General features: G+C 33.4%; 55 protein-coding genes and 2 tRNA genes (2 of these 57 running past the window's edge). 26 read left to right on the top strand and 31 right to left on the bottom strand.

From position 1 onward, the window contains the following. From LPC23_RS00805 to LPC23_RS00775, 7 genes are all read right to left on the bottom strand, one after another. Nucleotides 1-121, bottom strand: the 5' end (the start) of a protein-coding gene (locus LPC23_RS00805) for a pirin family protein (RefSeq protein ID WP_229330317.1). Its footprint begins 596 nt before the window's first position; 121 of the gene's 717 nt are visible here — the first part of the coding sequence; the start codon lies at nt 119-121; the stop codon falls past the left edge of the window. 11 nt (nt 122-132) lie between these two features. Then, on the bottom strand, nt 133-456 hold the full coding sequence (locus tag LPC23_RS00800) for a DUF6370 family protein (RefSeq protein WP_229330315.1): 324 nt from the start codon (nt 454-456) through the stop codon (nt 133-135). Between the two features lie 18 nt (nt 457-474). Then, nucleotides 475-729 carry a Txe/YoeB family addiction module toxin gene (locus LPC23_RS00795; protein ID WP_229330313.1) on the bottom strand — a complete coding sequence of 85 codons (255 nt, stop codon included), beginning with the start codon at nt 727-729 and terminating at the stop codon, nt 475-477. Next, nucleotides 726-971: a type II toxin-antitoxin system Phd/YefM family antitoxin gene (locus tag LPC23_RS00790; RefSeq protein ID WP_338032158.1), complete on the bottom strand. Its 246-nt coding sequence runs from the start codon at nt 969-971 to the stop codon at nt 726-728. The genes LPC23_RS00795 and LPC23_RS00790 overlap by 4 nt, the downstream gene beginning before the upstream one ends. Nucleotides 972-1,411: 440 nt before the next feature. Beyond that, nucleotides 1,412-3,274, bottom strand: coding sequence for a peptidase U32 family protein (locus LPC23_RS00785; protein ID WP_229330311.1), 1,863 nt, complete (start codon nt 3,272-3,274; stop codon nt 1,412-1,414). A gap of 227 nt (nt 3,275-3,501) precedes the next feature. Further along, nucleotides 3,502-4,689 carry a pyridoxal phosphate-dependent aminotransferase gene (locus tag LPC23_RS00780; RefSeq protein WP_229330309.1) on the bottom strand — a complete coding sequence of 396 codons (1,188 nt, stop codon included), beginning with the start codon at nt 4,687-4,689 and terminating at the stop codon, nt 3,502-3,504. A gap of 61 nt (nt 4,690-4,750) precedes the next feature. After that, on the bottom strand, nt 4,751-5,848 hold the full coding sequence (locus LPC23_RS00775; RefSeq protein WP_229330307.1) for a fatty acid desaturase family protein: 1,098 nt from the start codon (nt 5,846-5,848) through the stop codon (nt 4,751-4,753). 106 nt (nt 5,849-5,954) lie between these two features. Between LPC23_RS00775 and rsmG the strand changes: the two genes are divergently transcribed. Continuing rightward, nucleotides 5,955-6,584, top strand: a complete 630-nt coding sequence (rsmG, locus tag LPC23_RS00770; RefSeq protein ID WP_229330305.1) for a 16S rRNA (guanine(527)-N(7))-methyltransferase RsmG — start codon at nt 5,955-5,957, stop codon at nt 6,582-6,584. A gap of 161 nt (nt 6,585-6,745) precedes the next feature. Here rsmG and pruA read toward each other — a convergent pair whose 3' ends face one another. The 16 genes from pruA to LPC23_RS00690 all read right to left on the bottom strand — a co-directional run bounded on the left by pruA (nt 6,746) and on the right by LPC23_RS00690 (nt 24,340). Continuing rightward, nucleotides 6,746-8,371 carry an L-glutamate gamma-semialdehyde dehydrogenase gene (gene pruA, locus LPC23_RS00765; RefSeq protein WP_229330303.1) on the bottom strand — a complete coding sequence of 542 codons (1,626 nt, stop codon included), beginning with the start codon at nt 8,369-8,371 and terminating at the stop codon, nt 6,746-6,748. Nucleotides 8,372-8,535: 164 nt separating this feature from the next. Continuing rightward, complete coding sequence (apaG, locus tag LPC23_RS00760; protein ID WP_229325569.1) at nt 8,536-8,922, bottom strand: Co2+/Mg2+ efflux protein ApaG; 387 nt, start codon at nt 8,920-8,922, stop codon at nt 8,536-8,538. Nucleotides 8,923-9,003: 81 nt separating this feature from the next. Continuing rightward, complete coding sequence (locus tag LPC23_RS00755; protein WP_229330302.1) at nt 9,004-10,257, bottom strand: type IX secretion system plug protein; 1,254 nt, start codon at nt 10,255-10,257, stop codon at nt 9,004-9,006. Nucleotides 10,258-10,305: 48 nt separating this feature from the next. Continuing rightward, on the bottom strand, nt 10,306-11,076 hold the full coding sequence (locus tag LPC23_RS00750) for a class I SAM-dependent methyltransferase (RefSeq protein WP_229330299.1): 771 nt from the start codon (nt 11,074-11,076) through the stop codon (nt 10,306-10,308). A gap of 91 nt (nt 11,077-11,167) precedes the next feature. Beyond that, complete coding sequence (locus LPC23_RS00745) at nt 11,168-11,542, bottom strand: GxxExxY protein (protein ID WP_229330297.1); 375 nt, start codon at nt 11,540-11,542, stop codon at nt 11,168-11,170. 66 nt (nt 11,543-11,608) lie between these two features. Next, a complete protein-coding gene (gene map, locus LPC23_RS00740) occupies nt 11,609-12,427 on the bottom strand; it encodes a type I methionyl aminopeptidase (protein WP_229330295.1) in 819 nt (272 codons plus the stop codon). Between the two features lie 32 nt (nt 12,428-12,459). Continuing rightward, a complete protein-coding gene (locus LPC23_RS00735) occupies nt 12,460-13,848 on the bottom strand; it encodes a TolC family protein (protein WP_229325558.1) in 1,389 nt (462 codons plus the stop codon). Nucleotides 13,849-13,860: 12 nt separating this feature from the next. Further along, nucleotides 13,861-15,207, bottom strand: coding sequence for an HlyD family secretion protein (locus tag LPC23_RS00730; RefSeq protein WP_229330293.1), 1,347 nt, complete (start codon nt 15,205-15,207; stop codon nt 13,861-13,863). Nucleotides 15,208-15,212: 5 nt separating this feature from the next. After that, the gene (locus tag LPC23_RS00725) at nt 15,213-16,877 is read right to left on the bottom strand and encodes a peptidase domain-containing ABC transporter (RefSeq protein ID WP_229330291.1); all 1,665 of its coding nucleotides are present in this window, start codon (nt 16,875-16,877) and stop codon (nt 15,213-15,215) included. A 6-nt stretch (nt 16,878-16,883) separates the two neighbouring features. Next, nucleotides 16,884-17,555: a TetR/AcrR family transcriptional regulator gene (locus LPC23_RS00720; RefSeq protein WP_229330289.1), complete on the bottom strand. Its 672-nt coding sequence runs from the start codon at nt 17,553-17,555 to the stop codon at nt 16,884-16,886. Nucleotides 17,556-17,557: 2 nt separating this feature from the next. After that, the gene (locus LPC23_RS00715; RefSeq protein WP_229330287.1) at nt 17,558-18,268 is read right to left on the bottom strand and encodes a DUF2490 domain-containing protein; all 711 of its coding nucleotides are present in this window, start codon (nt 18,266-18,268) and stop codon (nt 17,558-17,560) included. A 7-nt stretch (nt 18,269-18,275) separates the two neighbouring features. Then, nucleotides 18,276-18,971, bottom strand: coding sequence for a TerC family protein (locus tag LPC23_RS00710; protein ID WP_229330285.1), 696 nt, complete (start codon nt 18,969-18,971; stop codon nt 18,276-18,278). 11 nt (nt 18,972-18,982) lie between these two features. Next, nucleotides 18,983-19,615, bottom strand: a complete 633-nt coding sequence (locus LPC23_RS00705; protein ID WP_229330283.1) for a leucine-rich repeat domain-containing protein — start codon at nt 19,613-19,615, stop codon at nt 18,983-18,985. A gap of 140 nt (nt 19,616-19,755) precedes the next feature. After that, entirely contained in the window at nt 19,756-21,273 is a 1,518-nt protein-coding gene (gene gpmI / locus LPC23_RS00700; protein WP_229330281.1) for a 2,3-bisphosphoglycerate-independent phosphoglycerate mutase, read from the bottom strand. A gap of 120 nt (nt 21,274-21,393) precedes the next feature. Then, complete coding sequence (locus LPC23_RS00695) at nt 21,394-23,814, bottom strand: DUF5916 domain-containing protein (RefSeq protein ID WP_229330278.1); 2,421 nt, start codon at nt 23,812-23,814, stop codon at nt 21,394-21,396. Between the two features lie 76 nt (nt 23,815-23,890). After that, nucleotides 23,891-24,340, bottom strand: a complete 450-nt coding sequence (locus tag LPC23_RS00690; RefSeq protein WP_229330276.1) for a GNAT family N-acetyltransferase — start codon at nt 24,338-24,340, stop codon at nt 23,891-23,893. A gap of 168 nt (nt 24,341-24,508) precedes the next feature. On the opposite strand from LPC23_RS00690, the gene LPC23_RS00685 reads away from it, so the two are divergent. Together LPC23_RS00685 and LPC23_RS00680 are read left to right on the top strand one after the other, a co-directional pair. Then, a tRNA-Gly gene (locus LPC23_RS00685) sits at nt 24,509-24,581 on the top strand. Between the two features lie 48 nt (nt 24,582-24,629). Further along, nucleotides 24,630-24,702 (top strand) — tRNA-Gly (locus LPC23_RS00680). Between the two features lie 260 nt (nt 24,703-24,962). Here LPC23_RS00680 and pepE read toward each other — a convergent pair. Continuing rightward, entirely contained in the window at nt 24,963-25,670 is a 708-nt protein-coding gene (pepE, locus tag LPC23_RS00675; RefSeq protein ID WP_229330274.1) for a dipeptidase PepE, read from the bottom strand. 180 nt (nt 25,671-25,850) lie between these two features. Between pepE and LPC23_RS00670 the strand changes: the two genes are divergently transcribed. The 5 genes from LPC23_RS00670 to LPC23_RS00650 all read left to right on the top strand — a co-directional run bounded on the left by LPC23_RS00670 (nt 25,851) and on the right by LPC23_RS00650 (nt 30,460). Further along, entirely contained in the window at nt 25,851-26,528 is a 678-nt protein-coding gene (locus LPC23_RS00670) for a carboxypeptidase-like regulatory domain-containing protein (RefSeq protein WP_229330272.1), read from the top strand. A 52-nt stretch (nt 26,529-26,580) separates the two neighbouring features. After that, entirely contained in the window at nt 26,581-27,084 is a 504-nt protein-coding gene (locus LPC23_RS00665; RefSeq protein ID WP_229330270.1) for a DUF6702 family protein, read from the top strand. A 58-nt stretch (nt 27,085-27,142) separates the two neighbouring features. Next, nucleotides 27,143-29,386 (top strand): M1 family metallopeptidase, encoded by a 2,244-nt coding sequence (locus tag LPC23_RS00660; RefSeq protein WP_229330268.1) that lies wholly within the window; start codon nt 27,143-27,145, stop codon nt 29,384-29,386. 106 nt (nt 29,387-29,492) lie between these two features. Further along, entirely contained in the window at nt 29,493-29,894 is a 402-nt protein-coding gene (locus LPC23_RS00655; RefSeq protein ID WP_229330266.1) for a Sec-independent protein translocase subunit TatA/TatB, read from the top strand. Beyond that, nucleotides 29,894-30,460: a phosphatase PAP2 family protein gene (locus LPC23_RS00650; RefSeq protein WP_229330264.1), complete on the top strand. Its 567-nt coding sequence runs from the start codon at nt 29,894-29,896 to the stop codon at nt 30,458-30,460. The genes LPC23_RS00655 and LPC23_RS00650 overlap by 1 nt, the downstream gene beginning before the upstream one ends. On the opposite strand, the gene LPC23_RS00645 is transcribed toward LPC23_RS00650, so the two are convergent. Further along, nucleotides 30,437-31,078, bottom strand: a complete 642-nt coding sequence (locus LPC23_RS00645) for an O-methyltransferase (protein WP_229330262.1) — start codon at nt 31,076-31,078, stop codon at nt 30,437-30,439. The two genes, LPC23_RS00650 and LPC23_RS00645, sit on opposite strands and share 24 nt — an antisense overlap. A 106-nt stretch (nt 31,079-31,184) precedes the next feature. On the opposite strand from LPC23_RS00645, the gene rlmN reads away from it, so the two are divergent. The 3 genes from rlmN to LPC23_RS00630 all read left to right on the top strand — a co-directional run bounded on the left by rlmN (nt 31,185) and on the right by LPC23_RS00630 (nt 34,177). Beyond that, the gene (gene rlmN, locus LPC23_RS00640) at nt 31,185-32,225 is read left to right on the top strand and encodes a dual-specificity RNA methyltransferase RlmN (RefSeq protein WP_229330260.1); all 1,041 of its coding nucleotides are present in this window, start codon (nt 31,185-31,187) and stop codon (nt 32,223-32,225) included. 63 nt (nt 32,226-32,288) lie between these two features. Beyond that, nucleotides 32,289-33,266, top strand: a complete 978-nt coding sequence (locus LPC23_RS00635) for a polyprenyl synthetase family protein (RefSeq protein WP_229330257.1) — start codon at nt 32,289-32,291, stop codon at nt 33,264-33,266. A 134-nt stretch (nt 33,267-33,400) separates the two neighbouring features. Then, the gene (locus tag LPC23_RS00630) at nt 33,401-34,177 is read left to right on the top strand and encodes a response regulator transcription factor (RefSeq protein ID WP_229330255.1); all 777 of its coding nucleotides are present in this window, start codon (nt 33,401-33,403) and stop codon (nt 34,175-34,177) included. 335 nt (nt 34,178-34,512) lie between these two features. Here LPC23_RS00630 and LPC23_RS00625 read toward each other — a convergent pair whose 3' ends face one another. Together LPC23_RS00625 and LPC23_RS00620 are read right to left on the bottom strand one after the other, a co-directional pair. Next, complete coding sequence (locus LPC23_RS00625) at nt 34,513-34,869, bottom strand: response regulator transcription factor (protein ID WP_229330253.1); 357 nt, start codon at nt 34,867-34,869, stop codon at nt 34,513-34,515. Between the two features lie 10 nt (nt 34,870-34,879). After that, nucleotides 34,880-37,210: a PAS domain-containing sensor histidine kinase gene (locus LPC23_RS00620; protein ID WP_229330251.1), complete on the bottom strand. Its 2,331-nt coding sequence runs from the start codon at nt 37,208-37,210 to the stop codon at nt 34,880-34,882. A gap of 235 nt (nt 37,211-37,445) precedes the next feature. On the opposite strand from LPC23_RS00620, the gene dnaG reads away from it, so the two are divergent. After that, nucleotides 37,446-39,422, top strand: a complete 1,977-nt coding sequence (gene dnaG, locus LPC23_RS00615; RefSeq protein ID WP_229330250.1) for a DNA primase — start codon at nt 37,446-37,448, stop codon at nt 39,420-39,422. Between the two features lie 43 nt (nt 39,423-39,465). On the opposite strand, the gene LPC23_RS00610 is transcribed toward dnaG, so the two are convergent. Beyond that, nucleotides 39,466-40,095, bottom strand: coding sequence for a response regulator transcription factor (locus LPC23_RS00610; protein ID WP_229330248.1), 630 nt, complete (start codon nt 40,093-40,095; stop codon nt 39,466-39,468). Nucleotides 40,096-40,183: 88 nt separating this feature from the next. Continuing rightward, complete coding sequence (gene nadE / locus LPC23_RS00605; RefSeq protein WP_229330246.1) at nt 40,184-40,990, bottom strand: NAD(+) synthase; 807 nt, start codon at nt 40,988-40,990, stop codon at nt 40,184-40,186. Nucleotides 40,991-41,178: 188 nt separating this feature from the next. On the opposite strand from nadE, the gene gldB reads away from it, so the two are divergent. Both gldB and gldC read left to right on the top strand, forming a co-directional pair. Next, nucleotides 41,179-42,135, top strand: coding sequence for a gliding motility lipoprotein GldB (gene gldB, locus LPC23_RS00600; RefSeq protein WP_229330244.1), 957 nt, complete (start codon nt 41,179-41,181; stop codon nt 42,133-42,135). After that, entirely contained in the window at nt 42,135-42,470 is a 336-nt protein-coding gene (gene gldC / locus LPC23_RS00595; RefSeq protein ID WP_229325501.1) for a gliding motility protein GldC, read from the top strand. The genes gldB and gldC overlap by 1 nt, the downstream gene beginning before the upstream one ends. Before the next feature lie 58 nt (nt 42,471-42,528). On the opposite strand, the gene yihA is transcribed toward gldC, so the two are convergent. After that, nucleotides 42,529-43,149 (bottom strand): ribosome biogenesis GTP-binding protein YihA/YsxC, encoded by a 621-nt coding sequence (gene yihA / locus LPC23_RS00590; RefSeq protein ID WP_229325499.1) that lies wholly within the window; start codon nt 43,147-43,149, stop codon nt 42,529-42,531. 20 nt (nt 43,150-43,169) lie between these two features. Then, on the bottom strand, nt 43,170-43,943 hold the full coding sequence (locus LPC23_RS00585) for an alpha/beta fold hydrolase (protein ID WP_229330242.1): 774 nt from the start codon (nt 43,941-43,943) through the stop codon (nt 43,170-43,172). A gap of 301 nt (nt 43,944-44,244) precedes the next feature. Here LPC23_RS00585 and mraZ point away from each other — a divergent pair, with 301 nt between their 5' ends. The 12 genes in view from mraZ to ftsA are tightly spaced (at most 37 nt apart) and all read left to right on the top strand, a layout consistent with a single transcriptional unit that may run on beyond the window. After that, nucleotides 44,245-44,718 (top strand): division/cell wall cluster transcriptional repressor MraZ, encoded by a 474-nt coding sequence (gene mraZ / locus LPC23_RS00580; RefSeq protein ID WP_229330240.1) that lies wholly within the window; start codon nt 44,245-44,247, stop codon nt 44,716-44,718. Next, the gene (rsmH, locus tag LPC23_RS00575) at nt 44,693-45,601 is read left to right on the top strand and encodes a 16S rRNA (cytosine(1402)-N(4))-methyltransferase RsmH (protein WP_229330238.1); all 909 of its coding nucleotides are present in this window, start codon (nt 44,693-44,695) and stop codon (nt 45,599-45,601) included. The genes mraZ and rsmH overlap by 26 nt, the downstream gene beginning before the upstream one ends. 9 nt (nt 45,602-45,610) lie before the next feature. Beyond that, nucleotides 45,611-45,958, top strand: a complete 348-nt coding sequence (locus LPC23_RS00570) for an FtsL-like putative cell division protein (protein WP_229325491.1) — start codon at nt 45,611-45,613, stop codon at nt 45,956-45,958. Next, nucleotides 45,949-47,949: a penicillin-binding protein gene (locus LPC23_RS00565; protein ID WP_229330236.1), complete on the top strand. Its 2,001-nt coding sequence runs from the start codon at nt 45,949-45,951 to the stop codon at nt 47,947-47,949. Before LPC23_RS00570 ends, LPC23_RS00565 begins: the two co-directional genes overlap by 10 nt. After that, nucleotides 47,946-49,409: a UDP-N-acetylmuramoyl-L-alanyl-D-glutamate--2,6-diaminopimelate ligase gene (locus tag LPC23_RS00560; RefSeq protein WP_229330234.1), complete on the top strand. Its 1,464-nt coding sequence runs from the start codon at nt 47,946-47,948 to the stop codon at nt 49,407-49,409. Before LPC23_RS00565 ends, LPC23_RS00560 begins: the two co-directional genes overlap by 4 nt. 5 nt (nt 49,410-49,414) lie before the next feature. Next, nucleotides 49,415-50,644, top strand: coding sequence for a phospho-N-acetylmuramoyl-pentapeptide-transferase (gene mraY, locus LPC23_RS00555; RefSeq protein ID WP_229330232.1), 1,230 nt, complete (start codon nt 49,415-49,417; stop codon nt 50,642-50,644). After that, complete coding sequence (murD, locus tag LPC23_RS00550) at nt 50,645-51,979, top strand: UDP-N-acetylmuramoyl-L-alanine--D-glutamate ligase (protein ID WP_229330230.1); 1,335 nt, start codon at nt 50,645-50,647, stop codon at nt 51,977-51,979. A gap of 26 nt (nt 51,980-52,005) precedes the next feature. After that, nucleotides 52,006-53,307, top strand: coding sequence for an FtsW/RodA/SpoVE family cell cycle protein (locus LPC23_RS00545; protein WP_229330228.1), 1,302 nt, complete (start codon nt 52,006-52,008; stop codon nt 53,305-53,307). A 10-nt stretch (nt 53,308-53,317) separates the two neighbouring features. Further along, nucleotides 53,318-54,406 carry an undecaprenyldiphospho-muramoylpentapeptide beta-N-acetylglucosaminyltransferase gene (murG, locus tag LPC23_RS00540; RefSeq protein ID WP_229330226.1) on the top strand — a complete coding sequence of 363 codons (1,089 nt, stop codon included), beginning with the start codon at nt 53,318-53,320 and terminating at the stop codon, nt 54,404-54,406. A 37-nt stretch (nt 54,407-54,443) separates the two neighbouring features. Continuing rightward, entirely contained in the window at nt 54,444-55,793 is a 1,350-nt protein-coding gene (gene murC / locus LPC23_RS00535) for a UDP-N-acetylmuramate--L-alanine ligase (RefSeq protein WP_229330224.1), read from the top strand. Further along, nucleotides 55,780-56,502, top strand: coding sequence for a cell division protein FtsQ/DivIB (locus LPC23_RS00530; RefSeq protein ID WP_229325473.1), 723 nt, complete (start codon nt 55,780-55,782; stop codon nt 56,500-56,502). Before murC ends, LPC23_RS00530 begins: the two co-directional genes overlap by 14 nt. Before the next feature lie 6 nt (nt 56,503-56,508). Next, nucleotides 56,509-57,671, top strand: partial view of a cell division protein FtsA gene (gene ftsA, locus LPC23_RS00525; RefSeq protein ID WP_229325471.1) — the 5' portion only. 217 nt of this gene lie beyond the right edge of the window; the window shows 1,163 of its 1,380 coding nt (coding positions 1-1,163); its start codon is at nt 56,509-56,511; its stop codon lies beyond the right edge, outside the window.

The raw sequence follows: 57,671 nt of genomic DNA, 5'->3' as shown, positions 1-57,671 counted from the left end.
TTCCAAATTGAATGCGTTCTGGATTGTACCAACTTGCAAAACTAAAACTGTGGTAAGCATTCAACCAACCGTGATCAGCATGTCCTCTTGAACTCGCTTTGTGTAAAATGAAATTCTCCATATTAATTGGATTTAATGTTGTTTTAGCGGTAGTAATTTAAAGTAAGTTACAACAAATTTGTTGTCTTTTATTTCTCCAATTACCTCTGCTTTTCGGATGCTAGCACAAAAACCATCATCGGCATGAGCGTCTCCATGTGAGTCTATATTGGTGCCTTCTACAAAATAGGATTTTCCATCAATTCGAACGGCTAAGTCACAACTTTTTCCTTCCAATCCCAATTGGCATTGGCCACAAGAGGCTTCTACAATTTGAATTTTTGAATTTTCTTTTTTGTCTTGTGCCAATATCAGAGTACTGCTTAAGACAAATAAAAAAGTAAGTAATTTTTTCATGGAATATAGTATTTGGTTTTAGTAATGATACCTACAAGAAACAATGATTATGTTGGATTCTCTAAAGGTGGAAACCAATCGGTGTTCTGAGTCGATTCTTCTTGACCAAAATCCTTGCAAATCATGTTTCAATCCTTCCGGGTTTCCAATGCCTTCAAAAGGAGTTCGAATACACGATTTAATTAATTCGTTGATTCGTTTGAGTTTGGATTTATCGGTTTTTTGCCAATACAAATAATCTTCCCATGCCTGAAGTTGCCAAGAAACTATCATTCTTCAATTAACTCTTTTTGAACTAATGATTTGTTTTCTTGAATGTCTTTTACAGATTGAAGTAAGATATCTCTGTTTTTTCCAGATAATAAATAGTTGGTTTCATTTAAAGCATTGTATTCTTCTAGCGAAATCAAAACAAGGTCTTTGTTGTCTTTTCGCTTTACAATTATTTCTTCCATATCATCTGTAACGGCATCCATCCATTTTTTTAGATTCAATCGTAAATCAGTGTAATTGATGACTTTTATTTTTCGAAAAATTAGAATACAAAATTACAAAAAAATAACGTAAATAAGTACTTAAATAATCTGTTGTTTAAAATTTAGATAAAATAAAAGAATGAACCACATAGAAACATAGATTTATGATTAATAATTTAAAGAATGGATAGGAATAATATTATTTTTCATATAGAATAGCTATGTGAAAAGTAAGATGTCTATCCGATTCTTTTAAAAACAAAGTAATTCTATCTGTCTATGTGGTTAAAAACTAATTACAGCTATATGGGTTTGTATAATATATTTATTATCTAACTCATTTGTGTTATGGATTGAAGCGGCATCTTTTTATTTTTATTTTGCCATATCGTCACTACTCGCAACGGCTGAAAACAAAAGATATAGCGAACAGCCCGACCTATTATGCCGAGGCAACGAAGCCAATAGGAATGATCAAATTACTCTTCCTCTTCAATTTCAAATTCGGCATCTTTTTCCCAAATCTCCATTTCACAAGGTTTACAGTTGAATTTGAGTTTGTATTCCAATTCACCTTGTTTTAAAACTAAAGGCTCTTTGACTTTTTTGTCGCGATGCTCTGGATGGTATTTTGGGCAACGTTCTAGTTCGTATTTGATACAATATTTGGTCGTCATCACGCGTGATTTTCCCGGATCCCATTGCAATTCAAAAGCTTTTTCGATTTCGGTAACACCGTGACGTTCGTAGAATTTGCGCGCCATTTTATTGGAAACATTGTAGGTGAAATCCAATTGATCTACTGGAAACGGATGATCGGTTTTGACGATTTGGTGTTCCTCCCGTTTGTAATTGGCTAGACGAATTTCGGTCAATTGTTCGTAAACGGTACGACGCATTTCGTTGATTTTTGAAATCGGCAAAAACCAATTGTCTGAAAACTGAATTGTAATTTCGTCAGCGGTGTAGGGCGTAAAACCCGTTTTAGCTAATTGGGTTTTGATGTTGTCTTCTATGGACAAATTATTTTTAGTGGGTTCTTTGGAGTGTTCCAACTGGACTTTGCTTACATAACCATCTTCATCCGTGGCGGTCAATTCAAAACCGTTTTCGTTTTCGGTTAATACCAAGGTGGTACTAATTTTTCGAACAGCACTGTCTTCGCGCTCCACAATTTTGATAAAAGCCGCATCATTGTTGCGATAAATGAAGGTTCCGTCCTTAATTTCTTTCAGTACATTGGGGTAAATGATGCCGTTTTCGGCTTTGTTTACATAAATTCCGTCGGCTTCGTTGTTTTCGTTGATGAAACACAAACCATCGCCATTGTTGAGTAATTCGCCATTTTCAATTTCGTACGAATTACCAACGGTTTTGATCAGTTTTCCAATGTACTGCCCTTTGGACTTTGGACTTTCCCAAGAACCAATGGCTTGATGTCTTTCGTTAACGAAATAGTCAGTATAACCTCGGTTGAAAGTGCGGTTCAGTTCCGAATCGAAAGTGAAGGTGCATTTTCCAGAAGACGCTTTGGTATAATTGGGGTTTTGTTCCAAAAAAGCATCGATTTTTTTGCGAAGAAACGACACATTATTTTTAACATAGACCATATCTTTCAAACGCCCTTCAATTTTGAAAGAAACAATTCCGGCTTCGATCAAATTCGGAATTTGATCCGTTACATCAAAATCTTTGATGGAAAGTAAGTGACTGTTTTTGATTAAAGTTTCGCCGTGACCGTCAATTAAGTTGTAGGGCAAACGACAGTTTTGCGCGCACGAACCACGATTGGCAGAACGCTCACCATTGGCCACACTCATATAACAATTTCCACTGAAGGAAACACATAAAGCACCGGTAACAAAGAATTCCAATTCTACATCCGTCGCTTCGCTGATTTCTTTGATTTGGTGTAAGTTCAATTCGCGTGCTAAAACCACACGCTTGATGCCTGCATCGGCAAGGAATTTAATATTTTTTGGATCACGATTATTGGCTTGTGTACTGGCATGTAAAACGATAGGTGGCAACTCCATTTCCATAATTGCCATATCCTGAATAATCAACGCATCTACTCCAATATGGTATAGCTCCCAAATCATTTGGCGACAGGTTTCAAGTTCGTTGTCGTATAAAATAGTATTCATTACCACAAAAACTTGGGCGTGATAGAGATGAGCATAATTTACCAAGGCCGCCACATCTTCTATGGAATTGTGTGCGTTGGAACGAGCACCAAATTGCGGAGCGCCAATATAAACTGCATCGGCACCGCTATTGATAGCAGCCATACCGTGCAATAAGTCTTTGGCAGGCGCTAGTATTTCGATTTTTTTTTTCATTATAAGAGGGATTTCTTTTTAGGGAAATTAGTTTGCAAAGTTCTTATAAATAATTGAGATTTTTGGTAAAATTTTCAAAGTTTATACTCGTCTTTTTCTTAAACATATAAGTCATATAAGTTGATTTAAGAAGTTGTTTCGTGTCTATGAAATAAATATAGTTGTTTTTAAAATAAGAAAAGCCCCAAGTTTCCTTGAGGCTTTCAGAGTTTTTATAAAAACTATTTTTATGAAACCGCTTCTTTAATTCTTTTTAACGCTTCTTTTAAAATATCTTCGCTAGTAGCATAAGAGAAACGAATACAGTTTGGATTTCCAAAAGCATCACCCGTTACGGTAGCCACATTGGCTTCGGCTAAAAGGTACATAGAGAAATCATTAGCGTCTTTGATTTCGGTTCCTCTTAAAGTTTTTCCGAAGAAAGAAGAAACATCTGGGAATACATAAAAAGCGCCTTCTGGCACGTTGATTTTCATTCCTGGAATCTCTTTGATTAATCCTACTACTAAATCTCTACGGCTATGGAAAGCATCGACCATGTGTTTTAAAACGGATGGATCAGCATCTACTGCAGTAATCGTTGCGCGTTGAGCTACAGAGTTAGCGCCACTAGTTACTTGCCCTTGAATTTTAGTACAAGCTTTGGCAATGAATTCTGGTGCGCCAATGTATCCAATTCTATATCCAGTCATAGCGAAAGCTTTGGCAACTCCGTTAACAGTAATCGTTTTTTCTAACATACCTGGGATAGAAGCAATACTGCAAAAAGTTCCTGAAAAGTTAATGTGCTCGTAAATTTCGTCAGCAACTACATAGATGTTAGGGTATTTTTCTAATACTTTAGCTATAGCAGTTAATTCTTCGCGGTTGTATACCGAACCACTTGGATTACATGGCGAACTGAACCAAATCATTTTAGTTTTTGGAGTGATCACTGCCTCTAATTGTGCTGGCGTGATTTTAAAATCAGTCTCCACAGAGGTTGGCACTTCAACTGGAACACCTCCTGAAAGTTTTACGATTTCGAAATACGAAACCCAATACGGTGCTGGTAAAATTACTTCGTCACCATCGTTTAACATGACTTGTGCGATGTTATACAACGATTGTTTAGCTCCTGTAGAAACTACAATTTGAGACGGTTTGTAATCCAAATCATTGTCGCGTTTGAATTTTCTGCAAATCGCTTCTTTTAACTCTACATATCCATCTACTGGAGAGTAGGTGCTATAATTTTCGTCAATTGCTTTTTTAGCAGCTTCTTTAATAAAGTCAGGCGTGTTGAAATCAGGTTCGCCCAAGCTTAAACTGATAATGTCTTTACCTTGTGCTTTTAATTCTCTGGCTAAAGCAGCCATGGCTAATGTTTGTGATGTAGCTAAGTTGTTAATTCTGTCTGAAAGTGGATTGCTCATTTCTTAGTTGTTGTAAAATCTAGTTTGTAGTTATTAATTGGATATAGTTTGTATTTATTATTTATGCCGATAATTCCGGTTTCATTCCCAAATTTTTCAAATGAGTAAAATGGGATAAAATGGCCTCTCTAGTAGTTTTGAACTCATGGTATGGAAGGTTGCATTCTTTAGCAGTTTGTTTTACAAACTCGGCGATTTTACTATAATGAACATGAGAAATATTTGGAAAAATATGATGTTCAATTTGGTGATTTAAACCACCAGTGTAATAATTCACAAGCCAATTTTTTGGAGCGAAATTAGCTGTGGTGTACAATTGATGAATTGCCCAAGTATTTTCTATTTCTCCTTCGTCATTTGGAATTGGATTTGCAGTTTCGTCTACCACATGAGCTAATTGAAAAACAACACTCAGAATCAATCCAGCGGTATAGTGCATTACTAAAAATCCTAAAATTACTTTCCACCAAGTGATGCCTAAAACCATTGGAATTACTAACCAAATAGAAAAATAAATGACTTTGGTAATGATTAAGGTGGTCCAACGAATAACTGGCTTTTTGAATTCGCCATACGATAAATTGCGTTTTAAGTAACGTTTCATTTGAAGAAAATCGGTAGTAATTGCCCAATTGAAAGTCAATAAACCATATAAAAAAACGGAGTAATAATGTTGGAATTTATGGTAATTGTACCATTTCGCAGTTTTAGAAAAACGTAAAATACGTCCCGCTTCTAAATCTTCATCATGACCTAAAATGTTGGTATAGGTATGGTGTAACACATTGTGTTGTACTTGCCAATTGTACACATTTCCGGCTAAAATATAGATACTACCTCCCATGAATTTATTTACCCATGATTTATTGGAGTAAGCACCGTGATTACCATCGTGCATTACGTTCATTCCTACTCCAGCCATTCCTATACCTATGATTAGGTTGAGTAGGAGGTAAGTCCAAAAAGGCATATCCATAGCTAATAAAAAGAAGTAAGGTGTTAAAAAAATGGAAAACATCACGATTGTTTTGAGATGTAATTTCCAATTTCCAGTTTTATTAAGGTTGTTTTCTTTGAAATAATTGTTGACACGAGAATTTAAAATTCTAAAAAATTTCAAATCATCTTGTTTTGCAAATGTTGGAGCGGTATTTTTCATAATCTTGAGTAATAATCAACAAAGATAATTATTATAAATTTTCAATCTGCACATATGGACTACAATTTCCAATCTAAAAATACTACTTTTGTTAAAAATATTTAAAATGGAAGCAATTCTGAAGCATTTTCCTAATTTAACGGATGTTCAAAAAGAGCAATTTCAGCAGTTAGATTCTTTATACCACGATTGGAACGAAAAAATAAACGTTATTTCCCGAAAAGATATTGATGCTTTGTACACTAAGCACGTTTTACACTCCTTGGGAATTGCTAAAATTCAGTCTTTTGAACCAGGAACTTATGTTTTGGATGTAGGAACTGGCGGTGGTTTTCCTGGAATTCCATTGGCGATACTTTTTCCTGAAACGCGTTTTTATTTGATTGATGTTATTGCCAAAAAAATAAAAGTAGTTCAAGCTGTTGCGGATGCTTTGGGATTAAAAAATGTGAAAGCAGAACAAATTCGTGCAGAAAATGTAAAAGGTGATTTTGATTTCATCGTTAGTCGTGCGGTAACGAATATGCCTGATTTTGTTTCTTGGGTAAAAACCAAAATCAAAAAACAACACAAACACGAATTAAAAAACGGTATTCTGTACCTAAAAGGAGGTGACCTAACCGAAGAGTTAAAAGACTTTCCAAAAGCTACTTTGTATGACTTAGCTGATTTCTTTGAAGATGAATTTTTTGAGACTAAGAAAGTGGTGCATTTACCTTTGAAATTTACGATTTAAGATCCCTAATCTAAGGGATAATCCATAAAAACAAATAAGATTGCTTCGTTCCTCGCAATGACAATCAAAAATAAAAAACCCACAAATTGAAATTTCAATTTGTGGGTTTTATTATATCGTACCTCGTCCCGACGCTTCGGGATCGTACCTCGTAAATTGTCTTATCCTAAAAACGGATATCTGTAATCTTCTGGCGAAACTAAAGTTTCTTTAATAGTCCTAGGCGAAGCCCAACGTAATAAATTCAAGGCAGATCCTGCTTTGTCATTTGTCCCTGAAGCTCTAGCACCGCCAAAAGGTTGTTGTCCTACAACCGCTCCTGTTGGTTTGTCATTGATGTAGAAGTTTCCTGCTGCATTTTGAAGTGCTACAGTTGCTTCTTCAATTGCGTAACGGTCCGTACTGAAAACAGCACCTGTCAAAGCATATTCAGAAGTTGTGTCAACTAATTTTAGCGTTTCAGCCCATTGCGCATCTTCATACACATAAATAGTAATTACTGGACCGAACAATTCGGTTTCCATAGTCGTGTATTTTGGATTGGTCGTTACGATTACCGTTGGTTCAATAAAATAGCCTTTTGATTTATCGTAATTTCCGCCCACAATAATTTCCGCATCGGCATCTTTTTTAGCTTGGTCAATATAACTTGCTAATTTATCAAATGAACCTTCGTGAATTACCGCTGTGATGAAGTTTGAGAAGTCTTCAGGGGATCCCATTTTCATTGATTTTACATCCGTAATTACTTGTTCTTTTATAGCTGGCCATAAACTTTTTGGCATATAAGCTCTAGAGGCTGCAGAACATTTTTGTCCTTGGAACTCAAATGCGCCACGAACAATTCCTGTCGCTACTTGTTTCACATTTGCAGAAGGATGGGCAATGATAAAATCTTTCCCACCTGTTTCTCCAACAATTCTTGGATAGGTTTTGTAATGGTGAATGTTCGTTCCAATTTTAGCCCAAATATCTTTAAATACATGAGTAGATCCTGTAAAGTGAACACCCGCAAAATCACGACTTGCTAAAACTGTATCGGTTACCATTAAAGCATCTCCAAAAACCACATTGATTACACCATCAGGCAAACCCGCTTCTTTGAAAATATCGATAATGATTTTGGCAGAGAAAACTTGACTATCACTTGGTTTCCAAACTACTACATTCCCCATCATAGCAGCACTAGCTGGTAAATTAGCGGCAATAGCAGTAAAGTTGAAAGGAGTAATAGCGTAGATAAATCCTTCCAAAGGTCTGTATTCTATACGATTCCAAACTGATGAGTCTGAAGTAGGTTGGTCACTGTAAATTTGCGACATGAATTCTACGTTGAAACGCAAAAAGTCAATCAACTCACAAGAAGCATCAATTTCAGCTTGATGAATCGTTTTAGATTGCGCAATCATAGTTGCAGCATTAATTCTTGCACGGTAAGGTCCAGCAATTAATTCGGCCGCTTTTAAGAAAATAGCAGCACGTTGTTCCCAAGCCATATTAGCCCAAGCTTGTCTTGAATTCAAAGCATTTGAAATGGCTTTTTCTACATGTGATTTTTCCGCTAAATGGTATGTTCCTACAATATGTTGGTGGTCGTGTGGTGCCGACATTGTTTTGGTATTTCCAGTTCTAATTTCTTCGCTTCCAATGTATAATGGAACGTCGATAGTGGTATTCCACATTTTTTTGTAGGCATCCAATACAGCTGCTTTTTCAGGTGAATTAGGAGCGTATCCTTTTACAGGTTCGTTGACCGCTTTGGGTACTTTAAAAAATCCTTTTAACATAAAAATAGTATTAAAAAATCTGTTGGCTTAACAGATTTGAATTAGCAATAAAATATACAGTTATTCGAAAACTTGCGAATAATTGAAACTAATACAAAAGTACAAAGGATAATTAAATAAAAAATATAAATGAGCCAATTAAATTAAGATTTTATAAATGAAACTTAATTCAATGCAAAAGGTGCGCTCAGTCTAAAAGAAGGAACAATTACTTTAAAATTTTTAGTAGTTGTAAAGTTGATCATATTGAAGTGTCCTTTCATTGCGCCGTGAGGGGATGAAAGTAAACAGCCTGAACTATAGGTGTATAATTCACCCGGTTTAAGTACTGGTTTTTTTCCAATAACGCCTTCGCCATCTACAATTTCTAATTCGTTTAACGAATCAAATATTTCCCAATGACGTGTGATTAATTGAACAGAATCTTTACTGTGATTTTCAATTTTAATTTGGTAACTAAAGGCAAAATGGATTCTATAGTTTTTGAAGTAAGTTCCTTCAAAACTAGTCAAAACGGAAATTTTAATACCTCTTGTTATTTGGGTAACCATTTTTTTATCTAAAAAATTCAAACTATTTCAACAAAAATACAAAAAAATAAAATTGGTTCAACTTTGAGTGAAGAAATGTTTTTAATTTATTCCATTCAATGAATTAGCAGTGCCTTTTCCTATAACTCGTTCGTATCGATCCATATTTTCTTTATAGTAGACCAAGACAGTATATTCGTTTTCCGTTTGAAAAAAATTACCATCAATTGCATTTTCTTGATCAATATTTCCTTTTGGATCAACAGCTACATATTCATAATTTGTAAATCCTTGTTTAATTAAAATGTATTTTTCATACAATCCACTTTCAGCATTGTAATCCATTTTATTTTCTGCATTTAAAGTATAATTATTGAACATTCCTGCAATATAGATAGCGCCATCAGAACTTCTAAAATTTGGAGCTGAGAGCGTGAAATGTATCCAACTATAATCAGATTCGATTTCATTATTTTCTGAAAATAATCTACGAATTACAAAATTTCCATTTACATCTTCCCAAAAGTAGTAAGGATTATTTGCCCTTGCATCATTTGTAAATAAGTGAGCGGTGTAAATTTCTTTTTTATTATCCACTTTTGAAATTGAATTACTTGGCAATCTAATCTCTTTGTTGTCAAAAAAATGAAATTCGTTACCTGCCCAAAATTGTGTAGGCGTATCGTAACGATATACTAAATCATTTCCAATGGTGAATTGGGGAAGAATATTGGTTATAGCAGTTTGGAATTTTCCATTTTGAATCAAAACTGTTTTTACATTTTTCAAAGCATTTTGAAAAACAATTTGGTTTGATTTTACAGTAAACTCTAGGTTGTGTTTGAAATCCATCTGCTTAACATTTCGAGGTCTTCTCACTTGAATTGGGACCGAAACGGCATTTTCATACAAGATGAATTTTCGAGAGAAAACAACTTCTCTTTCTTCATTCAATACTTTAAGCATATAATTTCCACTGATTTTAAGTTGCAGAGAAGAATTAGGGAAGTTCAACCTATAATGCGAATAACTTTGTAAGGTATTGAATGAGCTTAGTGATTCTAAAATACGTTGGTTATCTATTCCTTCAAGGTATTCTCTTTTTTGAATATCGGTAGGTTTCCAATTGTAGTCACAATGAACGATTTCATAATAAAAAGAAGCGTCGTTTCCATACAAATCATCAAACTGTAATTGAAATTGCTCACCCAATTGAAAAATGGGCACCACATTTTGGTTGTTTTGTACAAATGATACGGTTTTAATATGGTAAGGCGGTGCAACTTCTTTTTCTACTTGGCCTGATGCCAAAGAAAAAGATAAAAAAAGTACGGCTTTAAAAAGAAAACGCAGCATAATTGATTGGTTTACAATACGTAAATATAAACAATTATAATGGTTTGTTTACTTAAAACAAACCGGTATAATTTCGCCAGGAGCCAAACAATATCGTGTTACTAATTCTGGGCTAATCTTTTTGGTATAGTCTTCTTCCACCACAGTAAATCCAATGTTTCGTAATTTGTCAAAATAATCGCGTCCGTACACTCTAACATGATCGTATTGTCCGAAAATTGCAGCGCGCTCTTTTTCGTCTGTAATCGAATCGTCAGAAAAAGTAGTGGCCCTATTTAAGTCTTGCGGTATTTGAAGAATTGCCATTCCTCCTGGTTTTAAAACGCGATACAATTCTTGCATGGCTTTCGTATCATCTGGGATATGTTCCAATACATGGTTGCAAAAAATTACATCGTATTCATTGTCTTTAAATGGTAGGTCGCAAATATCTGCTTTAATATCCGCTAATGGCGAAAATAAATCGGTAGTCGTATATTGAATATTTTTTTGTTTTTTAAAACGCTTGTAAAATTCTTGTTCAGGTGCAAAATGAAGTATGTTTTTTTTCTCAGTTGCAGTAAAAAAATCGGTTTCATTTTGTAAATACAACCATAATAAACGGTGTCTTTCTAAAGATAATGTACTTGGTGAAAGCACATTATTTCTTTGCGTTCCATAGCCATACGGCAAAAACATTCTAAAACTTTTTCCGTCAATTGGGTCATTAAATTTATTTCCTTTTAGTATAAATGCCAAAATAGGGCGAGCCATAATACTCAATCTAATTAAGATAGGGCGAGGGATGGTATTAAGTATAAATTTAAATATTTTCTTCATAATGTATAGAACACGAATTTCACTAATTGGCACAAATTGGCACAAATTATTGATATTAATTGTATGTCACCAATCTGCTTTTAATTGAAAATTATAATATAACTCTTTTGTATTTTAAGCTGTCTTCTCCAAAATTGACTAACAGTCCTAATTTATTTTTTGAAGCAGCTAAATAATTTAATGTTTGCTTTATTTCGCTACTAGATAAATTTTGAATTGCTTTAATTTCTAAAATTATTTCGTCAAATAAAACAAAATCAGCATAATAGTAATGAGGCAGAACGATTTCTTTGTATTCAATATTATATTTTACTTCTCTAGAATAGGTAATGTTATTTTTTCTAAATTCATATTCTAAAGCATCACCATAAATAACTTCACTATGTCCTTTTCCCAGAATTTTATGGACTTCCATGCAAATTCCAACAATTTTATAGCACTCTTCTTTTAAATATAAATCTTCCATAAAATTGTATTTTGTGAAATTTTTTCTTTTTTAAATTCGTGCAATTTGGTGCAATTTGTGTTTTATTTAAATCAAAGTTGGATCTTTTCTAAACTCATTTTCTTCATTACTCACAATGCCTAAAGCATCATAAATGTATTTGAAAGTCGAAAGCAATTCGGGTTTTCCATCTACTAAGGCTACATCGTGTTCAAAATGCGCTGAAGGTTTGTTGTCTGCAGTAGTAATTGTCCAACCGTCTTTATGTTGTTTGATGTTTTTGGTTCCCAGGTTAATCATTGGTTCGATGGCAACTACCATTCCTTCAACAAATAATTTTCCGCGACCTTTTTTGCCATAGTTAGGCATTTCAGGTTCTTCGTGCATTTTTTCGCCTAATCCATGTCCAACCAACTCTCTTACTACGCCATATCCATGAGCTTCGGTATATTTTTGAATGGCATTTCCAACATCTTCTACACGATTACCGGCTTTAAATTCCCGAATTCCAACATATAGGGATTCTTTAGTGATTTGCAATAACTTTTTAGTTTCAGGAGCGACATCTCCTATTTCAAAAGTATACGCATGATCGCCGTGAAAACCATTTTTGAAGGCGCCACAATCAACTGAGATGATATCTCCACTTTGTAATGGGGTGTTGTTTGGAATACCATGAACTACCTGAGTATTTGGACTCATACAGAGTGTGTTTGGAAATCCGTATAATCCTAAGAAACTAGGAACTGCTCCATGGTCTCTGATAAATTCTTCAGCTAATTTGTCAAGATGTAAAGTGGTTACTCCTTCTTTGATTTCAGAAGCAATCATTCCTAAGGTTTTAGATACAATTAAGGCGCTTTCACGCATTAATTCTATTTGTTCCTTCGATTTTACTATAATCATATCATAAAAATAAGGTTACAAAAGTAACATTATTAATCCGGATTTGCCATTATCTTAAATAATTCAGCATTTGAGTTGAAAAAACGATTTTCAAGGTTTAATTGAGATAATTGCGCAATGACTAGATTATTTTCTCTTGTATTTAAAAGAAAAATTGAACTTTCGCCAAAAGAAAACAATCGTTCTTCAGATCGAAGCATGGTACTATTGTCTTTTACTAAATCAATAATAATTTTACGTTGCCTATCAATTGATTTTATTTCTGTTTGTTGTGCATTGATTTTGTTCTTAAGTTGAACTCTCTCTAATTCTAATGACAGTCTTGTATCTTGAATTTTGAATTTGGCTAATTGCAAAGCACCTCTCTCTTTTCTAAGAAAAATGGGAAAATTAAAATTCATCCCAATTTTATAATTATTAAAATTAGTAGAATTCCAATAACTAGGCTCAGATAAATAGTGATAACCTATATCAACTTTTGGCAATAAGCTATTCGCTTTCAACTTTCTTTCCACTTCTAAAATATCAAGCTTGTTTTGAATAGCATTTATTTTAGGATGATTTTCTATAGAAATCGTACTTACTAAAAGCTCATTTATTTTCAAGGTTTCTTCAATAGATTTATCAAGATTAAATTCGGGAATAATATTGTCCTGTAATTCTAACGGAATGTTATTGTCAAGCCACAAATAGTTGGATAGTTCTAGTTTTGCTTTGATTAATTTTAATTGTGATTCTTCAAGATTTAATCGTCTATTTTTCAAAACGATTCCTGCCTCAACGCTATCAATTTGAGGTTTGTCTCCATTTTGAATTAAACTTGTAATTCCTTTAAATCGAATCTCTGCATTATTTAAATATTCTGTGTAAAGTTGTACTTCATTATAATTTCTTTTCCAGTTGAAATAAGCTAGTGAAGCATTGTAAAGCACTTCAATTGCCTGAAGTCTCCTTTCGGCTTGACTTAATTGAATTTGAATTTTTGCTTTTCTAAGGTCGGCCATCCTTTGATTAATAAATAAGCCTTGCCCTAAAGGGATGTTTATACCCAAAGAGGTTAATCCCTGATTCGGCAAAACATGCTCTGGATTGACAAAAATCCCTTCGCTATTATCAAAACCAGCTTTCACTTCGATTCCATACCAAGTAGGAATTTTAAAGCTACTATTTAAAATCGAAAAGTATTCTTTGTTTTTATACTGCTTTTTGTCAAAATCGACTTCAATTTTTGGATCAAATCCACCTCTTGCCATCATTAAATTAGCTTGGGCCATGTTGATTTCAAGATTAGCACTTTTAGCTAATGGATGAAATTTTTTTACATACCCTAAGAATTCATTATAGCTGAGCTCTTTTAAGTTTTGATCTTGTGCCCATCCAATAGATACAGAAAGGGTTAAGATTAAAATTAATTGTTTCATATACATGAAATTTTATTTTTTTTCTTTAGTATTTCCCTCTTTGGGTTGGTAATAATTAGGAGGGAAGCCATTTAAGGTTCTCCATAGTTCAAACCAAATGGGTACATTTTCTAATAAAGCAAGGGTTTGAGCGCCAGATCCCATACTAATTTGTTTTGGCCAAGCCTCTTCCTCTTTATCCGGTGCAATCAAAACTCTAAATTTACCATTGGCACTAATAAAATTTTCTACGGCTACAATTTTTCCTCCAAATGTTCCATAACTTAAGTTAGGCCAGCCAGAAAAAACGATTGTTGGCCAACCATCAAACCAAATTCTTACTTTTTCACCTTTGTGAATTAATGGTAAATCATTCGGACTCACAAATGTTTCAACGGCAATATCATATTTAGAAGGCATAATGCTTACAATTTGGGTCCCTTCTTTTATAATTTCTCCAAGTCCAGATTGCAATGCTCTATTGATGTAACCACTTTGAGGCGCCTTTATAAAGTACATTTCATTACGAATCGAATAATTTACAAATTGATTCTCAAGCTTATTCACCTGAGCTTCTGTATCATATTGATTACTTAAAGCTGTAAATTGGTCACTTCTCGCTTTTGAACCTTTCTCAGTATATTCTGCTATGATTCTATTTATTTCAACTTTAGTATTGATATACTCATTCTTACTAGTAAGTAGTTTGTTTTCTTGGGTAATAATTTTAGCCTCTACTTCTTGTAGTTTCAATCTTTTTTCTTCGACGTCAGTTAAGGGTTTTAATCCTTCTTTATTTAAAGTTACAGAACGATTGAATTGAGTTGTAGCAATTTTGATTTGTGTTTTTACCGCTTCTAAATCCATACTATCACTTTTAACTTTCAAAAGCGATTGGCGTATTTTATTTTTAGCTTGTTCTAGTTTTAGTTTTTTCTCACTCTCGATAGCATCGATTTGACTACTAAGAACATCTACTTTGCCATCATAAGATGACATAGCCATCTTTTTAGCTTCCACTTGATTCTTGATATTCTTAATCAAATTGGGATCAATATAGTCTTCTTTAATCTCAGAAATGAACAATATGGTATCTCCTTTATTGACATAATCCCCTTCATTCACATACCACTTTTCGATTCTACCGGCAATAGCCGAATGAATGGTTTGCGGTCTTTGATCTGGTTTTAAAGTAGTAACCGCACCAGAACCAGAAATATTCTGAGTCCAAGGTAGGAATAGAATTACTAATGCTATTAATGATACATACAAAATTATCTTGTTTAGTATTTTATAATGTGGACGATTAGCCAAATTTTTAACAGTACTAAACTGGTCGATATTTTCCTCTATTGGATTTTTTTTAGAAATATTAAGCATAGTTATTATTTTTTCGAATCATCAATTATTTTACCATCTTCCATTGTAATCTTTCTCGAGCATTTTTCTGCCCAATAGTTGTTTTTTGAAGATACAATAACAGTCCATTTATTATTTGAATCAGTTAAAAAGTCTATAATTTCATGAGTAGCTTTCTCATCCATTTTGTCTAACGGATCCTCTAAAAATAAAATTTTAGGTTTGTTAATTATACTTCTCGCCAGTAATATTTTTTGTGCATTAGATGACGATAATTGTCTACCATCTGGATAAATTCTAGTTTCTAGTCCATCAGGTAAAGTTTTAATAAAAGAATCTAATTTCACGCATTCAATTGCCCATTTAATATCTTCATTTGATATATCGGGATTCTTGAGTGTTATGTTCTCTAAAATACTTCCGTCAAAAGGAGTTTCTCCTTGAGTAATTACACTAATCTGAGAACGATAGTGGTTCAGATCAATTTTTCGGTAGGTATCATCATTGATAAATATAGATCCCGATGTTGGCTCCATTATTCCCGATAAAATTCTCATAAGAGTTGTTTTTCCAGACCCATTATTACCATCTAAAAATATTTTTTCCGAAGGTTCGATGATCAAATTCACGTTAGACAAAATTTCATCTGTAGAATCCGGGAATTTGAATTTAAGATTGTCTGTTGTTAATGCTATATTGGTAAAACAGAAATCTGATTTTTTAGCATTAAATTCTTCCATTTCAAGATCAACAATCTGTCCAATTTTTTCAACAGAAGTTAATACATCATACAAGCTTTCTAATCCAACAATAATTTTCTCTACTGAGTTTATTACCAGTAAAATAATGATTTCAGCAGCAACAAATTGTCCAATATTCATTTTTTGGTTTAATACCAAAAAGCCTCCAATTAATAATAAACTAGCTGTTATAATTACTTTAAATATTATAAGGTGTGTGTATTGTTGTTTAATTACCTTAAAATGTTTTTCTCTGTAATGCACGTATTCTGAAACAAGACTGTTGTTTTTTTCGAGTGCAAAAGAAAAGTTTTCCTGTTTTTTAAAACTGAAATTATTTCTAGCTATTTCTTGAAGCCAACCTACTACTTTATATTTGTATTTGGATTCTTTCATACTTGATGACAAACCTGGATAGTAAGAAAATTTGAAAATAAGATAAAGTAAAATTAACAGTAAAACTCCAAAAAAGATGAAGAAAGGATGGTATAGAGATAACAAAATAATACCAAATACAATTTGTAACAAAGCCGTTGAAAAATCAATTAATAGTTTTGAAGTTCCTTTTTGGATCGTTAAAGTATCGAAAAAGCGATTGGCTAATTCTGGCGGATACTGATTGTAAATTTCTTCAAACTTTATTTTTGGTAAACGGTAACCAAATTCAAACGATGATCGTACAAATATTTTTTGCTGCAAATTTTCAGTAATTCGTAGTTGCATCAAAGATAATATTCCGACAAGTGCTACCCCAATAACTACTACCAATACTAAAATAATCCAAGAAATACTTACTCTTCCAGCTTGGATTAAATTGATAATAGCTTGAATTCCTAAGGGCAAAGAAAGACTTACTAAACCCGAAAATATGGCATAAAAAAATATTTGAGAGATATCTTTTTTATCTACTTGTAGTAAATTATAAAATCGTTGTAATGGTGTTGGACTCATAACTTTTTATTTTAATGTTTTTTCAACTAAATCAATGTAAAAATCAGTAACAGTATTGTTATCGTTACAATCAGTAATTGTTTTTAAATGGTCTTTTAAAAAATGTTGATGAAGTGCTCCCTCCACAATAGATGAGGCAAGACTTTTTTTGAATTCATAATTCGGTTTTACTTCATTAATTATATCAATAATACGATTAATTATTCGTTTATACACTAAGAAAAAACCTTCTTTATTTTCTTCATCAACTTCTTTAGTTAGTAAAGTTTTAGTAAATTCTTGAATGATAATTTTATTTAAAATCGATTCATTAATATGTAAAGTGGCATTATCATCCTCTACTTTTTCTGTAACAACTATAATGGCTTTTTTGAGTTTCTCCATCGCATTTTCAATGTTGCTGGTGCCAAATACTAATTTATATTCTATCCATCCCCAATACCAAGAAGATAAATACAACATCAGTTTGTGTTTGCTTTCAAAATAACGGTATATGGAGCTTTCATTAGAATTTATTTTTTCACCCAACTTTTTAAAGGTGAAGTTTTCAAAACCAATTTCGTCAATTAACAAAATACTGTGTTCAATTATTTTCTTTCCAAGTTCAGATGTCTCGGGATTTTTTACGTATAATTTGTTATTAACTGAAATGATTATATTTGAAAGTATACTCTGCATAATTAATCGTGTATAATTGGGGAAAAATCATTTTTATTAGTCAAATCTAAAGTGTAAAGTACAGCTATATTTAGAAAGTCTCTACCTGTTTCGTCATTTATTTTATAATCAAATTGATGAATGTAGCCTGATTGCACTGCGATTTTATTAGATAACTCATAGCCAATGCCCAAGAATAGTCGATTTCTTTCAAAAAAAGGTTCGTTGTCTGTAAAGAAAATTTCATTCCAGGCTGTAAAATAATAGGTTTTCGGAATAATTTTTTTGTTATTAATTGGAATTACAGTTCCTATTCTATACCTAAATCTGTTTCTAAAGCCATTGGATGTAAAACGTTGTTCAGCTCTATATCGATGTTCTATTGTGGCTAAGCGAAATTCATTTTTTAAGTTCAATTGAAACCAACTTCGAATTTCGCTATTTTGCATAGGCAACTCAAAATTTCCTCCTTCGCTATAGGTGTTGTATGAACCAAGTCCAGTAGTCATTGCAAAATTAGTGTTTAATTTATAGGAGACTCCGCCTTTGTATTCATAGTAGTGAAATTGATTATAGAAAGACAAGCTCCTTAACTGAGTTTCAAAAAACACATTCCATTTTGGGCTAGTTTTAAATGTAAAATTTAACACATTCCAACTCCCAAGTTCATTTTGAGAGTGGATTGTTCCAAAAATCATAACAAATAAAAGAGAAATGTATCCTTTCAATTTCATATACTGATTATTCTTTTTTTGGTGTTGTTTTCATTTGAATTATGTCTACTAAAAATGCAAATGCCATTGAAAAATAAATATATCCTTTAGGAATTTCAAAATGCAAGCCTTCTGCAATTAAAGACACTCCAATCATCATCAGGAAACACAAAGCTAAGATTTTAAAAGATGGGTGTTTGTAAATAAATTCACTGATTGGTTTTGATGCAAATAGCATAATTATTACTGTAACAATTACAGCAGTGTACATTACCCAAAGTTCATTTACCATTCCGACAGCCGTAATAATAGAATCAACTGAAAACACTAAATCTAATAGAATTACCTCGCCAAGTAACTTGCTAAATTTTCTAACTTTAGTTTTGTTTTCTGTATTTGAGTTTGCTGCTTCTGTTTTGTGATGAATTTCTTTAGTACTCTTGTAAATTAAAAAGAGACCTCCAAGTATTAAAATAATTCCTTTTCCTGTAAATTCAGTATCAAGAATAGAAAATAAGGTTGTGTCAAGTTTTAAAATCCAAGAGATAAACCCTAATAAAATCAATCTCATTACCATAGCAAGTCCCATTCCCCAATAGCGTAGTTTGCTTCTCTGGTCTTCGGGAAGTTTGTCAGCTAGTATTGAAATGAAAATAATGTTGTCTATTCCTAGAATTACTTCTAGTGCAATCAATGAAATTAATGGAATAATGGCATCTAACATATCTATATAAATTAAAAGTTTATTTTAAAACCGAAGTTTATATTTTGTAAATCTTGAAATTCAGGTTTAATCTTATTGTTACTTAAATCCAGAAACTTAAGGTGATTCAAAGGTTCAAGTCTTGGGATTTCTATGAACTTATTTTCGTTGAGGTATAGAAATTCCAAATTTTTAAAAAGTAACATTTCACTTGGCAAAGAAGATAAATTGTCGTTTTCAAGGTGAAGTGATTTTAAGTTGGGAAGTTTTGCTAAAACTTCTAATGTTTTTGGCAAATCAATATTTTTCTCGTCATTAAGATAGACTTCTTCTAAGTTAATTAAATTAGAAAAACTTTCAGGTAGTTTTTTAAAATCATTACCACTTAAATCAATTGTTTTTAATGATTTTATTTTAGTTAATCCAACAGGGATTTCTTTTAGATGGTCATTTTTTAAATTGATATATTCTAAATTTTTAAATTTAGACCAATCGATAGTAGACCATTTAATTTCTTGATTACTTAAGTTCAATCTGTACACCTTTTCTGGATTCTTTAAGGCTTCATTAATTTTTGTGAATTCTTTAGATTTATCTTCTGACTGGCCCAAGATGCTTTGAGAAATCAGAATGCATAAAATAATAATGATGTTAATTTTTTTCATTGTATTCACATTTAAGATTGGTTATACAAATTTAATTGCAAATATAATAGTATTACTATCAATATTGAAAATTTAACTTTTAATTATAAAAAAAAGCTGTTCTTTCGGAACAGCTTTTTTTTATAATTTAATTTCGTTTTTTATAATAACGAATGACTCGTCATAGCAGCAGGTTGAGCTACGCCCATCAATTCTAGAATTGTAGGCGCAATATCACCTAAAACACCATCATTAATTTTCTTTAACTCTTTGTCAACCAAAATAATTGGCACTGGATTGGTAGTGTGCGCCGTATTTGGCGATCCATCAGGATTAATCATAGTTTCACAGTTTCCGTGATCTGCTATGATAATAGTGGTATAATCATTGGCTAAGGCTGCTTCTACAACTTCCTTTACGCAAACATCCACAGCTTCACAAGCTTTGATTGCGGCTTCCATAATTCCGGTATGTCCCACCATATCTCCGTTGGCAAAGTTCAAACAAACAAAATCTACTTCCCCTTTATGCAATTCAGGAACCAAAGCGTCTTTCAATTCGTAAGCACTCATTTCAGGCTGCAAATCGTAAGTAGCCACTTTTGGAGAGTTTCTTAAGATGCGCGTCTCACCCTCAAAAGGTGTTTCTCTTCCGCCAGAAAAGAAAAACGTAACATGCGGATATTTCTCTGTTTCGGCAATACGAATTTGCTTTTTGTTGGCTTTTTCTAAAACTTCTCCTAAAGTTTCTGTGATGTTGTCTTTATTATACACCACTTTAACATTTTGGTAGGTTTCGTCGTAATTAGTAAGCGTAACATAGTACAAATTCAATTTGTGCATGTTTTGCTCGTGAAAATCTTGTTGCGAAAGTGCTTCTGTCAATTCACGACCTCTATCCGTTCTAAAGTTGAAGAAAATAACGACATCGTCTTCTTGAATTACAGCTGATGGTTCGCCATTGGCATCCACAGCAACCAAGGGTTGAATAAATTCATCTGTAAAATCGTTTCCATAGCTAGTAGCTATAGAAGTAACTACATCAGTTGTTGCGGTACCCGTTCCGTGAACTACTAAATCGTAGGCTAGTTTTACTCGTTCCCAACGTTTGTCACGATCCATTGCGTAATAACGCCCAATAACTGAAGCTATTTTTACCGGTGTTGGCGCAATATAATCTTGTAAATCTTGTAAATATTTTCTTCCTGATTTTGGATCCACATCACGACCATCAGTAAAGGCGTGTATGAATACTTTGACTAGTCCGTATTCTTGAGAAGCATCAATCAGTCCTCTTAAATGAGAAGTGTGTGAGTGAACCCCTCCATCTGAAACCAAACCTAAGAAGTGTACTTTTTTATCATTGGCTTTTGCGTAATTAAAAGCGTCAATCAATACTTGTTCTTTAGCTAAGGTTTTATTGGCTACAGCCAAATTAATTTTAGCTAAATCTTGGTATACAATTCGTCCTGCCCCAAGGTTCATATGACCTACTTCTGAATTTCCCATTTGGCCTTCAGGTAAACCTACGTTTAAACCGTCTGTTCGCAATTGAGCACTTGGATATTTTGTGTATAAACTGTTGATGAATGGCACGTTGGCATTGTCTATAGCAGATACTTTTGGGTCAGGCGATTTCCCCCAACCGTCTAAAATCATCAGGATAACTTTCTTGTTCATTGGAATTTATTTTAAGCAAAGGTAAGTTATTTCAAAAAATCTTTTTTAGTAAGATTTGTAATTTGCAACTGTATTAGAAAGCATTAACAAATCCATTACAATTTGTTTGAAAAATTCGAATTAACTGGATTTTTTACTCTTAAGTGAGTTGTAATCGATAAAATAACGAACACTGATAGAGAATACATTGTCTAAGTTGTTTTTATCAATTACTTTTCTAAGGTTACTGCTAATGCCTTGTTGGAATTCGTTTTCAAAAAGAGCAGCATTATTTCGATATAAAATAGAAATTTGACTCCCTGGGGCAAACCACCACGAATAGGATAAGTCCAGATTCCATGCATTAAAAATAGAATCACTATTTTCTGTAAAATTCAATGTCTTTTTTAACGTACCATCATTATTCAAACTATAGTACTGGCTATAAATAGCATAACTCAAATAATGACGTAGCGATAAGTTTAAGTTCATGTCGCTATTGATTGTGAACTTACTTTGTATAGAGTTAACATAAGTGCTTCGATCTCTTCGACCCATAAAGATTTCTTTAGTACTACTGTTATTTCCAACATAGCCTAAATTATTATTTTGTTGACTATAATCAATAGTGTAATTCAAAGAAAATTGATTTGAAAATCGGTATCTTGGAGAGAACGAAAATCCATATCCAGTTCGGCCTTTTTCATTAGCTATTCCAAAAGAAGGATTTATATCAACTGCAAATTTATTATTATAGTTAGATGAAAAATAAAGATAAGCATTAAATACTTCCGGAATCTCAAGAAAACGCATTTGGTTTTGGGTTCGGGGTTCATAAAAATCATAGGTTTTTATAGGTCTTGTATTAAATCCTCCTCCAAAATAATTGTTTTTTTTATTCATAGAATTCAAATTAAGATTCAACATTCCTTGTTGAATTCTCCCTGTTCTATTATCAAATTCAGAATAAAGATTGACATAGATGTCAAACATATTAAAGGTATTGGTGGGTTTTAAAAGGCGATAGCTCCAATTGGAATAAAGTGAATGGAAATTAGCTTGAAATTGAATTCCCATATCATCTTTGTCAAAATCTTTAGAAATGTATTCAGCTCCAAAACCATATTGAAATTTTCCACTAGTTTCTCCAAAATTCAATCTTGAAGTATATCCTATTTTAGTGTCAGAACTAGTTTCGTTTACTGCACTAAACTTGTAATCTCCGGATAAATTGTAGGTATTTTTTTTCGTATTTAAGTCAAATAAAACAGCAGATACATTGGCATCACGCCCACTTCCATTTCGGGTCACGTTCGTATTAACAAATGAGACGGACGAATTTGTTCCAAAACGCTGATCAAGTACCAAAGCATTATAATTTGCCAATGGTTCTACAATTGCTTTTCGTGTTTCACCAGTTAGATTATTGGTAATAATTGCCTCTGTTTTTTCAGTGACAGCATTTAAAACTCCCACACCTAATCCGCCTTTTGTTCTTCCAGATATTTTTAAAGCATTTAGCAAATTTATTTTAGATGGGTTTGAAGAAACAACCTCGTCATCAGATACTTGTGGGCTAATGGAAGGATTTCCTCCAATTCTTCTTGAATAAAATAAATCACCTTTATTAAACAATTCAGTTCCTTCATTAAAAAAAGGACGATTTTCATTGAATTGTTGTTCAAAAGGCCCAAGGTTCAAAATCACATTATCAAAGGCAGCTTGTCCAAAGTCAGGAACTAAAATCGCATCTAATGTAAAGGCATCATTAAGGCCGTATTTAATATCTAACCCGCCTTTAAAATCATATTTTGTGCTTTGATTTGGCCTTGAATTTAAGTAAAACGAGGTGTACGGAATTAAAAATAATCGGGTAGGAGTGACTATATTTTCTATACCTTCCAAAATACCTTCTTGATTGCCTCTAGAATTAATTTTATTGTCAATTAGATTCCAAGAGTAAAATGTTCGAGCTCTTCTAAAGTCCCTTATAAAGTTGACTCCCCAAGTTTGTTTTTTTTCAGAAGAAAATCGCAGCGCTGCATACGGGATTCTAATTTCAGCAGTCCAGCCAAAATCTGTAATTTGTGTTTTACTTTCCCAAATGGCATCCCAAGAGGAGTCTTCGCCATTACTTTCAGTAAAAAGAAAATCTTCTTGAACTCCTGCAGCACTTACTAAAAAACTAAATTCTTGTTGTCCATCATTGTAGCCATTCAAAAAAATCCCAATTCTATCAGCTATACCAGAATTATCACGTTGGCTAAGTTCTTTTAATATTTTTGCTGGCTCATCATCATACATTGTTGCTCCAAAATAAATGGCTTCGTTGTCATAAACCACTTTCACTTCGGTACGTTTTTCATTGGGTTCAGCTGTTCCATTCCCGGGCATCCACATTACAAAGTCTTTTGCAGGAATTGCTTTCGCCCAAATACCTTCATTGAAAATGCCGTCAATCGTAATCTTTTCATTGCTATAAACTGAGGTTACACTCTTTTTCTGGGAGTATAGAAAAGAATACATAAACAGTAGGCTAATGCAAAAGATTACTTTTTTCATTAAAAGATTTTTAAACTAGGTTGAGGTATCATACCTTATTGTATGGTAAATTAGTTCGTAGAGTTTGTATGACAAGTTACTTTTTTGTTACAGCTTTGTACATTAAAAAATGAGGTCCGACATCTGTAATTTCAAATTCAGAACCAATTGTTACATAGCCCATTTTTTCATAGAAACCAACCGCAGAAGTTCGGGCATTGAACCAAATTAATGTTGCGTTTTGCGACAAACAAAAATCTTCAGCTTTTTGTACTAAGGCTTCTCCAATTCCTTGTTTTTGATGTGAACTCAAAACCGCCATACCTCTTATTTGATATGACTTTTGTTTTGAAAAGTGATCATTTCCAATTTCAAATAATGAGATAACGCCAACAAGTGTTCCGTTTAAATAATACCCAAAATGATGTGTGGTAAGTAAATCATCACCGTTAAAATGACAAGTTTCAATAGGTTTTCCAAAGCGTAAAACTAAATGTCTAACGGGATAAGTGTCAAATGGGGCAATTTTTTGAATTGAATAGTTCATTTAGTTAAGCTCATTTTTTTACAAATTAAAGAGATAATAATTTCATACTAAAATATTTATGAATTTAGTTGAGGTCATTTAGTGTTATTTCTACTATCGTACTTTATATTTTTTCGAAAAAAACTTGCATTGATGGAAAGTAATTATTTATATTTGCACCGTTGTAATGCGAAAGTAGCTCAGTTGGTAGAGCTCCAGCCTTCCAAGCTGGTTGTCGCGAGTTCGAGCCTCGTCTTTCGCTCTATAAAGCCTCAAATCTGATTTGAGGTTTTTTATTTACTGTTTTTATGCGAAAGTAGCTCAGTTGGTAGAGCTCCAGCCTTCCAAGCTGGTTGTCGCGAGTTCGAGCCTCGTCTTTCGCTCTTTTAAGCCGAAACTTTTGTTTCGGCTTTTTTATTTTCTACATTCAAATGGATGAACCACATAGCAACATAGGTCCTTTTGGTAAACAAAAAGAAAAGATAGAAATAATGGTATTTTCACATAGCTATGTGAATAGAGAAACGTCTATCTATATCTTTTAAAAGCTATCCTTTCTATGTTTCTATGTGGTAAAAAGTTTGAAATTAATCTGCGAATCTGCGGTTAAATATTTGCTACGGATTGCACGGATAGAACAGAATTATTTTATATAGCTTAAATCGAAACCGCTTTCTAATTCCTCAGGATCTTGGTTTTGTCTAAAAAGACGTGCTTTGAGATTGCCTTTCAATGTAATTGCTTCTCCTTTTATCTCTAACCAACTTCCTTCACGTAATCCTAAAACAGGAATAGAATTGAAAGAATGAAATTCTTTAATTCGGTCTTCTCGGGTTTCTCCCATATGATTGGAGGGCTTGTCATTATCTATATAATGCGGATTTAAATTAAAAGGAATCATTCCTAAAGTTTGAAAGCTTTGCGGATAAACGATAGGCATGTCATTTGTAGTTTGCATTGTCAATCCTGCAATATTACTTCCAGCACTAGTTCCTAAGTAAGGTGTGCCGCTTTTTAGTTTTTGAGCTAAAACTTCCATGACTTTGCATTTGTACAATTGCGAAACCAATACAAAAGTATTTCCGCCACCAGTAAATATTCCTTCCGCTTTTTCTATTGCCTCTATCGGATTTTCAAATTCATGAATACCTTTTACGATTATATTTATTTTGGCGAAAGCCAAAGCTACTTTGGTGGTGTATTCCTCGTGAGTTATTCCGCCAGATCGAGCATAAGGAATAAATAAAACCGTTTTGCAGTCTTTAAAATGAAGTTCTAATTCTGGAAGTAGGTATTCTAAATAATCACCTTTATAAAGAGTAGAAGTACTTGCTAGGAGTAGGTTTTTCATTATTTTAATTTTAAAAATGAGTGTAAAGATACCAATCAACTTTTTTAATTAACAAATAATTACCAACTTCTTAGTGACGAATTTAAGTCGTATCTATTATTTTTGTTGGTATTGTTTTAAGCAGTACTTCTTCGTATAGTAAAATTTTTTTGTAGCATCTTTTTCTTTATTATTTCTCAATTGTATTCTCAGAACCAAGTTCCAAGAAGAATTGAAGGGAAAGTAGCTGCTGATTTTTCTAATTTAGAAGGGATTTATGTGGTAAACACTTCTTCAGAAAAAAGTACTACCACTAATAGTGAAGGTCATTTTTCAATTGAGGCCAAAGCAGGAGAGATCTTATTGCTTTCGGCAATGAATTTTAAAGAAGTGAAAATTGTATTGTCTGAATCAGATTTCAGTAAAAAATGGTTGGTTGTTAGTATGCAACCCATAGTGAATGAGTTAAAAGAGGTAATCGTTGGGAGTTCTTCTATTTCTGCTGAGTCCCTTGGAATCATTCCCTACGGACAAAAAAAGTACACCCCTGCTGAAAGAAAAATTTTTACTGCAACATCTGGATTTGGAATAGATCCGATTCTAAATCTTATTTCTGGAAGAACCAATATGCTTAAAAAAGAATTGGAGATAGAAAAAAAAGAAGGCTACTTAATTCAGCTTGAAAATTTATTTCAACCCGAATTTTATATTCATTCTATGCATATACCACAGCTACACGTCAAAGGGTTTTTATATTTTCTGGTTGAAAACCCTAAGTTTATTAGTGTCTTGAAAACAAAAAACCGAACAGCTATTGAGTTTTCAATGAGTGAATTGGCGGTGCAATTCAATGAAATGATTGCGTTTAAAAAGGAATGATAATTCATCGGATAATTCAAGAAAGTTTTAAAAGATTTTCTATTTTTGAAAGATGAAAAAAACAATACTCCTTGCCTTTCTAAGTTTTTTACTATGCAGCTTTTCGTCTTTTGAAATGCATAAGTTTTATATGGCTATTTTTCAGGTCAACTATGCTCCTGAGAAAAAGATGCTTCAGGTAACATCGAGAATCTTTATTGACGATTTAAATCAAGCTCTTGAAAAAAAATACGGTAAAAAAACGAATATAGGACATGAAAAAGAAGATGTTGAAGATATTGCAATACTCAAAAAATACTTTGCAGAGAATTTGGTTTTTAAAGTTAACGGTCAAACTAAAACTGTTCTTTTTTTAAGTAAGGAACAAGAAGGCGATCTACTAATTTGTTATGGTCGTGTAGCTGATGTTGCGAAATTTAATTCGGTAGAAATTACCAATACAGTATTGACGCATTGGAATTCAGATCAACAAAATATTTTGCATTTTAATGCATTTGGAGATAAAAAAACAGTACTTTTCACCTCCTCTAAAAAAACGGAGGTATTAAAATTTTAATTATTTTTATACGATTATATTTAAATTAACTATTTTCACAAGCTAAAAACTCCCCAAAATGAAAAAAATTGCACTTTTATTACTGTTTTCAGTAATTGCATTGGCTCAGGAGAAGCCTGCTACCGTAGCTCCAAAACAAACTGGAAGATACGACACCAATAAGTTCAGTCAGATGTACGATTTGTTGGCTACGCCAAATATGTATCGTTCGGCTTCAGGAGCTCCTGGACCAGCATATTACCAACAACAAGCAGATTATAAGATTGATATTGAATTAGACGATAAAAATTCAAAATTGATGGGTTCTGAAACGGTAACCTATACTAATAATTCGCCAGATACTTTAGAGTATTTATGGGTGCAATTGGATCAAAACCAACAAGCGAAAACCTCTCAAACTCCATTGGCAGAAAGCCAAAGAATTGATCAGGTTCTACCTACTGAAAAATTTGCTTCAGATTATTTAAAGGAAAAACCAGATCGTGGATTTCATATTGAATATGTAAAAGACGTGAAAGGTGCACCATTATCGTATACGATTAATCAAACGATGATGCGAATCAATTTACCTGTTCCAATGAAGCCAGGTACTACATTTACTTTTTCTACTAAATGGTGGTACAACATTAATAATTATAGAAAAGAAGGCGGACGTTCAGGCTACGAAGCTTTTGAAAAAGACGATAATAAAATTTATGTTATTGCACAGTTTTATCCAAGAATGGCGGTTTATAATGACGTAGAAGGATGGCAAAACATGCAATTCTGGGGAACTGGAGAGTTTGCATTGCCTTTTGGAAACTTTGATGTAAATATTACTGTTCCAGCGGATCACATTATTGAAGCTACTGGTGAATTAACGAACCGTGCAGAAGTATTTACACCTGAGCAGTTAAAACGATATGAATTGGCTCAAAAAACCTTTGACAAACCAGTTGTAATTGTAACTCAAGAAGAAGCAACAGCAGCTGAAAAAGGATTTTCAGACAAGAAAAAAACTTGGAAATTCAGTGCTAAAAATGTAAGAGATTTTGGAATTGCCTCTTCAAGAAAATTTATTTTTGATGCCATGGCGGTGAAATTAAGCACTAAAACAGTTATGGCAACTTCTGTGTATCCAAAAGAAGCAAATCCGCTATGGGGCGAAACTTCTACACGTACTGTAGCGCATACATTAAAAAGTTATTCCTCTCATACATTTGATTATCCTTATCCAAAAGCAGTTTCGGTTTCAGCAGAAGATCAAGGTATGGAATACCCAATGATTTGTTGGAATTTCGGGCGTCCTGACGAAAATGGTGTAACAAGTGAGCAAGTTAAAAACGGAATGATAGGTGTTGTTATACATGAAGTAGGACATAACTTTTTTCCAATGATTGTGAATTCAGATGAGCGTCAATGGTCATGGATGGACGAAGGATTGAATACATTTATGCAATATATGGCAGAACAAGAAATGGGGACTAATTTTCCTTCAAGACGTGGTCCAGCTAAAAATATCGTTCCTTACATGAGCGGTGATCAAAAGTTTTTGGAGCCAATTATGTCTAATTCTGAAACGATTTATCAATTTGGAAATAATGCCTACGGTAAACCAGCAACTGGATTGAATATTTTGAGAGAAACCATTATGGGACGTGAATTATTTGATCATGCTTTTAAAGTGTATGCTAACAGATGGAAATTCAAGCACCCAACTCCAGAAGACTTTTTTAGAACAATGGAAGACGCTTCAGCCGTTGATTTGGATTGGTTTGTAAGAGGTTGGTTTTACTCAACAGATTTCGTTGATATTGGATTGGAAGATGTTAAGCAATATTATGTTTCTGAAACTGCAACTTCTGATTTAAAAGATGTAAAAGTGAGACGAGGCCGTTTTGGTACTGAAAAAGGACCTTTTGTTTATTTAGTTTCTGGACAAAATACAGAGGTGAATCCAAAGGATAAGAAAGCTTTGAAAATTGAAGATGTTAAATTACTTTCTGATTATGTAGATCAAAATTTATCAGCTGAAGAGAAAGCAAATATGAAAGCACCTAAGTATTTTTACGAGGTAACTTTTAATAAACCAGGCGGAATGATAATGCCAATTTTAGTAGAATTGACTTACGAAGATGATACTAAAGAAAGCTTTAAATACCCAGCTCAGATTTGGAGAAAAAGTAATGATACAGCCCGTAAAGTATATGCTACTCAAAAGGCCGTTAAGAAAATTCAAATTGACCCAAAATTGGAAACAGCGGATATTGATGTTACCAATAATACTTGGCCTAAACAAGAAGAAAAATCTAAGTTTGAATAAAGAAAAAAATAAAGGCTCCAATTGGAGCCTTTATTTTTTTATGATATTTTTAAAATAGAAGGACCTGAAATTTGGTATATTTGTACTCAAGAAAAAATACACAATTATGTTTGGAATAGGTGGAGGCGAATTAATTTTCATCATGTTTATTGTTCTTATGCTTTTTGGTTCTGATAAAGTGCCTGAAATAGCTAGAACAGTAGGTAAAACAATGGCCCAAATTAAGAACGCTACTAATGATATTAAATCTGAGATTCAAAAAGGTGCAGAGGCCAATGGTCTTGACAAACAATCGTTAGCTGATTTGACAGGTAATATCACTGCAGAAATTGACAAAGCAAAAGAAAATTTGCTAGGAGATACAAGTATAGTTACCGATTTTTCTAATTCAGTAAATTCGGAAATTAAACAAGTAGAAGAGGGGGTTGCGAGTGTTGAAAATGCAACAGCAGTTCCTGATTTGAGTCAAATTCCAGTTATAGAAGGCCCAATTAAACGTCAGGGATAATGCTTGAGAAATTAATTCAGCTGGATGTTCAATTATTAGTTTTTTTGAACGGTTTAGGTTCCGCAACCTATGACGGACTTTGGCTTTTTATTACCAAGCAATCCAATTGGACTCCATTTTTTTTAGTGCTATTGTATTTGGTTTACAAAAAAATAGGGATAAAATCTACGCTTTATTTATTGTTGTTTGTTACACTTCTATTAGTTGTAACCGATCAAACAACCAATCTATTTAAAGTTACTTTTCAACGTTTAAGACCCTGTAATAATCCGGATATAAATTCCATTATCCGATTGGTCAAACCGAGTAATTCGTTCAGTTTCTTTTCAGGACATGCGGCTAATTCTTCGGCAACGATGACTTTCTTATTCTTGCTTCTAAAAAAGTATTATCGATATGCTTTTCTTTTGTTTTTATTTCCTTTGATTTTTGCCTATAGCCGAATTTACTTAGGCTTACATTATCCATTAGATATTTTGACAGGATATTTCTTTGGAGCTACTTTTGGGTTCATTACCTACAAGCTTTATCAAAAATACATTTTAAAGGACTCTAGAAACGGTTAGTCCATCTCTAATTGGTAGTAAAACGGTTTCTACTCTTGGATCGTTTTTTAATAATTGATTGTATTCTAAAAGTATTTTAGTGCTCAAATCATTTTTTTGCAACTGTTCCAAAACTTTTCCGCTCCACAATACATTGTCTGATAAAATGACGCCACCTTTGTTCATTTTTGGAACAATCATTTCAAAATAGTTAATATAGTTTTCTTTGTCGGCATCAATAAAAACTAAATCGAATTGTATGTCAAGGTCAGGGATAATATCCACGGCTTCTCCCAAATGTTGTACGATTTGGTTGCCCCAAGGCGATTTGTCAAAATGTTTGCGCTGAAAATCGATTAACTCTTCTTTAATATCAATGGTATGTAATTGGCCGTTCTCTTGCATTCCTTCGCACAAACACAAAGCGGAATAGCCTGTGTAAGTACCAATTTCAAGAATGTTTACTGGTCGAATCAATTTAGACAACATGCTCAAAACACGTCCCTGAAAATGTCCGCTTAACATTCTGGGCAACAAAATTTTCTGATAGGTTTCTTTGTTCAAATCCGCTAAAAGCTGCGGTTCTTTTTCAGAATGTTGTTCGATATAATCTTCGAGTTCTTGAGAAATGAAGTGCATTGTATAGTTTTTTCGATTGGTGCAAAGTTATCAATTTATCAAATCACACACGAGCATTTATGCGAATTGATGAAATAAATCAACAAATACTCCTTAAATTTGCACCATGCAAATCGAGAAAAAAGACATACGAGCCTTATCCAAAGAGCAATTGCGAGATTTTTTTGTTTCCAATGGGGACAAAGCCTTTCGTGGCAACCAAGTTTATGAATGGTTATGGAGCAAAGGCGCACATACTTTTGAAGATATGACCAATGTGGCTAAACCCACTCGACAGATGCTTGAAGACCATTTTGTTATCAATCATATCAAAGTGGACACGATGCAACGCAGTGAAGACGGAACGGTTAAAAATGCTGTTCGTTTGCATGATGGATTAATTGTAGAATCCGTTTTAATTCCTACTGAAACTCGAACTACGGCTTGTGTTTCCAGTCAGGTGGGTTGTAGTTTGGATTGTAATTTTTGTGCTACTGCTCGTTTGAAGCGTATGCGAAATTTGGAGCCAGGTGAAATCTATGACCAAGTGGTCGCTATTGATAGAGAAAGTCGTTTGTATTACAATCACCCCTTATCCAATATTGTTTTTATGGGTATGGGAGAGCCTTTGATGAATTATAATAATGTCATCAAAGCAATTGATATGATCACTTCGCCAGAAGGTTTAGGAATGTCTCCCAAACGAATTATGGTGTCAACTTCGGGTATTCCAAAGATGATTAAGAAATTAGCGGATGATGGGGTCAAATTCAAGTTAGCAGTTTCGTTACACTCGGCAATTGATGAAATTCGTTCCCGAATTATGCCTTTCAGCGAAAATTTCCCTTTAGCAGATTTGCGTGAAGCCTTAGAATATTGGTATCGAAAAACCAAAAGTAAAATTTCTTATGAATATGTAGTTTGGAAAGGAATCAATGACGATAAAGCTTCGGTAGATGCCTTAGTTAAATTTTGCAAATATGTTCCTTGTAAGGTAAATTTAATTGAATACAATCCAATTGACGATGGCGAATTCCAGCAAGCCTCAGAAGAAGCTATCGCAGCTTACATAAAAGGATTAGAAGCGATTGGAGTTGTAGTTAAAGTAAGAAGAAGTCGCGGAAAAGATATCGATGCGGCTTGTGGACAATTAGCGAATAAATCCTAAATCATGATTATTAATTCCATTATTCAGACTGTAAAGATATAATCTTTAGTACCTTTGGAATCCATGAATATCACATCTCAAATAAAACATCCCATACTCAGTGAAATGGAACTTTTTGAAAAAAAGTTCTTTGAATCGATGTCTTCTAATGTGGCGTTGTTAAATCGAATTACGTATTATATTGTCAATCGAAAAGGAAAACAAATGCGTCCGATGTTTGTGTTCTTGACGGCCAAAATGGTTTCTGATGGAATAGTAAATGAACGCACTTATCGAGGAGCTTCTGTAATCGAATTGATACATACTGCCACTTTAGTTCACGATGATGTCGTTGATGACAGTAATCGTCGACGTGGATTTTTCTCATTAAATGCACTTTGGAAGAATAAAATTGCCGTATTAGTAGGCGATTATTTACTCTCAAAAGGATTATTGCTTTCAATTGATTATGGCGATTTTGATTTATTACGAATTATATCCGTAGCAGTTCGTGAAATGAGCGAAGGGGAATTGCTCCAAATTGAAAAAGCACGAAGATTAGATATTACAGAAGCTGTCTATTACGAAATTATACGCAAGAAAACAGCAACCTTAATTGCATCTTGTTGTGCTTTGGGTGCTCAGTCAGTCATTGAAGATGAAGTTCAGGTTAAGAATATGCACTTATTTGGAGAACTGATTGGAATGGCATTTCAAATCAAAGATGATTTATTTGATTATACTGAAGATGCTATTGGGAAACCAACAGGAATTGATATTAAGGAACAGAAAATGACTTTACCCTTAATTCACGTTTTAAATAATTGCACTCCTAAAGAAAAAAGTTGGCTCATCAATTCCATAAAAAACCACAATAAGGACAAAAAACGAGTTAAAGAAGTGATTGCTTTTGTTAAGAATAATAATGGTTTGGCTTACGCCGAACAAAAAATGCTTCAATTCCAACAAGAAGCCTTACAACTGCTAGTTAATTACCCCGATTCTCCCTTTAAAGACGCTTTAATCTTAATGGTAAATTACGTCATAGAAAGAAAAATATAGTTTTCATAATTGGGATTCCATTTTAAGTCTATAAATAGCGTAATAATTTATAATTTATGACGGCTAATTATAAAAAATACTATAATTTTAAAATAAATGCGTATAATTTAAAATATTATTTTTAAATTCGTGTCGTGAAAATTTACAAAAGAAAAATAGTATTAATTGAAGATGATAAGGCTCTGGGAAATTCTATTTTAGAGTTATTATTGTTCAATAATTTCGAAGTAACTTGGTTTGATGATAGCATCAAAGCATTGGATTATTTATCTCAAAATTTCCCAGATTTAATCATTAGTGATTTAATGATGCCTGGGATGAACGGCGAGGACTTATACCTAAATATAAGAAAGAATAAAAAATTCACCGTTGTTCCCTTTATAATTATTACTGCCAATATTGATGATGAAGTCAAATTACGCCAATTAGAACATGGGGTAAATGATTACATTATGAAACCATTTCAAATTAAAGAATTGATATTAAAAGTAAATAATGTTTTGGAGCTTAGAAAAAACATTGAAAAAAACTTTGGTATTGATCCGTTTTCAAAAGTCACAATAAAGTTGTCTGAAAAGGATTTTCTAACTTCGCTCAACGAAGCTTTACTGAAGGACATTAAAGTTAGACCTAACTTAGATGAATTGTCAAAAAGCTTATTTATTAGTAAGTCTACATTAGATAAGAGAATCCGAAAATTAACCAATAAAAATATAAGTCAATACATTCGTGAATTTAAAATTCAATACGCAATGAAATTAATTGACTTGGGCGAAAGAAACATACAGTTTTTAGTAGATCAGACAGGTTTTGGATCGTTTTCATATTTTTCAACAAGTTTTAAATCTTATTTAAATATTTCTCCAAGAGACTATATTAAATCCGTTCAATCTTCTCAAATAGAAGAATAATTTTTTTTCTTTTTTTAGTATTTTATTTGCGGATTAATTATTACCTATTTACTTGAAAACAGAGGTGGTTTTTAACTTCAAAAATCGTAATCCAATCAGATATTAAATTATTGGCATTTTTTTTTAATTTATCAATTATATTGATTTTTTTCTAACAAAGTTGTTCTATCTTTGGCTTAAGATTTGGGATCTTTCTTACCGGGCAGTCTGTTCAGAAAATTTATTGGGGGCAATGAATTTATGATTACAATTTAGTTAAAGCAGGCTGCTTCAGGTAAGATTCAACTTCACTTTATTCCCAGCTTTCATCATTTATTCCAAAACCTTGTATTAATTTAAATATATTTCTCAACTATTTTTTTTAGTTCTAGAAACGAAAATGGTTTTTTAATATATTCTTTTGCGCCTAATTGTTTACCAATTAGCTCATCAGTTTCTTCTGTTTTTGCTGTTAATAGTATAACTGGTATGGAAGACTGTTTAGATGTTAAGTGAATTTTCAAAAAGCCGTATCCATCAAGTTTAGGCATCATTACATCACATAAAATAAGATCAGGTTGATGTAAGGCGACTTTTTCTAAACCTTCTTTTCCATCTTGTGCTTCAAATATTTCATAACCTATAAATGAGAATAATTCTACAAGCGCTTCTCTTAATTTAATTTCATCATCAATTATTACTATTTTCTTCATTTCGCTCTAATTATATTTTTGGAAAATGTAAGCTAACTTGAGTTCCTTTGCCTAGTTTACTTGTCACATTAATTGTTCCGGAGTTTCTCTCGGTAAATGTTTTAACTATGTAAAGTCCTAAGCCTGTTCCTTGGATCCCCTCCGTATTACTAGCTCTGAAAAAGGTATTAAATAATTTCGGAATATCTTTCTCTGGGATTCCAATTCCTTGGTCTATAATTTGAATTTCAATATACTCTTTATTTGAAAATAATGATAAAGTTATATCTCCTGTTCCTTCAGAGTATTTGAACGCATTATTTAGTAAGTTGAATAACGAGTATTCCATTAAATTTTTATCGGCAAAAATGTTAAAGGTTTCGCCTACAAACTGTGTGTTTACTTTTCTTCCTTTACTATGATTTGAATAGCTGGTTTCAATGACATCTAAACAAATTTGCTTTAGATCAAATTGTGTAGGATTAAAATTAGTTTTACCCGCATCATCTTTAGAAATAGTCAAAACGGCATTCATCAGTTCTACAATACGATCGATTTCCTCTGTAATGGTGTTTATTCTTTTTTGAAGTTGAGGAGAATGAACAAAATTATGGCCTTCTATGTACATTTCAATTAGTTCTGCGCTTGTTCTAATTGTAGTCATGGGAGTACGAAATTCATGCGATATTGTTGAAACCAAATTAGTTCTAAGTTCATTCAGCTCTCTTTCTTGCACTAATGCCTTTTCCATGGCATTTTGAACTTGCTTTTTCTGTGTAATATCTCTAGCGCTCGACTGAAAACTTACAGGCTCTCCGTCTACAGTTACAATACTCGCTTTAATTTCAAACCAAACGTATTCATTGTTCTTATTTAAGAAACGAGCTTCAACATGTGAATCGTCAGCTTTTACAATAAAGCTTTCAAAACGCTTTTGAAGTAACTCTAAATCGGTTGGGTGCACAAATTGCATCGGAGTTTGACCAATAAGTTCTTCAGGAGTATATCCCATCAGTTTCATTATTGATGGAGATACATATTCAAATGTGGTATCTAAATTATGCAGGCAAACCAAGTCAACTGTATTGTCGGCAAGCAAACGATACATATTTTTTGCTTCGTTTAGCTGAATGTTTTTATTGCGGTTATTTTCTTCAATTAACATTCTATTCTGTTCTTCAACCGTTTTTCTTTGAGTGATGTCTTGCATCGCTCCAATCATTCGTATCGGAGTTCCATCTGAATTTCTTATTATGATAGCTTTATCACTAACATAAGCATATGAATTATCCGATTTTAAATAACGGTATTCATCATCCCACTTTAATGCAGTACTATTTAAAGTATCCTCGTATTTTTTTAAATACCGCTCTCTATCATCAGGATGAACAAAATTTTCACAGGCTCCTGCCGTAATAACATTATTTTTAAAATGATGTCCAAAAAGGGCAGAGTAGGTTTCTCCAACGAAAATCTCATCGGTTAAAATGTTCCAATCCCACAAAGCATCAGAAGTTGCTTGACTAGCATAGCTAAAACGTTCATTACTTACTTTCAATGCAGCTTCAGCACTCTTTTGAGCGGTAATGTCTACACCAAAGCCCACCATCATCTCTAACAATCCAAATTTGTTAAATACTGGTGCGTACTTTCTAGTATAAAAAGCAGTACTTCCATCTTCTTTTTTTAATTCATCGATCCATTCAATTATTGAATTTGTTTTTGCAGCTGTTGTAAATCGATCTCTTCTTTCTTTTGCAAATAATGGGTCTCTTCCAGTATGTTTTGCATATTCAAAATCATCTTTGCCAATAATAAATTTGCGAAGTTCAGGATTTTGAATGGCTGCAGGATTTACATACAAGTATTTATGATTGCTATCAAAAACGGCTACTTCAGTTGGTAATCTATCTAATATTTTCTTATAAAATGCCTTTTGTTCCAATTCAAAATTTTGAATCTGCAAACGGAAAAAGGATCCTATTTGTTGGATTACATGATGGACAGTTTTTAATTGAATAGAGGTAAATTCTATTGAACGTAATCCATAAAAACAAAGATTAGCATGAAAATCCTCTACTTCAAACGCTATTTCAAATTGAGTTTTACTCGCGGAATCTTTACTATATTCTGTATTTTTTTCAAAATTAATTGTGTCAGAAATCAATTGAATATCAGCAGTTGTAAAAGCGTTAGAGTTATCAACTTTAGCGATAACAGTTGTTGTTTTATTTTCGACATAATTGAAAATAACAACAGGTACTTCGCAAATTTCGGAGGCAAAAGCAAGTAGGTTTTGACATTCTTCTTGAAAATGGTCAGAGCTGACAATAGTTTTAATGGTTACACTATTTAAGGCCATAAGATTACGTTTTGGGTTTGAGTTGCAGTAGTAGATTGCAATTACGATTCGGGACGTGAGAGCAAAACACCATTATTGGTATAAAAATATAAGTTTATTGGGAAATAACTATTGAAATAGTCGTTTAATTTTTAAAGTCAATTTCTTTTTTATTTTTTTAATAGCTTAAATTCATTTTTAAATCATAAATAAATCGTGTTGAAACTTTGTATATTTGTGACTTTACTACAATTAAATGATTTCAAAAGCGACCATTGACACTGTTTATGAAACTGCTCGAGTTGAGGAGGTTATTGGCGATTTTGTACAATTAAAACGTGCAGGTAGTAATTTTAAAGGATTGAGTCCGTTCTCAGATGAGCGCTCTCCTTCTTTTATGGTTTCACCAGTAAAGCAAATTTGGAAAGATTTTAGTTCGGGCAAAGGAGGAAATGTAGTTGCTTTTATTATGGAGCACGAACATTTTACCTATCCCGAAGCCATTCGGTATTTAGCTCGAAAATACAATATTGAAATTGAAGAAACGGAGCAAACTGACGAAGAAAAAGCCAATACTGATATTAAAGAAAGTATGTATCTGGTTTCGGAATTTGCTAAAAATTATTTTCACAATTCGTTACTTCATTCAGAAGAAGGTAAAGCAATAGGTCTTTCTTATTTTAAGGAAAGAGGGTTTACGAATGAAACGATAACCAAATTTGCTTTAGGTTATTCGCCAGAAACTTGGGATGCTTTTACTAAAGAAGCACTTGGTAAAGGCTATAAATTAGAATTCTTAGAAAGTACAGGGCTAACTATTCCTAGAGAAGATAGACCGTTTGACCGTTTTAAAGGAAGAGTTATGTTTCCTATCCAAAGTATGTCGGGAAGAATACTTGGTTTTGGAGGACGCATACTAACAAATGATAAAAAAGCAGCTAAATACCTCAATTCACCCGAGAGTGAAATTTATCATAAAAGCAAAGTATTGTATGGTATTTTTCAAGCGAAGCAATCCATTGCTAAATTAAACAATTGCTATTTAGTTGAAGGGTATACCGATGTAATTCAGTTCAATCAAGCGGGTATAGAAAATGTCGTAGCCTCATCAGGAACGGCTTTAACACCAGATCAAATTCGTTTGATTAATCGTTTAACAAAAAACATTACTGTTCTTTTTGATGGAGATGCCGCTGGACTTCGGGCTTCTGTTAGAGGTATTGATTTGATTCTTGAAGAAGGGATGAACGTAAAAGTTTGTGCTTTCCCTGACGGAGAAGATCCGGATAGTTTTGCTAAAAAAACATCCTACGATGATTTAGTAGCTTACTTAGAAAATAATGCAAAAGATTTCATTCAATTCAAGGCTTCGCTTTTGATGAAGGATGCTCAAAATGATCCTATTAAGAAAGCCGATTTGATTCGGGATATGGTACAAAGTATCTCAAAAATTCCAGATCGTATTCAAAGAGAAATTTACATTCAGGAATGTTCCCGAATAATGGATATTTCTGAGCAGGTTTTAGTAAGTACATTGGCTCAATTGGTTCAAAAAGATATTGCTGAAGTTGGAAAAAAACAAAAACAAGAGCAGAAAGCGTTTGACATTGTAAAAAATGAAACTCCAGTTCAAACTGAAAAGATTGATATTTTATATCATTTGGAACGAAAAATCATTGAGATTTTATTGTTGTACGGAAATAAAACGGAAGAGTTTGAAGATGTTCTTCTTAAAACCAATGATCAAGGCGAAGTAGAACAAATAGTAGAAAAGAAAGAGTATAAAGTTTTCCAACGTATTTATTTAAGTTTACAAGAGGATGAAGTTGAACTTGCAAATCCTTTATTTAGAGGCTTGTTTAATGATTTAATTTCATATTATTTGCAGAATGAAAGTTTCGGAATTGAAAATTATCTAAAGCAACTACCAGATCAATTTGCTCAAGAAGTAACTGATATTTTGATGGATGACGAACGTCTTACCTTACACAAATGGGACGGTCAAAATATATTTGTAAAACAAAAAGCAGAAACAATCAGTCAACATACTTCAGAGATTATTATTTCTATGAGAGAATATTTAATCAACAAATTAATCCTTGATTTAATGCGAGAATTTGGCGAAAAGCCTGAGCCAGAACAAGAGGAATTAAAAATAATGATTAACGATTATAATAAATTAAAAGTGAATCTAACAGGAACTATTGGTAGAATTCGCTCTACTTATATTTAAAAAAAATGAAAGCCTAAGCTTTCATTTTTTTTAAATATTTAATTTATACAATTTCTAATGTTTTAGCTTTATTGACTAGATCCACTAGATTGGTGACATTTAGTTTAGTAAGTAATCGTAATTTATAAGTACTTATAGTTTTTTCGTTTAGTTTAAGAATATCGGCAATTTCGTGGTTTTTTTTGCCATCACTTAAATAACGTAATACCTCTACTTCTCTATTTGAAAGTTTTCTGTAAATACGTTCACTCTTACTTTTCTTTGCAATTAAAGCAAGATTTTTTTTGACAGTTTCATTCATCACAATTTTCCCGTCTGCAACTTGCTTAATGCCATCATAAACAACACTAAGTTTTTCTTTTTTATGGATGAATCCAGATACACCTGCCTTTATTGCATTAGGAGCATATATTTGCTCAGAGAGATTACTGTAAATAATTACTTTAGTTTCTGAAAATTCTTTTAGAATTGCTTTGACTTCAAAGATACTTTTTAAGCCTTCTAATTCAAGATCTAAAAGGAGTACATCTATCTCTTTACTTTGGAGTATTTCTTTAAGCATAGAAAAATTTCCTATGTTGGCTACTATTGAAATATCCGAATGGTCTTTAAAAAAAGACTTTATCCCATAGTGAACCACAGGAAAATTATCGGCTACACAGACCTTGATCATAATGTTGTTTTTAGAATTATTATTTGTTTTTGGAAAAGTAAAATTAATAAATTAATTCTGTAAACAATTGCAAATCAGTTAAAATGTGCTATTTATAAGATTTGGGTATAATGCACACCGGAATTGGCTGCATTTTATGTTGGTTTATAGTGTTTAAACGATGATAAATTTCAAAAACTGTTTTCTCTCTTTCTGAAAAATCAGTACTAATTTTGCCATTCTCATTTTGTTGCATCGCCCATTCTAATTCATCGTAAGTAGCGCCCAGCTGATCTTCGTCGGTTCTATCATCTCCAAATAAACCGTCTGTTGGAGCAGCATTTAGAATAGATTGTGGAATTTGTAAAAAATCACCCAAAGCAAACACTTCTGATTTCATTAAGTCGGCAATTGGGCTAATATCAACCCCACCGTCACCATATTTAGTATAAAACCCAACACCAAAATCCTCTACTTTATTTCCTGTTCCGGCAACTAACAACCCATAAATTCCGCCATAATAATACAATGTAGTCATTCGAATTCGCGCACGAGTGTTAGCTAAAGTTAAGTTAAGTTGACTTTCTGTAGTGTCGTTTGGAAGTACTTTCTTGAATGATTCGAAAATTGGAGTTAAATCAGATTCGGCTTTAGAAACGTTAGGGAAGCGTTGCATTAATTGATCAATATGTTCCTTTGCTCTGCTTACATGACTTTCAGCTTGATGAATAGGCATAGTGACACAAACTACCTTGAGACCGGTTTGCGCACATAAGCTTGAAGTTACTGCTGAATCAACTCCGCCAGATATTCCTATAACAAATCCGTTAACTTTTGCGTTAGTAGCATAAGCTTTTAACCAATTGACAATATATTCGTTTACTTTTTCTACTTGAAGAGTACTTTTTTTAGACATAATAATTGAGGTATTAAAAAGCAGGAATGTATATTTGTATTTATTTTTGAAATTTAATTGTTAATTGAAAAAATTAATAACAAATGTAACCAAAAATAGTAAACATAAAGAGTCAATCTATTTTGAATTATCAAAAACGATAGGTAAAGAAAGATGCCGAATCGAGTGTCTAAATCCAATTAATAAGTATGAGAATTTTTTTAGTATCCTGTATTTTGTCTTTAATGTTTTTTTCATGTAATAAGAAAAGTGCTGATGAAAAAAAGATTGAAGCGCTTCCTGTACAAATAAAAATTGATCGTTTTGATCAAGTGTTTTTTGAATCTTCGCCAAAAGATTTACATACGATTAAAAAGCGCTATCCGTTTTTTTTTCCAGAGGGAATACCAGATAGTGTATGGGTTAATAAAATAAATAATCCTCTTTGGAGAGAACTTTTTGCCGAAGTTCAAAAAAAATATAAGAAAAGCGAAACCATAGAGGCAGAACTGGAAAAAGTATTTAAACATATTAAATTCCATTTTCCAAAAACAAAATCACCTAAAGTTTATACAGTAATTGCTGAGATGGATTACGATAATAAAGTAATTTATGCAGATAGTTTGGTGATTATTTCTTTAGAAATGTACTTAGGGAAAGACCATAAATTTTATGAATTTCCGGCCTACATACGTCAAAATTTTGAGCAAAGACAAATGATGCCAGACCTAGTTGCTAGTTTTGGAAAAAGCAAAATTATAACTGAGAAGGACAATACACTATTAAGTCAGATGATCTATCACGGAAAGTTATTGTATTTGAAAGATCTTCTTCTTTCAGGCTATACGGATGACGAAAAAATGGGTTACACGCCCAAAGAAATCAGTTGGTGTGAGGAAAACGAATCGTATATTTGGCGGTACTTTTTAGAAAATAAATTGTTGTATAATAATGAGTTAAAACTCAATTCTCGTTTTATTGCACCAGCTCCATTTTCTAAGTTTTATTTAGAAATTGATAACGAATCCCCTGGTCAAGTTGGGGCGTGGATAGGTTGGCAAATTGTAAGGTCATTTGTTAAAAACAACGACGTTTCTGTTGCTAAATTACTCGAGCTCAATGCAAAAGAACTTTTTAAAAAATCAAAATATAAACCTAAGAAATAATGTCAAATTCTATTACATCAGAAATTAAATTCGAAATTGAATTAGATCAAAATCGAGTTCCAGAAAAATTATTTTGGACCGCTGAAGATGGCGGTGTTGCAAAAGAGGAGGCCAAAGCTATCATGTTGTCAATTTGGGATAGTAAAGCCAAAGAAACCATGCGTATTGACTTGTGGACGAAAGACATGCCAGTGGACGAAATGAAAATCTTTTTTCATCAAACATTAGTGGCTATGTCAGATACTTTCAAACGCGCTACTGATGACGAAAAAATGACAAATACAATGAAAGATTTCTGCGATTATTTTGCTGAGAAGTTGGAATTGGTAAAATAAATTATTCAAAAAAAAGCCAAAACTTAAGTTTTGGCTTTTTTAATGTGTACCAATAATATTAAAATTGATTGTTATTTTTAAAGACTTCTTGATTTACTTCGTCAATATAACTTAGCAACTCTTCTTTTCCAGTAAATTCAGTTGCTGAGGTAACAAAATACTGCGGCATTTCGGCCCAATTATTAGCAAACATTTTCTTTTTGTAGGCTGCAACATGCGAGTCGATTTTTACTTTACTGATTTTATCTGCTTTAGTAAAAATAATGCAGAATGGTATCTCACTTTCGCCCATATACGACATGAATTCAATATCAATAGTTTGGGCTTCATGGCGAATATCAATCAAAACAAAGGCACAAACTAATTGTTCTCGTGTTTCAAAATAATCCGTGATGAATTGTTGAAAGATGGATTTGGTTTTTTTGGAAACTTTGGCATAACCATAACCTGGTAAATCTACTAAAAACCAATTTTTATTAATTAAAAAATGATTAATTAATTGTGTTTTTCCTGGTCTTCCTGATGTTTTTGCCAAACTTTTATGATTAGTCAACATATTGATAAGCGAAGATTTGCCTACGTTTGAACGACCAATAAAGGCGTATTCGGGTAAGAAATCTTTCGGACATTTATCAACCTGAGAGTTGCTAATTATAAATTCAGCAGTAGTAATTTTCATAAATATTTTTATAAACAGAATTAAGAAATAGGCTGGTAAACTTTCGTTAACCAATCTTCTAAAACGCTGTTGAATTCATCAGGGTGTTCCATCATTGCGGCATGACCACATTTGTCTATCCAGTATAAAGTAGAATTAGGTAAAAGGCGGTTGAACTCATCTGCTACTTCTGGCGGAGTCACTTTGTCGTTTCGTCCCCAAATGATGCAAGTAGGTACTGTCATTTTTGGAAGATCTTTTGCCATGTTATGACGAATAGCACTTTTGGCAATGGTAAGTGTTTTAATCAACTTGATACGATCGTTTACAGTAGCATAAACTTCGTCTACTAATTCTGGCGTAGCCACTTTAGGATCGAAAAAAACATCTTCTGCTTTTTTCTTGATGTATTCATAGTCGCCTCTTTTCGGGTAACTATCTCCCATAGCACTTTCATATAAACCAGAGCTGCCAGTAATGACTAATCCAGCTACTTTTTCGGGATACATTTTAGTGTGGTAAAGGGCTATATGTCCTCCTAATGAATTACCTAATAAAATAACATTTTCCAGACCTTTAAATGCAATAAAGTCTTTTACATATTTAGCAAATGCTTTCACATTTGTTCTCAAAAGGCTTTGGGTGTAAATAGGTAAATCGGGGATGATTATTTTGTATCCTTTGTTAGAAAAGTAATTGGCAACACCACTAAAATTACTAAGTCCTCCCATTAATCCGTGCAGAATAACGATTGGAGTTCCTTCTCCTGCTTCAAAATAACTGTATTTACCTTCTTTTTTATAGTGTTGTTCCATTTTTTCGGATCCCTATTTTCAATTTTGACAAATATAGGATTTAATACAGAAATATAAATTTTTAAGCTTGTTTTTTAACTCTTTAATCCTTTTTCTTGTTAAAATCATTAGTTGTCACTGATTCTGACTCTAGTAGGATTCTCATTTATAAACAAGTTCAAACTGTATCTAAACTATTGACAGTCCATAAAGTAAGGGTTTTTAGTCGCAAGTGGGTAAACTTATTAACAAAGTGGTAGATTGTGGTAAAATGTGGTAAAATATTTTATATTTTTGCTTAGAATCATTTAAATAAAATTTTTTGAACACAATTGTAGGAACATATGAATGTAAAGTAGATGCTAAAGGAAGGGTGTTATTGCCGTCTCCTTTGAAAAAGCAACTTGCCTCTTCATTGCAAGAAGGTTTTGTGCTGAAGCGTTCGGTTTTTCAGTCCTGTTTAGAGTTGTATCCAATGCAAGAGTGGGATTTAATGATGCAAAAAATCAATAAGTTGAATCGATTTGTAAAGAAGAACAATGATTTTATTCGTCGTTTTACAGCCGGTGTTAAGGTGGTTGAGATTGATGCTTTAGGCCGTTTGTTAGTACCTAAAGATTTAGTTGGTTTTGCAAGTATTTCAAAAGATGTTGTTTTTTCTTCGGCAGTAAATATTGTCGAAATCTGGGATAAAGAATTGTACGAGCAATCGATAAACGGAGAGGATATTGATTTTGCTGATTTAGCAGAAGATGTAATGGGTAATGTAAATGATGATGACAATGGAGTATCATAATCCTGTTTTGCTGCACGAGTCAGTTGATGGTTTAAATATTAAGCCGGACGGAATTTACGTCGATGTTACTTTTGGTGGCGGAGGGCATTCCAGAGAGATTTTAAGTCGATTGGGTCCAAATGGTAAATTGTTTGCCTTTGATCAAGATGAAGATGCTTTGGCGAATGTCTTACAAGATGATCGCTTTGTTCTTATTAATGAAAATTTCAGATTTATAAAGCGTTTTTTACGTTTTCACAATATCAAAGAAGTGGATGGTATTTTGGGCGACTTAGGTGTTTCTTCTCATCAATTTGATGTTGCTGAAAGAGGTTTTTCTACTCGATTTGACGCTGAGTTAGATATGAGAATGAGTCAAAAAAATGATTTAAGTGCCTATCGAGTGGTTAATGAATATGACGAAGATAATTTGCGTAGGGTTTTCTTGGATTACGGAGAGTTGAAAAACGCGCCTGCTATTGCTAGAGTTATTTTGGAGGCAAGAGAAAAAATGCCAATCCGCAATACGGAACAGTTAAAAGAAGTATTGAGTCGGTTTTTGCCAGCGCATAAAAGTCATAAAATTTTGGCTCAAATGTATCAGGCAATTCGAATAGAAGTAAATCAAGAAATGGATGTTTTGAAAGAGTTTTTAGAACAATCATTGGAAATATTAAAACCAGGTGGGCGATTAAGTATCATCTCATATCATTCTCTTGAAGATAGATTGGTGAAACGTTTTGTAAAAAACGGAATGTTTGAAGGAGAGCCAGAACGTGATTTTTTCGGAAATTTTTCTGTTCCATTTAAAACAATTGGAAAGTTAATTGTCCCAAATAACGAACAAATACGAGAAAACAATAGAGCACGTAGTGCGAAGTTGCGAATAGCTGAAAAAATATAATTAGTTGTAATGAAACACGGATTGTACGGCATATTAAAAGCTCGATTTTTATTAGACGAAGACGCAATTAAAAACTGGCGTTTTATTGTTTTTATAATTGGTTTAGCCATTGTTATGATTGCCAATACGCAGAGCTATGAGCAAAAGGTTTTTCGGATTGCGGAGCTTACAACTGAAGTGAAAGAATTGCGTTCTGAATTTGTAGACAGACGTTCGGAGTTAATGAAATTGAAAATGGAATCTACAGTAGCTAAACAGATGGAAGCAAGGCAAATAGTTCCATCAACTGTACCTCCAATTAAAATTAAAGTAGTTAAAGAAGTAGAAAAAAGTTTTTTTGAAAAATTATGGCAGTAGAAGATAAAAATATCTCGTATCGTATCTATCTCGTAGCTTTTGCTATGTTTTTGATGGCGGTAGCTATAGTCTTCAAATTGACCAATATTCAATGGGTTCAAGGGGATCATTACCGCAAAAAAGCGAAGGAAAAAACGGTAAAAGAATTTACTATTAAAGCTAACAAAGGAAACATTTATTCGTCAGACGGGAGTTTGCTAGCAACTTCAATCCCAAATTATGAAATCCGATTTGATGCAGTGGTACCAAAATCTGAATTGTTTCAAAGAGCCGTTGATTCTTTATCAGATTCATTAGCCTATTTACTTGGCAAACCATCTAATTATTATGAAAGAGCTTTGCGCAAAGCAAGAGCCACAAATAACAGGTATTTTTTAATTGCGCGTGGTTTAAGTTACACGGATTATGTAAAAATTAAAGAGTTTCCATTGTTTAAAGAAGGAGCAAATAAAGGCGGAATTATCGTAAAGCCTGAGCCGGTTAGAGAATATCCAATCGGACGAATTGCTGAACGAACCATTGGTTACGAAAGAATGAAACCGGATAGTACTCCTGATGGAAAAGGAATTGAATGGGCTTATAGAAAATATTTGAACGGTAAAGACGGTAAGATTTTAAAACAAAAAATTGCCAAAGGACAGTGGAAACCGATTCGCGATTTTAATGAGGTAGATCCTATTGATGGGTATGACGTTATTTCTACAATAGATGTTTTTATTCAAGATATAGCGCACCACGCCTTATTAAAACAATTGGAAGAATACGAAGCAGAGCACGGAACTGTGGTCGTAATGGAAACTAAGACAGGACATATTAAGGCGATTTCAAATTTGGGTAGACTTAGTGATGGTACTTATAATGAAACATTGAATTATGCTATTACAGAAGCGCATGATCCTGGATCCACATTCAAATTAGTAGATCTTATGGCGGTTTTGGAAGATAAAGTTGCCGACACCAGTACTGTTTTTGATGCTAGAGGTGGAGTAATAACTTATTTTGGGAAAAATGTTGTGGATTCACATAAAGGAATGGGAAGAGTTTCTTTAGGACATGGATTTGAAGTTTCGTCAAATACGGTAATGGTTCAATCTGTATACAATAATTATAAAAATAATCCTTCAAAATTTATTAAGCATATTGAAGATTGGGGATTAGATAAAAAAATAGGTTTAGAGTTAAAAGGGGAAGCGTCTCCAATAATCCCAAAACCAGGTCAAGCAAGGTGGTCCAAAATTTCACTTCCATGGATGGCGTTCGGATATGGAGTAAATATTACTCCTATGCAAACTTTGACTTTTTACAATTCTGTGGCAAACAATGGTGTAATGGTAAAACCACAATTAGTTTCTGAAATTAAGAAGTGGAATACAACGGTTAAAAAATTCGATACTCAAGTTATCAATCCAAAAGTTTGTTCGCCTGAAACATTGAAAAAAGTACGTGCTTTATTAGAAAATGTGGTAAAACGTGGAACTGCCAAATCATTGTACACTAAAGAGTTTCCGATGGCAGGAAAAACAGGAACAGCGCAAATGAACTATGGTAATAAAACCGGATCTGGCATGTATTACGCCTCTTCATTTGTTGGGTATTTCCCAGCTAATAAGCCGCAGTATACTTGTATTGTTATGGTGCATAGGCCAAACACCGCTCATAATAATTATTATGGTGCTGATGTAGCAGGCCCAGTATTTAAAAGAATTGCCCAAAAAATATTTACAGACGCGCCATCTACGAATACAATTAAAAAAATTGATAGAAAAATTCCTAAACAAGAATTGGATTATGCATCCTATAATGCTAATTCTCATAAAAGGCAAAACACTATTCCAAATGTAAGAGGTATGTCCGGAATGGATGCTTTGGCTCTTTTAGAAAATTTAGGAATAAGAGTTAAAATAAAGGGCTTTGGCAAAGTGAAGAAACAGTCGCTACAAGCGGGACAAAATATAGCAAAGAACACAACTATAGTATTAGAATTATCGTGAGTATCCTAAAAGACATAATATACAAAGTAGCTATTGAAGCCATAAAGGGTTCGACAGACATAGTTATTGGAAAGATAGATTTTGATTCTAGAAAAATAGAAAAAAATGATCTTTTTGTAGCTATTCGTGGTACTATTTCTGATGGTCATGATTATATTTCAAAAGCTATCGACTTAGGTGCGTCAGCAATTATATGTGATAGTTTTCCAGATGATATAGCTGAGGGAGTTACCTATATTCAGGTAAAAGATACCAATACAGCCTTAGCTGTTGTTGCGGCAAATTATTTTGGAAATCCTTCACAAAAACTACAATTAGTAGGGGTGACAGGTACCAATGGGAAAACTACAATTGCTTCTTTATTATATCAATTGTATAAGAAAGCGGGACATAAAGTAGGTTTGCTTTCAACAGTTAAAATCATGGTTGACGATGTGGAGTATCCAGCTACACATACTACACCTGACTCTATAACCATTAATAGTTATTTAGCTTTAATGGTTGAAGCTGGTGTAGATTATTGCTTTATGGAAGTGAGTTCGCATGGAGTGCATCAAAAACGAACTGAAGCATTGCATTTTGTTGGAGGGGTATTTACTAATTTATCACACGATCATTTAGATTACCACCCCACTTTTGCAGAATACCGTGATGTAAAAAAATCATTCTTTGATCATTTACCTAAAACCGCTTTTGCACTATCTAATATCGACGACAAAAACGGTTCGGTTGTATTGCAAAATACGGTTGCCAAAAAGTGCAGTTATGCCTTAAAATCTTATGCAGATTATAAAGCGCAAATTTTAGAAAGTCAATTATCTGGACTGCTCTTGAAAGTTAATGGCAACGAAGTTTGGGTTAAGTTAATTGGAACGTTTAATGCTTACAATTTATTAGCTATTTACGGAACTGCTATTGAATTGGGAATGGAAAGTTTGGAAGCATTGCGATTATTATCCGAGTTAGAAAGTGTTTCTGGTCGTTTTCAATACATTGTTTCTGCCGAAAATGTTACAGCCATTGTAGATTATGCTCATACACCTGATGCTTTAGAAAACGTATTGAAAACCATCAACGATATCAGAACTAAAAACGAACAATTGATTACAGTTGTGGGTTGCGGTGGAAACCGAGACAAAACCAAACGCCCAGTAATGGGAGGTATTGCTTCTGATTTAAGTGATAAAGCAGTATTTACCTCTGACAATCCTAGAAATGAAGATGCAGCAGTAATTATTAGCGAAATGGAATCCGGAGTAGCGCCACATAATTATAAAAGAATTCTATCAATCACAGACAGAAAGCAAGCAATTAAAACTGCCTGCCAATTGGCTCAGCCTAATGATATCATATTAATAGCTGGTAAAGGCCATGAAACTTATCAAGAAATTAATGGTGTACGTCATGATTTTGATGATATGAAAATTGTAAAAGAACTACTAGAACAACTCCATAAATAAAAATTATGCTATACTACTTATTTGAATATTTAGATAAAACTTTAAATGTATCAGGGACAGGAGTTTTCCAATACATCACCTTTAGATCAGGGTTGGCATTTTTACTTTCTTTATTGTTATCCACAATTTACGGGAAGAGAATTATTAATTTTTTACGCAATCAACAAGTAGGAGAAACGGTTCGTGAATTAGGTTTAGCTGGTCAAAATGAAAAAGCAGGAACGCCAACTATGGGGGGATTAATTATCATTTTTGCAACACTAGTTCCTGTAGTTCTCTTTGCAAAATTGGATAACATTTACATTGTCCTTTTAATAGTAACTACTCTTTGGATGGGTACAATTGGTTTTATTGATGACTATATCAAAATATTTAAAAAGGACAAACAAGGTTTAAAAGGAATTTTTAAAGTATTTGGTCAAGTAGGATTGGGTATTATTGTTGGGTCGGTTCTATACTTTAGCCCTGCAGTTACTGTTTTAGAAAATGCTTCAAACTCTCCAGTTTTAAAATCAACTACAGTTACGTCTATAGTACAAGCCCCTGTTGAGGTAAAATCTACTGCAACTACGATCCCGTTCTTTAAAAATAACGAATTCGATTATGCAGAGGTAATTGCATGGACTGGTGAAGGCTATCAGAATTGGGCTTGGTTAATTTTCATTCCTGTAGTAATTTTTATCATTACTGCTGTGTCAAATGGAGCCAACTTAACTGATGGTATTGATGGTTTAGCAGCGGGTACATCTGCTATTTCAGTATTTGCCTTAGGCATATTTACATTTTTATCTGGAAACATCATCTTTTCTAACTATTTGAATATCATGTATATTCCTAATTCAGGAGAAATGACTGTATTCATATCAGCATTTGTAGGAGCATTGATTGGGTTTCTTTGGTACAATTCTTTTCCAGCTTCAGTATTTATGGGAGATACCGGTAGTTTGACAATTGGTGGAATTATAGCAGTATTAGCAATAGCCGTAAGAAAAGAGATGCTGATTCCATTGTTTTGCGGAATTTTTCTAGCAGAAAATTTATCGGTAGTACTTCAAGTTGCTTATTTCAAGTATACAAAAAAACGTTTTGGCGAAGGGAGAAGAATTTTTCTAATGTCTCCTTTACATCATCATTATCAGAAAAAAGGATATCATGAAAGTAAGATTGTAACTCGTTTTTGGATTGTTGCTATCATGTTGTCTATTCTATCAATTGTGACATTAAAACTGAGATAGATGCGATTAGTTGTTTTAGGAGGAGGAGAAAGTGGAGTAGGTACTGCCATTCTTGGCAAGAAAAAAGGGTATGATGTTTTTGTATCTGATTTTGGTAAAATAAAGGAAAGTTATAAAGAAGTTCTTAATCATAATGGAATTGCTTGGGAGGAAGAAATGCATACAGAATCACTGATTCTAAATGCTGATGTGGTGATGAAAAGCCCGGGAATTCCCGAAAAATCACCTATAGTCAAAAAGCTGTTTGAAAAAGGAGTTAAAGTAATCTCAGAAATTGAATTCGCAGCTCCTTACACTAAAGCAATAACAATTGGAATAACTGGGAGTAATGGTAAAACCACTACTACAATGTTGACCTATCATTTGCTAAAATCAGCAGGCTTGAATGTAGGTCTAGGTGGAAATATTGGTAAAAGTTTTGCCTGGCAGGTGGCTGACAACGATTTTGATTCTTACGTTTTAGAGCTAAGCAGTTTTCAATTGGACGGAATTATTAATTACAAGCCACACATTGCAATTCTAACGAATATTAGTCCAGATCATTTGGATCGTTATGATTATAAGTATGAAAATTACATCAATTCTAAGTTTCGAATCACAATGAATCAAACCGAAGAGGATTATTTGATTTATGATGCCGAAGACGAAGCAATAACAAATTGGTTGAAAAATAATACAACAAAAGCAACATTAATTCCTTTTTCATTGAACCAAGTGTTCACTGAAGGGGCTTATATAAAAGACAATAAAATCGAAGTAAAGATGATGAATCACGAAGAATTTTCAATGGAAACTGAAACAATTGCGTTAGAAGGAAAACACAATATGAAAAACGCAATGGCGGCTACTTCAGTGGCTAAATTAATGCAAATTAGAAATGCAACCATCAGAGAGAGTTTGTCAAATTTTCAAGGAGTAGAGCATCGTTTAGAAAAAGTATTGAAAATCCAAAATGTACAATATATTAACGATTCTAAAGCAACAAATGTGAATGCTTCTTTCTTTGCTTTGGATAGTGTAACTACACCAACAGTTTGGATTGTCGGTGGTGTTGATAAAGGAAATGACTATAACGAATTGATGTCATTGGTAAACGAAAAAGTGAAAGGAATTATTTGTTTGGGCGTTGATAATAAAAAAATTATTGAAGCATTTGGTAACGTAGTCGATGTTATGGTGGAGGTAGATAATATGCCAGATGCAGTAAGAATGGCGCAACGCATGACCGAAAAAGGAGATACGGTTTTGTTGTCTCCAGCTTGTGCTAGTTTTGATTTGTTTGAAAATTATGAAGATAGAGGCAAACAATTCAAACAAGCAGTATACAATTTATAGTTCGCACTAATTAGACTTTAAGGGATATGAAACTCAAACAGCTACTAAGCAATCTAAAAGGAGATAAGGTAATTTGGTCATTTTTGGCTTTATTGGCTTTGTTTTCCTTTATGCCTGTTTTTAGTGCTAGTACAAATTTGGCTTTTGGTCGAGATGGAGACGGAAATACATTAGGGTATTTAGTGAAACATTTGGCTCATTTGGGAATGGGTTTTATGATTATTTACGTGGTTCATAAAATTCCTTATCATTATTTTAGAGTGATATCCAGAATAGGTTTGCCCATAGTTTGGGGACTTTTAGTGCTCACGCTTTTTAAAGGGACTAATATTGGCGGAGCCAATGCGAGTCGTTGGTTGCAATTGCCATTTATCGGGATTTCATTTCAAACATCCTCTATAGCTGCGATTATATTGTATATATATGTAGCGCGTTATTTGTCAAAAACTAGAGAAATCCCCGTTACTTTCAAAGCCTCTTTTATTGAGTTGTGGATTCCGGTATTTATAACTCTGGCTTTGATTTTGCCAGCTAATTTCTCTACTACGGCTTTAATGTTTGTGATGGTGGTTATGATTGCATTTGTAGGGCAATACCAATTGAAGTATATAGGTTACATTATGGCTATGGCTATAACTGGTCTTTTAATTTTTGTTGCGTTATCAAAAGCATTTCCAGATTCAAAGTTTTTCAGTAGGGTAGATACTTGGATTAGCAGAATTGAAAATTATGGTACTGACAAAGAAGGAGAAGATGAATATCAAATTAATGCTGCAAAAACAGCTATAGCATCAGGAAATTTTACAGGGCTTGGGCCAGGAAAAAGTGTTCAAAGACATTTTTTACCTCAATCATCTTCGGATTTTATTTATGCCATTATTGTAGAAGAATATGGATTAGTTGGAGGGTTGGTAGTTTTAGGATTGTACCTTTTGTTACTGTTCCGATTTGTAATTGCAGCACATAAAGCGAATACGCTATTTGGAAAGTTAGTCGTCATTAGTTTGGGATTTCCATTGATATTTCAGGCGTTAATCAATATGGCTGTTGCAGTGGAATTGTTACCTGTTACAGGACAAACCTTACCCTTAATAAGTAGCGGAGGAAGTTCAATTTGGATGACTTGTTTTGCTCTTGGAATTATCATTAATGTGACTAAGAAAGAAGAGGAAATTGAGCAAGAACAAAAAGAAGCTGCGAAACGAGAAGAAGCACTTCAAAAATTAATAGATCAACAACTAGAATCAGACGAACAACACATAGAACCCAATAATTATTCCATTCAAGACAGTTCTAAAAATCCAATGAGTGCAGTAATTAATAAATAGTAATTAAACCATGAGAACATACAAATTCATACTAAGCGGAGGAGGAACAGGAGGTCATATTTACCCTGCAATTGCTATCGCTAATGAATTAAAGTCTCGATTTCCTGATGCTGATATTCTTTTTGTTGGTGCGAAGGATAAAATGGAAATGCAAAAAGTACCTCAGGCGGGGTACCCAATACAAGGACTTTGGATTGCAGGTTTGCAAAGACGTTTGACTTTTGATAATGCTTTGTTTCCAGTAAAGCTATTGAGCAGTTTGTTAAAATCATGGCAAATTATTAAACAATTCAAACCAGATGTGGTAATTGGAACAGGAGGTTTTGCGAGTGGACCATTATTGCAAATGGCTAATAGCGCAGGCATACCGACTGTAATACAAGAACAAAATTCCTATCCAGGAATTACCAATAAGTTATTAAGTAAGAAAGCCAATGCGATTTGCGTAGCTTATGAAAAATTAGAGCGCTTTTTTCCTAAAGAGAAAATTGTTTTGACTGGGAATCCAGTGCGACAGGATTTAATTGAAGTGCAAAGTAAAAGAGCTGAAGGTCGAGCGCATTACAATTTAGATCCCAATAAAAAAACGATTTTGATTTTGGGAGGAAGTTTAGGAGCAAGACGTATCAATCAATTGATTGAAAAGGAATTGGAATTCTTTGCTTCTCAAAATGTACAATTGCTTTGGCAATGTGGGAAATTTTACTTGGATGAGTACCAAAAATTTAATTCGGAAAACGTACAAGTAATGGCTTTCATCGAAAGAATGGATTTGGTGTATGCTGCTGCCGACGTAGTGATTTCGAGATCAGGAGCCTCTTCTGTTTCAGAATTATGCATAGTAGGGAAACCAGTAATTTTTATTCCGTCACCCAATGTAGCTGAAGACCATCAAACAAAGAATGCTAAATCGGTAGCTGATAAAAACGGTGCTATTTTGATACGCGAAAGCGAGTTAGATTCCAATTTCGAATCGACTTTTTCGGATTTGATTACTGATGAAAAGAAGCAAAACGAATTGAGTCAAAACATTAACAACTTGGCTTTGCCTAATGCAACTAAAGCCATAGTAGAAGAGATACTAAAATTAATCAAATAAAAAACAGAACATTTAAGTGTTTTGTTGCAAGTAAGAAATGAATTTAAATCAAATACATAACGTCTTTTTTATAGGAATCGGAGGTATTGGAATGAGTGCTTTAGCGCGTTATTTCAAAACCATCGGAAAAAATGTTTCGGGTTACGATAAAACGCCTTCAATGTTAACCGATGAATTGATTGCAAGTGGCATTGATATCCACTTTGAAGATCGTATTGATTTAATTTCGAAAGAGTATTATGTAGAAAATACCTTGGTGATAATTACACCGGCCGTCCCTGTAACACATTCGCAATGGAACTATTTTTTAGAGCGCGATTATGAAGTGAAAAAGCGCGCCGAAGTATTAGGAATTATAACTAAAGATACTTTTTGTTTTGCTGTTGCAGGCACACACGGTAAAACTACTACCTCAAGTATCTTAGGACATATTTTATTTGAAAGTGGTGCTGATGTCACTGCTTTTGTAGGTGGAATAGTTGAAAATTACAACTCTAATTTAATAGGAACCGGAAAAACAGTTACTGTGGTTGAGGCTGATGAATTTGATCGTTCGTTCTTGCATTTGTATCCCAATATTGCTTGTGTAACCTCTATGGATGCAGATCATTTGGATATTTATGGAACAAGTGAAGAAATTGAAGCGTCGTTTGTAGAGTTTGCGAATAAAGTAGAAGATAAGAGTCAATTGTTTATTACGAATGAGTTGCCAATAGAAGGAGTGACTTGTGCAGTAAATGAGGAAGCGGTGTATAAAGCGTTTAATGTGAGAGTTGGAAACGGAAGTTATGTTTTTGACGTACAAACCCCAACAGAAACGATACGCGATATTGCTTTTGGATTGCCGGGTAGACACAATTTGATGAATGCTTTGATGGCTTTGGCTATGGCCAAAACTTTTGGAACTTCATCGGAAGCGATTGCCAAAGCATTGGCTTCATTTCAAGGAATTAGAAGACGCTTTTCGTATCAGATAAAAACGCCAAATTTCGTGTATATCGATGATTACGCACATCATCCAACAGAAATTAATGCGGTACATCAAGCGGTTAGCGAATTGTATCCTAACCAAAAAGTACTAGCTATTTTCCAACCGCATTTGTTTAGTAGAACGAAAGATTTTGCAGATGATTTCGCGAAAAGTTTATCGCTTTTTGACGAAGTAATTTTATTGGATATTTATCCAGCTCGAGAATTGCCAATGGAGGGTGTTACTTCGCAATGGTTGATGAATAAAATGACAAGTGAAAATAAAATATTGGTAACAAAAGAAGATTTGATTCCTTCAATTTTAGCTTCAGATGTACGAATTATCGTAACCATTGGAGCGGGAGATTTAGGAGAAATGGTACCGTCAATAAAAAACGCATTGTATGAAACGATTTAATTGGATAACGATTCGGTTAGTACTCATGTTTGGGTTGGTGATTTTCTTGTTTTCGTTTACTTCAAATAGAAACGGAAACCGAAAATTAACCAAAGCTAAGGTGGTTTTTGTTGGAGAAAATTCTAGTTTTCTTAAACAAGAAACGGTTAATAAATTGTTAATAGAAAATAATGACGATGCTTCAGCTATCCGAAAAGATAAATTAGATTTGAATAAGCTAGAAAAAGCCGTTAGTTCGAATCAAATGGTTGAAAAATCAGAGGTATTTGTAACAGTAGATGGTGTTTTGAAAGCGGTTGTAAAACAGAAAACTCCCGTTGCAAGAGTTTTTGATGGTAAGCGTTCTTTTTATATTGATTACAAGGGAAATACGATGCCGTTGTCGGCACATTTTACTGCCAGAGTCCCCCTCGTTTTGGGAGTAATACGTAAAAAAAATAGCGAAGCTTTAGCTGAATTATTTAGAAAAATTCATGACGATGCGTTTTTGAAAAAAAACATCATTGCTATTCAAATTATGCCTAATGGTAGCTTAAAAATGTTGAATAGAAATTTTGATTATCAAATTGATTTCGGAGGAACGGTAAATATGGATACGAAAATTCGAAATTATAAAGCGTTTTTTCAAAAAGCAGTTCTTGATAGTACTTTGTATAAATATAAAAAAATTGACCTTCGTTTCACCCAACAAGTAATTTGCACAAAATAAGAGGTAATGGAAAAAGAGAATATTGCAGTAGGTTTAGACATTGGAACAACAAAAATTGTTGCAATGATAGGCAAGAAAAATGAGTATGGAAAACTAGAAATTTTGGGTGTTGGAAAATCCAAAAGTCTAGGAGTAGCTAGAGGTGTTGTCAATAACATTACTCAAACTATTCAGTCTATACAACATGCTGTTCAAGAAGCTGAAGCTAATTCAGGATACAAAATTAAAGACTGTGTTGTTGGTATTGCGGGTCAACACATCCGTAGTATTCAACATACGGACTATATCAGCCGAAGCAATCCAGAAGAAGTAATTGGGGGTAACGATATTCAACAGTTAATTGACCAAGTGAATAAATTGGCCATGCTTCCTGGTGAAGAGATCATTCACGTTTTGCCTCAAGAATTTAAAATCGATGGGCAATCAGAGATTAAAGAACCTATTGGAATGTATGGTGGGCGTTTAGAGTCAAGTTTTCATGTAGTGGTGGGACAGGCTTCGTCAATCAGAAACGTAGGTCGTTGCATACACGATTCAGGGATTGATTTGTCTGGATTGACATTGGAGCCATTAGCTTCATCTGACGCTGTTTTGAGCCAAGAAGAAAAAGAAGCTGGAGTAGCGCTAATTGATATCGGTGGTGGAACAACGGATTTAGCTATTTTTAAAGATGGTATTATTCGTCATACCGCAGTGATTCCTTTCGGAGGAAATGTAATTACAGACGATATTAAAGAGGGTTGTTCAATTATTGAAAAACAAGCCGAATTATTGAAAGTGAAATTTGGTTCAGCTTGGCCAGGAGAGAATAGAGAAAATGAAATTGTTTCTATTCCGGGATTGAGAGGAAGAGAGCCTAAAGAAATTTCGTTGAAGAATTTGTCTAAAATAATTCATGCACGTGTAGTGGAGATTATTGAACAAGTTTTTGTTGAAATCAAAGCATACGGTCATGAAGACCCAAGAAAAAAATTAATCGCAGGAATTGTACTTACAGGTGGAGGTTCACAATTGCAACACATCAAGCAGTTAGTAGAATATATTACAGGAATGGATACAAGAATTGGTTATCCAAACGAACACTTAGCAGGTAATTCAAGCGAAGAAATCTCAAGTCCCTTATATGCAACTGCAGTTGGTTTAGTGATGAATAGCATCGAAAACAAAAC

Origin of the sequence: Flavobacterium ammonificans (assembly GCF_020885975.1) — a bacterium.
Taxonomy (GTDB): Bacteria; Bacteroidota; Bacteroidia; order Flavobacteriales; family Flavobacteriaceae; genus Flavobacterium; species Flavobacterium ammonificans.
The sequence above is the reverse complement of the archived record's forward strand: the minus strand, read 5'-3'. Positions and strand labels throughout refer to the sequence as shown.

Coding starts and splice junctions, on each gene's coding strand:
- LPC23_RS00800 (WP_229330315.1), bottom strand. CDS start 456: ATGAAAAAATTACTTACTTTTTTATTTGTCTTAAGCAGTACTCTGATA.
- yihA (WP_229325499.1), bottom strand. CDS start 43,149: ATGAAAATTACTACTGCTGAATTTATAATTAGCAACTCTCAGGTTGAT.
- rsmH (WP_229330238.1), top strand. CDS start 44,693: ATGATGATGACAATGGAGTATCATAATCCTGTTTTGCTGCACGAGTCA.
- LPC23_RS00705 (WP_229330283.1), bottom strand. CDS start 19,615: ATGAAAAAAATTAACATCATTATTATTTTATGCATTCTGATTTCTCAA.
- LPC23_RS00695 (WP_229330278.1), bottom strand. CDS start 23,814: ATGAAAAAAGTAATCTTTTGCATTAGCCTACTGTTTATGTATTCTTTT.
- LPC23_RS00650 (WP_229330264.1), top strand. CDS start 29,894: ATGCTTGAGAAATTAATTCAGCTGGATGTTCAATTATTAGTTTTTTTG.
- LPC23_RS00720 (WP_229330289.1), bottom strand. CDS start 17,555: ATGCAGAGTATACTTTCAAATATAATCATTTCAGTTAATAACAAATTA.
- gldC (WP_229325501.1), top strand. CDS start 42,135: ATGTCAAATTCTATTACATCAGAAATTAAATTCGAAATTGAATTAGAT.
- LPC23_RS00530 (WP_229325473.1), top strand. CDS start 55,780: ATGAAACGATTTAATTGGATAACGATTCGGTTAGTACTCATGTTTGGG.
- LPC23_RS00745 (WP_229330297.1), bottom strand. CDS start 11,542: ATGGAAGATTTATATTTAAAAGAAGAGTGCTATAAAATTGTTGGAATT.
- LPC23_RS00545 (WP_229330228.1), top strand. CDS start 52,006: ATGAAACTCAAACAGCTACTAAGCAATCTAAAAGGAGATAAGGTAATT.
- gpmI (WP_229330281.1), bottom strand. CDS start 21,273: ATGAACAAGAAAGTTATCCTGATGATTTTAGACGGTTGGGGGAAATCG.
- murG (WP_229330226.1), top strand. CDS start 53,318: ATGAGAACATACAAATTCATACTAAGCGGAGGAGGAACAGGAGGTCAT.
- LPC23_RS00795 (WP_229330313.1), bottom strand. CDS start 729: ATGATAGTTTCTTGGCAACTTCAGGCATGGGAAGATTATTTGTATTGG.
- murD (WP_229330230.1), top strand. CDS start 50,645: ATGCGATTAGTTGTTTTAGGAGGAGGAGAAAGTGGAGTAGGTACTGCC.
- LPC23_RS00755 (WP_229330302.1), bottom strand. CDS start 10,257: ATGCTGCGTTTTCTTTTTAAAGCCGTACTTTTTTTATCTTTTTCTTTG.
- LPC23_RS00715 (WP_229330287.1), bottom strand. CDS start 18,268: ATGAAATTGAAAGGATACATTTCTCTTTTATTTGTTATGATTTTTGGA.
- LPC23_RS00775 (WP_229330307.1), bottom strand. CDS start 5,848: ATGAAAAATACCGCTCCAACATTTGCAAAACAAGATGATTTGAAATTT.
- mraY (WP_229330232.1), top strand. CDS start 49,415: ATGCTATACTACTTATTTGAATATTTAGATAAAACTTTAAATGTATCA.
- gldB (WP_229330244.1), top strand. CDS start 41,179: ATGAGAATTTTTTTAGTATCCTGTATTTTGTCTTTAATGTTTTTTTCA.
- LPC23_RS00645 (WP_229330262.1), bottom strand. CDS start 31,078: ATGCACTTCATTTCTCAAGAACTCGAAGATTATATCGAACAACATTCT.
- LPC23_RS00750 (WP_229330299.1), bottom strand. CDS start 11,076: ATGAAGAAAATATTTAAATTTATACTTAATACCATCCCTCGCCCTATC.
- LPC23_RS00620 (WP_229330251.1), bottom strand. CDS start 37,210: ATGGCCTTAAATAGTGTAACCATTAAAACTATTGTCAGCTCTGACCAT.
- LPC23_RS00565 (WP_229330236.1), top strand. CDS start 45,949: ATGGCAGTAGAAGATAAAAATATCTCGTATCGTATCTATCTCGTAGCT.
- LPC23_RS00780 (WP_229330309.1), bottom strand. CDS start 4,689: ATGAGCAATCCACTTTCAGACAGAATTAACAACTTAGCTACATCACAA.
- LPC23_RS00585 (WP_229330242.1), bottom strand. CDS start 43,943: ATGGAACAACACTATAAAAAAGAAGGTAAATACAGTTATTTTGAAGCA.
- LPC23_RS00660 (WP_229330268.1), top strand. CDS start 27,143: ATGAAAAAAATTGCACTTTTATTACTGTTTTCAGTAATTGCATTGGCT.
- LPC23_RS00625 (WP_229330253.1), bottom strand. CDS start 34,869: ATGAAGAAAATAGTAATAATTGATGATGAAATTAAATTAAGAGAAGCG.
- LPC23_RS00665 (WP_229330270.1), top strand. CDS start 26,581: ATGAAAAAAACAATACTCCTTGCCTTTCTAAGTTTTTTACTATGCAGC.
- LPC23_RS00570 (WP_229325491.1), top strand. CDS start 45,611: ATGAAACACGGATTGTACGGCATATTAAAAGCTCGATTTTTATTAGAC.
- LPC23_RS00710 (WP_229330285.1), bottom strand. CDS start 18,971: ATGTTAGATGCCATTATTCCATTAATTTCATTGATTGCACTAGAAGTA.
- LPC23_RS00785 (WP_229330311.1), bottom strand. CDS start 3,274: ATGAAAAAAAAAATCGAAATACTAGCGCCTGCCAAAGACTTATTGCAC.
- apaG (WP_229325569.1), bottom strand. CDS start 8,922: ATGGTTACCCAAATAACAAGAGGTATTAAAATTTCCGTTTTGACTAGT.
- LPC23_RS00635 (WP_229330257.1), top strand. CDS start 32,289: ATGAATATCACATCTCAAATAAAACATCCCATACTCAGTGAAATGGAA.
- LPC23_RS00725 (WP_229330291.1), bottom strand. CDS start 16,877: ATGAGTCCAACACCATTACAACGATTTTATAATTTACTACAAGTAGAT.
- dnaG (WP_229330250.1), top strand. CDS start 37,446: ATGATTTCAAAAGCGACCATTGACACTGTTTATGAAACTGCTCGAGTT.
- LPC23_RS00655 (WP_229330266.1), top strand. CDS start 29,493: ATGTTTGGAATAGGTGGAGGCGAATTAATTTTCATCATGTTTATTGTT.
- pruA (WP_229330303.1), bottom strand. CDS start 8,371: ATGTTAAAAGGATTTTTTAAAGTACCCAAAGCGGTCAACGAACCTGTA.
- nadE (WP_229330246.1), bottom strand. CDS start 40,990: ATGTCTAAAAAAAGTACTCTTCAAGTAGAAAAAGTAAACGAATATATT.
- LPC23_RS00690 (WP_229330276.1), bottom strand. CDS start 24,340: ATGAACTATTCAATTCAAAAAATTGCCCCATTTGACACTTATCCCGTT.
- LPC23_RS00735 (WP_229325558.1), bottom strand. CDS start 13,848: ATGAAACAATTAATTTTAATCTTAACCCTTTCTGTATCTATTGGATGG.
- murC (WP_229330224.1), top strand. CDS start 54,444: ATGAATTTAAATCAAATACATAACGTCTTTTTTATAGGAATCGGAGGT.
- map (WP_229330295.1), bottom strand. CDS start 12,427: ATGATTATAGTAAAATCGAAGGAACAAATAGAATTAATGCGTGAAAGC.
- rsmG (WP_229330305.1), top strand. CDS start 5,955: ATGGAAGCAATTCTGAAGCATTTTCCTAATTTAACGGATGTTCAAAAA.
- LPC23_RS00730 (WP_229330293.1), bottom strand. CDS start 15,207: ATGCTTAATATTTCTAAAAAAAATCCAATAGAGGAAAATATCGACCAG.
- pepE (WP_229330274.1), bottom strand. CDS start 25,670: ATGAAAAACCTACTCCTAGCAAGTACTTCTACTCTTTATAAAGGTGAT.
- LPC23_RS00610 (WP_229330248.1), bottom strand. CDS start 40,095: ATGATCAAGGTCTGTGTAGCCGATAATTTTCCTGTGGTTCACTATGGG.
- rlmN (WP_229330260.1), top strand. CDS start 31,185: ATGCAAATCGAGAAAAAAGACATACGAGCCTTATCCAAAGAGCAATTG.